The organism is Saccharothrix sabaoui (assembly GCF_051756985.1).
GTDB lineage: Bacteria > Actinomycetota > Actinomycetes > Mycobacteriales > Pseudonocardiaceae > Actinosynnema.
On sequence record NZ_JBPKJK010000074.1, the window covers coordinates 1 to 42358 of the forward strand.

General features: G+C 72.8%; 31 protein-coding genes. 7 read left to right on the forward strand and 24 right to left on the reverse strand.

The window, feature by feature from the left end; translation table 11 throughout:
* The 6 genes from ACR807_RS22730 to fabG all read right to left on the reverse strand — a co-directional run.
* A partial coding sequence (locus ACR807_RS22730; RefSeq protein WP_438923399.1) for a glycoside hydrolase family 6 protein occupies positions 1-1813 on the reverse strand: 1813 nt, incomplete at its 3' end.
* A gap of 428 nt (positions 1814-2241) precedes the next feature.
* Complete coding sequence (locus ACR807_RS22735; protein WP_438923400.1) at positions 2242-3039, reverse strand: Rv1486c family protein; 798 nt, start codon at positions 3037-3039, stop codon at positions 2242-2244.
* Positions 3040-3071: 32 nt separating this feature from the next.
* Positions 3072-3545 carry a YcxB family protein gene (locus ACR807_RS22740; protein WP_438923401.1) on the reverse strand — a complete coding sequence of 158 codons (474 nt, stop codon included), beginning with the start codon at positions 3543-3545 and terminating at the stop codon, positions 3072-3074.
* Positions 3542-4570 carry a ferrochelatase gene (locus tag ACR807_RS22745; protein ID WP_438923402.1) on the reverse strand — a complete coding sequence of 343 codons (1029 nt, stop codon included), beginning with the start codon at positions 4568-4570 and terminating at the stop codon, positions 3542-3544. The genes ACR807_RS22740 and ACR807_RS22745 overlap by 4 nt, the downstream gene beginning before the upstream one ends.
* A 76-nt stretch (positions 4571-4646) precedes the next feature.
* The gene (gene fabI, locus ACR807_RS22750) at positions 4647-5414 is read right to left on the reverse strand and encodes an enoyl-ACP reductase FabI (RefSeq protein WP_438923403.1); all 768 of its coding nucleotides are present in this window, start codon (positions 5412-5414) and stop codon (positions 4647-4649) included.
* 51 nt (positions 5415-5465) lie between these two features.
* Positions 5466-6170, reverse strand: coding sequence for a 3-oxoacyl-[acyl-carrier-protein] reductase (gene fabG, locus ACR807_RS22755; RefSeq protein ID WP_438923404.1), 705 nt, complete (start codon positions 6168-6170; stop codon positions 5466-5468).
* Positions 6171-6264: 94 nt separating this feature from the next.
* Between fabG and ACR807_RS22760 the strand changes: the two genes are divergently transcribed.
* Complete coding sequence (locus tag ACR807_RS22760) at positions 6265-8907, forward strand: FAD-binding and (Fe-S)-binding domain-containing protein (protein WP_438923405.1); 2643 nt, start codon at positions 6265-6267, stop codon at positions 8905-8907.
* Between the two features lie 33 nt (positions 8908-8940).
* Here ACR807_RS22760 and cutA read toward each other — a convergent pair whose 3' ends face one another.
* The 11 genes from cutA to ACR807_RS22815 form a co-directional block, all read right to left on the reverse strand.
* A complete protein-coding gene (cutA, locus tag ACR807_RS22765; protein ID WP_438923406.1) occupies positions 8941-9264 on the reverse strand; it encodes a divalent-cation tolerance protein CutA in 324 nt (107 codons plus the stop codon).
* Complete coding sequence (locus ACR807_RS22770; RefSeq protein WP_438923407.1) at positions 9261-11183, reverse strand: glycosyl hydrolase family 95 catalytic domain-containing protein; 1923 nt, start codon at positions 11181-11183, stop codon at positions 9261-9263. The genes cutA and ACR807_RS22770 overlap by 4 nt, the downstream gene beginning before the upstream one ends.
* Complete coding sequence (locus tag ACR807_RS22775; RefSeq protein ID WP_438923408.1) at positions 11152-13149, reverse strand: beta-galactosidase; 1998 nt, start codon at positions 13147-13149, stop codon at positions 11152-11154. Before ACR807_RS22775 ends, ACR807_RS22770 begins: the two co-directional genes overlap by 32 nt.
* Positions 13146-14054, reverse strand: coding sequence for a carbohydrate ABC transporter permease (locus tag ACR807_RS22780; protein ID WP_438923409.1), 909 nt, complete (start codon positions 14052-14054; stop codon positions 13146-13148). Before ACR807_RS22780 ends, ACR807_RS22775 begins: the two co-directional genes overlap by 4 nt.
* The gene (locus ACR807_RS22785; RefSeq protein ID WP_438923410.1) at positions 14051-15025 is read right to left on the reverse strand and encodes an ABC transporter permease; all 975 of its coding nucleotides are present in this window, start codon (positions 15023-15025) and stop codon (positions 14051-14053) included. The genes ACR807_RS22780 and ACR807_RS22785 overlap by 4 nt, the downstream gene beginning before the upstream one ends.
* A complete protein-coding gene (locus tag ACR807_RS22790; RefSeq protein ID WP_438923411.1) occupies positions 15012-16634 on the reverse strand; it encodes an extracellular solute-binding protein in 1623 nt (540 codons plus the stop codon). The genes ACR807_RS22785 and ACR807_RS22790 overlap by 14 nt, the downstream gene beginning before the upstream one ends.
* Positions 16635-16659: 25 nt before the next feature.
* The gene (locus ACR807_RS22795; protein WP_438923412.1) at positions 16660-18621 is read right to left on the reverse strand and encodes a glycoside hydrolase family 31 protein; all 1962 of its coding nucleotides are present in this window, start codon (positions 18619-18621) and stop codon (positions 16660-16662) included.
* A gap of 91 nt (positions 18622-18712) precedes the next feature.
* A complete protein-coding gene (locus tag ACR807_RS22800; protein ID WP_438923413.1) occupies positions 18713-19711 on the reverse strand; it encodes a LacI family DNA-binding transcriptional regulator in 999 nt (332 codons plus the stop codon).
* Position 19712: 1 nt separating this feature from the next.
* Entirely contained in the window at positions 19713-22274 is a 2562-nt protein-coding gene (locus tag ACR807_RS22805; protein ID WP_438923414.1) for a beta-glucosidase family protein, read from the reverse strand.
* Positions 22275-22551: 277 nt separating this feature from the next.
* A complete protein-coding gene (locus ACR807_RS22810; protein ID WP_438923415.1) occupies positions 22552-25482 on the reverse strand; it encodes a glycoside hydrolase family 48 protein in 2931 nt (976 codons plus the stop codon).
* 126 nt (positions 25483-25608) lie between these two features.
* A complete protein-coding gene (locus tag ACR807_RS22815; RefSeq protein ID WP_438923416.1) occupies positions 25609-28278 on the reverse strand; it encodes a glycoside hydrolase family 9 protein in 2670 nt (889 codons plus the stop codon).
* Positions 28279-28995: 717 nt separating this feature from the next.
* Here ACR807_RS22815 and ACR807_RS22820 point away from each other — a divergent pair.
* From ACR807_RS22820 to ACR807_RS22830, 3 genes are all read left to right on the forward strand, one after another.
* Complete coding sequence (locus ACR807_RS22820) at positions 28996-30414, forward strand: glycoside hydrolase family 6 protein (protein WP_438923417.1); 1419 nt, start codon at positions 28996-28998, stop codon at positions 30412-30414.
* Between the two features lie 88 nt (positions 30415-30502).
* Positions 30503-30730: a hypothetical protein gene (locus ACR807_RS22825; RefSeq protein ID WP_438923418.1), complete on the forward strand. Its 228-nt coding sequence runs from the start codon at positions 30503-30505 to the stop codon at positions 30728-30730.
* Positions 30727-31101 (forward strand): YchJ family protein, encoded by a 375-nt coding sequence (locus ACR807_RS22830; RefSeq protein WP_438923419.1) that lies wholly within the window; start codon positions 30727-30729, stop codon positions 31099-31101. The genes ACR807_RS22825 and ACR807_RS22830 overlap by 4 nt, the downstream gene beginning before the upstream one ends.
* 190 nt (positions 31102-31291) lie before the next feature.
* On the opposite strand, the gene ACR807_RS22835 is transcribed toward ACR807_RS22830, so the two are convergent.
* The 6 genes from ACR807_RS22835 to ACR807_RS22860 all read right to left on the reverse strand — a co-directional run bounded on the left by ACR807_RS22835 (position 31292) and on the right by ACR807_RS22860 (position 37493).
* Positions 31292-32386 carry an MCE family protein gene (locus ACR807_RS22835; RefSeq protein ID WP_438923420.1) on the reverse strand — a complete coding sequence of 365 codons (1095 nt, stop codon included), beginning with the start codon at positions 32384-32386 and terminating at the stop codon, positions 31292-31294.
* The gene (locus ACR807_RS22840; protein WP_438923421.1) at positions 32386-33351 is read right to left on the reverse strand and encodes an MCE family protein; all 966 of its coding nucleotides are present in this window, start codon (positions 33349-33351) and stop codon (positions 32386-32388) included. The genes ACR807_RS22835 and ACR807_RS22840 overlap by 1 nt, the downstream gene beginning before the upstream one ends.
* A gap of 68 nt (positions 33352-33419) precedes the next feature.
* On the reverse strand, positions 33420-34427 hold the full coding sequence (locus tag ACR807_RS22845; RefSeq protein ID WP_438923422.1) for an MCE family protein: 1008 nt from the start codon (positions 34425-34427) through the stop codon (positions 33420-33422).
* A complete protein-coding gene (locus tag ACR807_RS22850) occupies positions 34427-35392 on the reverse strand; it encodes an MCE family protein (RefSeq protein ID WP_438923423.1) in 966 nt (321 codons plus the stop codon). Before ACR807_RS22850 ends, ACR807_RS22845 begins: the two co-directional genes overlap by 1 nt.
* On the reverse strand, positions 35389-36405 hold the full coding sequence (locus ACR807_RS22855) for an MCE family protein (protein ID WP_438923424.1): 1017 nt from the start codon (positions 36403-36405) through the stop codon (positions 35389-35391). The genes ACR807_RS22850 and ACR807_RS22855 overlap by 4 nt, the downstream gene beginning before the upstream one ends.
* Positions 36402-37493 (reverse strand): MCE family protein, encoded by a 1092-nt coding sequence (locus tag ACR807_RS22860; RefSeq protein WP_438923425.1) that lies wholly within the window; start codon positions 37491-37493, stop codon positions 36402-36404. The genes ACR807_RS22855 and ACR807_RS22860 overlap by 4 nt, the downstream gene beginning before the upstream one ends.
* A 363-nt stretch (positions 37494-37856) precedes the next feature.
* Here ACR807_RS22860 and ACR807_RS22865 point away from each other — a divergent pair, with 363 nt between their 5' ends.
* Complete coding sequence (locus ACR807_RS22865; protein WP_438923426.1) at positions 37857-39089, forward strand: PucR family transcriptional regulator; 1233 nt, start codon at positions 37857-37859, stop codon at positions 39087-39089.
* Here the strand turns inward: ACR807_RS22865 and ACR807_RS22870 are convergent.
* A complete protein-coding gene (locus tag ACR807_RS22870; RefSeq protein WP_438923427.1) occupies positions 39067-39690 on the reverse strand; it encodes a hypothetical protein in 624 nt (207 codons plus the stop codon). The two genes, ACR807_RS22865 and ACR807_RS22870, sit on opposite strands and share 23 nt — an antisense overlap.
* Before the next feature lie 229 nt (positions 39691-39919).
* Between ACR807_RS22870 and ACR807_RS22875 the strand changes: the two genes are divergently transcribed.
* Together ACR807_RS22875 and ACR807_RS22880 are read left to right on the forward strand one after the other, a co-directional pair.
* Positions 39920-41116 carry a DUF6801 domain-containing protein gene (locus ACR807_RS22875; protein ID WP_438923428.1) on the forward strand — a complete coding sequence of 399 codons (1197 nt, stop codon included), beginning with the start codon at positions 39920-39922 and terminating at the stop codon, positions 41114-41116.
* 73 nt (positions 41117-41189) lie between these two features.
* Entirely contained in the window at positions 41190-42320 is a 1131-nt protein-coding gene (locus ACR807_RS22880; RefSeq protein ID WP_438923429.1) for a DUF6801 domain-containing protein, read from the forward strand.
* Positions 42321-42358 lie beyond the last annotated feature (38 nt).

Consider the following 42358-nt stretch of genomic DNA (forward strand, 5'->3'; position numbering starts at 1 on the left):
GCGCCGGGTAGGCGTTGCGCATGAGCTCCTGGAACTGGGCCGAGAACCAGTGGCCCGACACCGGGGCGTCCGCGAGGGCGCCCGAGAGGTTGTTGCCGTTGCGCACGTTGCCCTCGTAGGTCGGGTCGCACATGCGGTCGAAGCCCTTGCCCTCGTCGTTCGGGATCGCCTTGCTCGAACCGTCGGACTCACCCGGCGGCTTGATCCAGACGTAGGCGTCGATGTTCGGCTTCGGCGCGGCCTTCGGCCGCTCGCCCAGACCGGCACCGGCCTGGTTGCACCAGTTGCCCTTCTGGTGGCGGCGGTCGATGCGCGACTGGTTGACGTAGTCGTCCGCGTTGGTCGCGGTCGACTTGCCGGTCGGCCGGTTGGGGCCGCCCCAGCCGTTGCGCGAGGTGTCGATCAGCATGCCGATGCTGCTGTCGAAGCCCTGCTTGACCAGCTCGGCGCGCATCGCCGTGGCAAAGCCCAGCTCACCGTTGAAGTCGTTCCAGTCGACCCACTTGGCGTTCTCCTTCACCGGGCGACCGCCGACGAGGTCGTCGACCGTCCAGTACGGCTCCTCCAGCGCGGAGTAGTTCGCCGTGTTGGTGACGAAGCCGTGGATCTTGTCCTTGGTGACGCCGTTCTTGCCCAGGATGGCAGCGAACTGCTTCGCCGAGGCGTAGAAGTTGTCGTACTCGGGAACGGTGTCGCCCCACCCGATCCAGCCGTGGTGGCCGGAGTCGATGTAGTTGTAGACGTTCCCGATGGCGCCGAGCTTGCCGACGGCGTACGAGACGCCCTCGACGTAGTTGCCGTTCGCCTTCATGACGTCGCAGTTCGGCGTGGCCGTGGCCCGCGGCGAGACGTTGGTGACGAGGTTCGGCAGCGAGTCGATCTCGATGACCGGGACGATGCGCAGCTTCGAGTACTTCGCGTCGCTGACGATCGAGACGATCTTGTCGATGTAGTCGGTCTTGTACTTGCCGATCTCGTCGGCCTTCAGCTCACCGTTGGAGGCCAGCGCGGCGCAGTCGCGGCCGGGCAGGTTGTAGACGACGAACTGGAAGACGAGCTGACCGTCCGAGCGGGCGGCGCGCTGGCGCTCCGCCTCGTCGAGGTGGTCGGCCAGGCCCATCGAGCCGGTCGTCGGCGAGTCGTTGCCGTCGATCGCGCTGATCCGGTCCAGCCACACACCGGTCGGCTGGTTCGCGATCCGCGAGCCACCCGGCTCCGCGGCGGCCAGGCGCGACCACTGCGGGTTGACGTACACGCCGGCGCCCACGTACGGGTTGTCCACCCTGGTGCCGGGGTTGCCGCCACCCGTGGTCGTCGTGGTGGTCGTCGTGCTCGTCGTCGTCGTGGTGGTGGTCGTGGTCGTCGTGGTGGTGTCGACCGAACCCGTGCAGACCGTCCCGTTCAGGCGGAACGAGGTCGGCACCGGGTTCGAGCCGTTCCACGCGCCGTTGAAGCCGGGCGCCACCGACGCGCCGGTGCCCAGGTTCGGGCTCCACGACGGGTTCTTGACCGACACGCGGGCACCGGACTGCGAGAAGACGCCGCCCCAGCCCTGCTGGATGCTCTGGCCGGCGGCGAAGTCCCACTCCAGGGTCCAGCCACCGCTGATCGCGTCGCCCAGGTTGGTGACCTGGAGGTTGGCGCCGAATCCACCGGGCCACTGGTTGCTGATCGAATACGAGACCCGGCATCCGGGTGCCGCGTTGGCGGTGGCGGTGCTAGCCACCACCCCGGCTGCGGACAGGGCCGCCACCGAGGTCACCGCCAACGCGCCGGCCACCTTTCGGGACCGAACGAACGTGCGCAGACTCATGCATCGCCTCCTTGCGAGCAAATCGCCATCTGGGAGCGCTCCCAGGCCATGTCACCGCACCGGGATTCGACGCAGAACCGGAAGGGTGACTGGGAGCGCTCCCAGACGAACGGTAACGCATGACACGCGGTGTTGACGAGGGGTTGACCTGGAGATAATCCCAGCCTATACCCGCGTGCGAAGCGATTCAAAGCACGCTGACCTGCGGTTTCACTACTTCCGTCTCAAATGGATTCCACAGCCCGCGTCCGGTCCGGATCGATTCGGAAGGCAAACGGAAGCAACCGGTGTCACCTGTTCAGCGGAATGTCCTCGGCGTACGAGCACCCTCCCGGCGTCGAATATTCGATTCGACGCCGGGAAAGAAAGATTGCGCAATTTCGACGTTCACCGAAGCATTGTCGAAACCATTCGACAGCGCGTACGCCTCAATGGCGGCCGGCACCCTGATCCGAAAGCACGCGCACCGCTTCGTCCACCGCCGCCAGCCGCGCCCGCCGCACGGCCTCGGACAGCGGTCGCAACGCCTCGTCCCGGGCCCTCGTCGCGGTCGCCGAGACGGCCCCGCCGGGCGCGTCGGACGCGGCCACCTCCAGGATCGCGGCGACCTCGGCCGCCCGCTGGAGCACGCGCAGCGCGCGCGGCGGCATCCCGTCCGGCCACGACAGCTTCTGCTGCTCCGCCGACAGCGCGGCGATCTCGGCGCGCACGTTCGGCCGGTGCCGGGCCACGTCGAGCGTCACGAGCGCCGTGGCGGCCTCGCGCATCGCCGACGCCAGGCCGTGCTCGGCCTCCCCGATCGGCACGTGCTCGCCGGGCGACGACGACGGCAGGTCGAACACCGTCCACCGCAGCACGCCGTCGGCCACCAGCGCGGGCACCAGGCCGACGCCGACGTCCGGCAGCACCACCGCCTGCCCCGCCCGCAGCGCGCACTTGACCAGCGGCCCCTGGCCGCCCAGGCCGCGCACGTCGCCCGGCACGGGCAGCACGAGCCGGGCGGTGGTGGCCGAGGCGCGCCTCAGCGACGCCAGCAGCAGGGCGGGCCCCACCGGGACCTCGTCGGGCCCCGGCAGGTCGAGGGCCGTGGCGGTGCCGTCGTCGTCGGCGACCACCTCGTGCAGCCCGGCCCAGAACCCCAGGGCGTCCAGGACGTCGTCCGCCGGGGCCGCGCCGTGCAGCCAGGCAGAGGTCCAGACGACCAGCGTCGCACTCGCACTTGACACGCCTGCCGAGGGTACGCGCGCGGTTCGGGGGGTCAGGCGGCCGGTCCGACGTGCTCCGCCAGCAGCGACCGGAACCTCGCCACGTCGTCGTCCCCGGCGAACGCCCGGTGCGGCACGGCGTACATCGCGGTCGTCGCGGTCCGCAGCACGAACCCGCGCCCGGTCTCCGCCCAGCCCGGCAGCTCGTCCCAGTTCAGCTCGCTGCGGGCGGCCTCGCCGACCGACATGCGCAGCGAGTGGGCGTCCGCCGTGCCGGTGACGGTCTTGGCCGCGAGCGGGTGGTTGTGGAAGTTCACCGCCGTGCCCACGGGCACGAGCGCGGCGATGACCGCGGCCAGGGCGAGCGCGAACACGCCCGCCCACGTCATGCCCAGCACCAGGACGACGACGCCGAGCACGGCGAGCACGGCGGCGAACCACGGCGCCCACCGGTACAGCGGCACGGCGGTCCGCAGCGCGTCCCGCCAGTCCGCGGGCCTCGGTGACCAGCTGAAGTCGACGCTCACGTCGCGGGTCCCCGCGCCGGGCGCTTCGCGGGCTCGCAGCACAGCACCGCGCACGGCGCGCCGTTCACCGTGCAGCCGGCGAGCGGGAAGTCCGACAGCTTGCGGACCGGCGCGTCGGCCAGGTGCTCGGCGACCAGCTCGGCGACGAGCCGGGCGAACCGCGGGTCGTCGTTCGGCGTCGTGGCGCGGGCGAAGCCCATGCCCAGCTCGCGCGCCCGGTCGCGGGCCTCGGTGTCGAGGTCCCAGACCACCTCCAGGTGGTCGCTGACGAACCCGATCGGGCACACCACGACGTTGGCCACGCCCTTGGCGTGCAGGGTGTCGAGGTGGTCCACGACGTCCGGTTCGAGCCACGGCACCTGCGGCGGGCCGGACCGCGACTGCCACACCACGTCGTGCTCGGGCGCGCCCACGGCGGCGGCGACCAGCCGGGACGCCTCCTCGACCTGCCGCGAGTAGCGGTGGCCGCCCTCCTCGGGCGGTCCGGACGCCTTGTCGGCCGAGAGCGGCACCGAGTGCGCGGTGAACACCAGGCGGTAGTCGTCGAAGTCGGCGGCGGCGGCGCGCACGGCGTCCGCGAAGGACTCGACGAACAGCGGGTGGTCGAAGAACTGGCGGATCTTCACCAGTTCGGGGGCGTCCTCGACGGCGGCGCGGGCGCGCGTGATGTCCTCGTCGTACTGGCGGCACGCCGAGTAGCCGCCGTAGGCGCTGGTCGGGAACACCAGGGCGCGCTTCACCCCCGCGGCCCTCATCTCGGCCAGGGTGTCCTCGACCATCGGGTGCCAGTTGCGGTTGCCGAAGTAGACCGGCAGCTCCACCAGGTCGCGCACCGCCTCGATCGCGCGGCGGTTGAGCGCGTTGATCGGCGACACGCCGCCGAAGTGCTGGTAGTGCTGCTCCACCTCGTCCAACCGCTCGGGCGGGACACCGCGACCGCGGGTCACGTTCTCCAGGAAGGGGCGGACGTCCTCGGGTCCCTCCGGGCCGCCGAAGGACAGCCAGAGCAGCGCGTCGTAACTCACCCGGACATCCTCGCGCCGACGCGCCCGGGGCGCACAACCGGGTCGGCGTGACCAGCGGCACGCCGACCCGGACGGGTCAGATGCCCAGGAAGTGCATGCCGCCGTCGACGAACACCATCGAGCCGGTGGTGGCCGGGAACCAGTCGGACAGCAGCCCGCACACCGACCGGGCGACGGGGGTGGGGTCGGCCACGTCCCAGCCGAGCGGGGCGCGCTCGCCCCACACGGCCTCCAGGTCGGCGAAGCCGGGGATGGACTTGGCGGCCATCGTGCGCACCGGGCCGGCCGAGACCAGGTTGACCCGGACGCCCTGCGGGCCGAGGTCGCGGGCCATGTACCGGTTGATCGACTCGAACGCCGCCTTGGCCGCGCCCATCCAGTTGTAGGCGGGCCACACCTGGCGGGCGTCGAAGTCCAGGCCGACGATCGAGGAGCCGCGGCCCAGCAGCGGCAGGGTGGCCTGCGCGAGCGCCTTGTACGAGTACGCCGAGACGTGCATCGCGGTGGCCACGTCCTCCCACGGCGCGTCCATGAACGGCGCGCCCAGGCACGACGGCGGGGCGTAGCCGATGGCGTGCACGACGCCGTCGAGGCCGTCGACGTGCTCGCGGAGCCGGTCGGCCAGCGTGTCCAGGTGCTCCTGGTTCTGCACGTCCAGCTCGACCACGGGGGCGGCCTGCGGCAGGCGCTTGGCGATCCGCTCCACGAGGCTGAGCCGGCCGAAGCCGGTGAGCACGACCTGGGCGCCCTGCTCCTGGGCGACCCTGGCCACGTGGAAGGCGATCGACGCGTCGGTGATCACACCGGTGATCAGCAGTCGCTTGCCTTCGAGCAGTCCCGTCACGGGTTGTTCCTCCGAAAGTGTTGTGCCGAGGGGAAGGTCGGTGCCGGGTCCTCAGTGACCCATGCCGAGGCCGCCGTCGACCGGCAGCACCGCGCCGGTGATGTAGGCGGCGGCGTCGGAGGCCAGGAACGTGACGGCGGCGGCGACCTCGTCGGTCGTGCCGTACCGGCCGGACGGCACCTGGGCGAGGATCTGCTTCTTGCGCTCCTCGGGCAGGGCGTCGGTCATGTCGGTGGTGATGAAGCCGGGCGCGACGACGTTCGCGGTGATGTTGCGGGAGCCCAGCTCGCGGGCGATGGAGCGGGCCACGCCGACCAGGCCGGCCTTGCTCGCCGCGTAGTTGACCTGCCCCGCGCCGCCCATGAGGCCGACCACGGAGGAGATGAGCACGATCCGGCCGTAGCGCTTCTTCAGCATCCCGCGCGAGGCGCGCTGGGCGACCCGGAACGCGCCGGTCAGGTTGGCGTCGAGGACGCGGCCGAACTGCTCGTCGGTCATCCGCAGCAGCAGGGTGTCGTCGGTGATGCCGGCGTTGGCCACGACCACCTCGACGGGGCCGTGCGCGGCCTCGACCTCGGTGAACGCCGCGTCCACCTCGGCGGCGCTGGTCACGTCGCACTTGACGCCGAGCAGGCCCTCGGGCGCGCCGGACCCGCGGTGGGTCACCGCGACCTTGTCGCCCTGCGCGGCGAACGCCCGGGCGATCGCCAGGCCGATGCCCCGGTTGCCGCCGGTGACCAGTACGGACCTCGACACGCTAGCTCCCATCGCTGCTGGTTGATGCGGTGCGAGGCTATCGGCTACCCCTAAGTACCCCACCATCGGCCGGGCGTGGATCACAATTGCGCGGGTGACCGGTTTCGCAGGACTGCTCCGCGCCGCGGTGGACGGCGACGTGCTCACCGACCGCGCCACCCGGGCCGTGTACTCGGTCGACGCGTCGAACTACCGCCACGTGCCGCTGGTCGTGGTGCGGCCCCGGTCGGTGGACGCCGTGCTGGCGGCGGTCGCGCTGGCGGCCGAGCACGGCGTGCCGATCACGAGCCGGGGCGCGGGCACGTCGGTCGCGGGCAACTCGGCGGGCGACGGGGTGGTGCTGGACTTCTCCCGGTACCTCGACCGGGTGGTGTCGGTGGACCCGGACGAGAAGGTCGCGGTGGTGCAGCCGGGCGTGGTGCTGGACCGGCTCAACGACGCGGCCCGGCCGCACGGGCTGCTGTTCGGGCCGGACCCGTCGACGCGCTCGCGGTGCACGATCGGCGGGATGATCGGCAACGACGCGTGCGGCGCGCACTCGGTCGCGTGGGGGCGGACGGGCGACAACGTGCGGGCGCTCGACGTGCTGCTGCCCGACGGGCGGCGGTTCGACACGCGCACCCCGCCGCCGCTGGACCTGCCGGAGGTGGACCCGGCGTGGTTCCCGGCGCTCGACCGGCGGGTGTCCGGGTACCGGCTGGACGCGCTGCCGGACCTGACCCGGGCGCTGGTCGGGTCGGAGGGGACCTGCGCCGCGGTGCTGGGCGCGACCGTGCGGCTGGTGGAGGCGCCGCCGCGGCGGGTGCTGGCGGTGCTCGGCTTCGACGGGCCGTACGACGCCGCCGACCTGGCGCCGGAGCTGCGCGAGCTGGACGTGCTCACGGTGGAGGGCCTGAACGCCGAGCTGGCGCGGCACGCGGGCGACGCGCGGGCGCTGCTGCCGCGCGGGCGGAGCTGGCTGTTCGTGGAGGCGGTCGAGGAGTCGGTGGCGCACCGGGCGGCGGCGCTCGCGCCGCACTCGGCGGTGGTGACCGACCCGGCCCGGCAGCGCGCGCTGTGGCGGGTCCGGGAGGACGGCGCGGGCCTGGCGACGCGCATGTCGGACGGCGGCGAGGCGTGGCCGGGCTGGGAGGACGCGGCCGTGCCGCCCGAGCGGCTGGGCGCCTACCTGCGGGAGTTCGACGCGCTGCTGGCCGGGCACGGCAGGCGGGGCGTCACCTACGGGCACTACGGCGAGGGCTGCCTGCACGTGCGGGTCGACTTCGACCTCGCGCGCGGGTTCCGGTCGTTCCTCCAGGACGCGGCGGACCTGGTGGTGGCGCACGGCGGGTCGCTGTCCGGCGAGCACGGCGACGGGCAGGCGCGCTCGGAGCTGCTGCCGCGGATGTACCCGCCGGCGGCGATCACCGCGTTCGGCCGGTTCAAGGCGGCGTTCGACCCCCGCGACCTGATGAACCCGGGCCGCATCACGGCGCCGGTGAAGCTGGACGACGACCTGCGGGTGCTGGTCGCTCCCCCGGTGATCCCGACCCGGGCGAAGCTGGCCCTGCACGCCGACGGCGGCGACCTGGGCGCGGCGTCGCGGCGGTGCGTGGGCGTGGGCAAGTGCCTGAACACCCGGGGCGGCGTGATGTGCCCGAGCTACCGGGTGACGCGCGAGGAGAAGCACTCCACGCGCGGCCGGGCGCGGCTGCTGTTCGAGATGCTCGGCGGGCAGGTGGTGCGCGACGGGTGGCGCTCGGCGGAGGTGCGCGAGGCGCTCGACCTGTGCCTGGGCTGCAAGGGCTGCAAGCGGGACTGCCCGGTGGACGTCGACATGGCCACCTACAAGGCGGAGTTCCTGCACCACCACTACCGGGGGCGGCGGCGACCGGCCGCGCACTACTCGATGGGGTGGTTGCCGCTGTGGCTGCGGTTGCGCCTGGTGAACCGGGTGAGCGCCCGGTTCGCCCGGTTCGGCGGGGTGGACCCGGCGCGCCCGCTGCCGGTGCCGGTGCGGTCGTTCCAGTCGAGGTTCACCCCCTCGGGGGACGGCGGGGAGCGGGTGCTGCTGTTCCCGGACACGTTCACCAACCACTTCGAGCCGGGCATCGGCCTGGACGCGGCGGTGGTGCTCGACCACGCGGGGCAGGCGGTGGAGGTGCCGCGCCCGGCGGTCTGCTGCGGCCTGACCTGGTACTCGACCGGGCAGCTGGACGTGGCGCGGCGGGTGGTCCGGCGGACGGCGCGGGTGCTGCGGCGGTGGACGCGCGAGGGCGTGCCGGTGGTCGGGTTGGAGCCGAGCTGCACGGCGTTCCTGCGGGGCGACGCGCTGGAGGTCGCGGGCGACGACCCGGACGTGGCGCGGCTGGCGGCGTCGGTGCGCACGTTCGCCGAGCACGTCTCGCCGCTGCTGGGGCCGTGCGCGCCGGGCGGTGACGCGGTCGTGCAGCCGCACTGCCACCAGTACGCGGAGGGCGGCCTGGACGCCGACCGGGAGCTGCTGGCCAAGGCCGGGGTGACCGCGTCGCTGCTGGAGGGCTGCTGCGGGTTGGCGGGCAACTTCGGGTTCGAGCGGGGCCACCACGAGGTGTCGATGGCGGTGGGCGAGCTGGCGCTGTTCCCGGCCGTGCGGGCGGCGGCGGGCGGCACGGCGGTGGTGGCCGACGGCTTCAGCTGCCGCACGCAGGTCCGGCACGGCACGGACGCGGAGCCCGTGCACACCGCGACGCTGCTGAGGCGTCGGCTCGGCGTGTAGCCGTGGCCGGCCGCCGGTGTGTCGCGGACGCCGCTACGCGCGGGTCTCCTCGGTGACCCAGGCGAGGTAGTCCACGTTGCCGCCCAGCACCGGCAGGGCCAGCACCTCGGGCACGTCGTAGGGGTGGTGCGCCTTGACGAACTCGGTCAGCTCGTCCACCCGGTCGTAGGCGGTCTTGATCCAGAGCTGCCACTCCCGGTCGTCCCGGACCTCCCCGTCCCACCGGTAGACGCTCCGCACCGGGCCGCTGACCTGGACGCACGCCGCGAGGCGCGCCTCCACGACGGCCCGCGCCAGGCTGCCCGCCGCGTCCTCGCCGTCGGTGGTGGTGATGACCACAACGTGGTTGTCGCTCATCCGCCGGAGCGTAGCCACGGCACCGCCTGCCGCACCCCGGGGCGCACCCGCACCACCTCCGAGCGCTCCCCGTGCCGCAGCACGACGGACCGCGCCGTGCGCGAGGTGAGCGCGACCGACGTGGGTTCGCCGTCCCGCCAGCGCAGGTCGACGGTGAGGCCGCCGCGCGCCCGCAGGCCGGTGACGCTCCCCCGCCGCCACGGGGCGGGCAGCGCGGGCAGCAGCTCGACCTCGCCGGTGTGGCTCTGCACCAGCATCTCGGCCACGGCGGCGGGCAGGCCGAGGGAGCCGTCGACCTGGAACGGGTTCGCCGCGACCAGGTTCTCGCAGCGCGGCATGGCGGCGAGCAGGGACGCGGCGCGCGTGCCGTCGCCCAGGCGGGCCCACAGGGCGGCCTTCCAGGCGTGCGACCACCCCGGGCCGTCGTCGCCGCGGTCCTCCAGCACCAGGCGCGCGGCCTCGGCCTCCGGGGTGCCCCGCCGGATGCGGCGGCCCGGGTAGAGGCCGACCAGGTGGGAGACGTGCCGGTGGCGCGGCTCGGGTTCGGGCGCCTCGCGGGACCACTCCAGGAGCCGGCCGCGCGAGCCGACGGGCAGCGGCGGCAGGCGGTCCAGCAGGGTGGTGTCCACCGGCAGGCCCAGCACCTCGCCGGCCTCGCGCAGGCGGGTGAACAGCTCCCAGACCAGGGTGAGGTCCATCGTGGAGCCGACGCCGACGGCCACCGGGTTGCCGGACGGGCTCTCGTAGTGGTTCTCCGGCGAGGTGGACGGCGCGGTCGTCAGGACGCCCTCGTGCTCGAACACCCACGACCGGCAGAACTCGGCCGCGCCCAGCATCAGCGGCCAGGCGCGGGCGCGCAGCCACTCCACGTCGCCGCCGTGCTCGAAGTGCTCCCACAGGTGCAGGCACAGCCACACGCCGGCCATCGGCCAGTTCGCCCACGCCGGGTCGCCCTGCACGGGGGTCGCCAGGAACCACGGGTCGGTGTTGTGGTGCGCGCACCACCCGTCCGCGCCGTAGAGCGACCCGGCGACCTCCGCGCCGCTCCGGGCCAGGCCGTCGACGAGGTCGAACAGCGGCTCGTGGCACTCGGGCAGGCCGGTGGGCTCGGCGGCCCAGTAGTTCATCTGGGTGTTGATGTTGAGCGTGTAGTTCGACCGCCACGGCGGGTCGGTGCGCGGGTTCCAGACCCCCTGGAGGTTGGCGGGCAGCGTGCCGGGCCGGGACGACGAGATCAGCAGGTGGCGGCCGTACTGGAACAGCAGCGCGAGCAGCGCCGGGTCGTCGGCGGGCCACTCGTCGGTGGGCAGGTCCGGTTCGGGGCCGAGGTCGAGCGAGACGCGGTCGAACAGCGCCCGGTGGTCGGCGACGGCCCGGTCGCGGAAGACGTCCCACGGCGGCGGGTCGGTCAGGCCGACGCAGAACACGACCGCGCCCGGCTCCTCGACCCGGACGAGGGGCAGCGCCCGGTCCACCTCCGCCGTCACGTGCGGCGCGCCCTCGACGCGCACGGCCAGCGCGTGGTGCTCGGCGGAGCACACGGCGTACTGCCGCACCCCGGGCGAGTACCGCACGGCCGCCACGCCGGTGCGCAGGTCGAGCGACCGCTCGTAGCCCTCCCCCGGTTCGAGGCCGCGCAGCCGGAGCGTGCCCAGCGGCTGGTAGACGCCGGTGTCCGGCCCCTGGACCGACCGGAGCAGCTCCTCGGCACCCTCCGGGTCGCCCGCCAGCACGGCCCGGCGCGCGGCGAGCACCCGGTCCACGCCGTCGACCGGCCGGGCCGGGCCGCCGCGCCACACCCGGTCGTCGTTGAGGTCGAACCGGCCGGTGCCCCAGCACACCGCGCCGAACCGGCCGCCGCCCAGCGGCAGCGCGCCCTCCCAGCGCTCAGCCGGAGCGCGGAACCAGAGCCGAGGCACCGAACCTCCCCAGGGTCAGCGAACCGGTCACGGTCGCGCCGGACAGCAGGTCGTCGTGCGTCCCCGGCACGTCCACCCGCGCCTCGGCCGCACCGTGGTTGACCAGGAACAGCACCTCGCCGCGGCGCACCGCCTCGACGCCGCGCGGCACGGCGAGCACCGGGTCGACGCCCGCCTCCGCCAGCACCCGGTCCAGCAGCGCGCGGGTGCCGACCGGTGACGGCCGGGTGCCGACGTACCAGGCCGCGCCCGCGCCGAAGCGGTTGCGCAGCACGACCGGCGCACCGCCGTCCACCAGCGACGCGATCACCTCGGCCCCCTCGGCGCGCAGGTCGTCGTACCAGAAGTCGGCGGTGAACCCGCCCAGCGACGCCGAGGCGCACGCCACCTCCTCGTCCGGGCCCAGCGGCACCACCTCCTCGACGCGCAGGCCGAGCAGCTCGCGGAACGGGGCCGGGTAGCCGCCCAGGCCCACCCGGTCGTGCTCGTCGACCACGCCGGAGAAGAAGCCCATGACCAGCGTGCCGCCGCGTTCCACGTAGGACACCAGCGGCGCGGGGTCGCGCACCAGGTACAGGTTGGGCACGACCACCAGCCGGTAGCGGGTCAGGTCGGCGGCGGGGTGGGCGAAGTCGACCGCGACGCCCGCGTCGAACAGCGGCTCGTAGAAGTCGCGCACGCGCCGCAGCACGTCGAAGTCGGCCGACGGGTGCCCGTCCAGCCGGGCCGCCCACCAGCTCTCCCAGTCCAGCACCACGGCCACCGACGCGGCGACACCCGTCCCGGCGACCGGCGCGAGGGCCTTCAGGTCCGCGCCCAGCGCCACGACCTCGCGGAACACCCGGCTGTCCGGGCCCGCGTGCGGCACCATCCCGGAGTGGAACTTCTCCGCGCCCCCCGCGGAGGCGCGCCACTGGAAGAAGCACACCGCGTCCGCGCCGCGCGCCACCGCCTGCACCGACTGGGCGCGGAGCTGCCCGGCGGGCTTGGGCGGGTTGCGCCGCCGCCAGCTCACCGCGCCGGCCGCCTGCTCCATGAGCAGCCACGGCCCGCCCTTCAGCGACCGCATCAGGTCGAACCCGAGCGCGCTGACCACGTGTGAGGTCGGGTCGGCCGGGTCGGGGTACCAGTCGTGCGAGACGACGTCCTCCTCGCGCGCCAGCGCCCAGTAGTCCAGCGGGGCGTCCAGGCCCATGAAGTTCGTCGTCACCGGCACGTCCGGGGTCCGCCGGCGCAGCACGTCGCGCTCGGCGGTGAAGTGCGCCAGCAGCGCGTCGGAGCAGAACCGGGCGAAGTCGAGCCGCTGGCCCGGGTTGATCAGGTAGGGGGCCCGGCGCGGCGGCACGACCTCGTCCCACTCGCCGTAGCGCTGGCTCCAGGCCGCGGTGTGCCAGGCCGCGTTGAGCGCGTCCAGCGAGCCGTGCCGGTCGCGCAGCCACGTGCGGAAGTGCTCGGCGGTCACGTCGCAGTGGCATACCTGGCCCAGCTCGTTGCCGACGTGCCACAGCGCGAGCGCCGGGTGGTCGCCGTACCGCGCGGCCAGGTCGTCGACCAGCGCCAGCGCGTGCTCCCGGTACACGGGGGACGACGGGCAGAACTGGTTGCGCGAGCCGTAGGACAGCCGGTGGCCGTCGAAGTCCACCGGCAGCGTCTCCGGGTGCCGGTGCCCGAGCCACGGCGGCGGCGACGCGGTGGGCGTGGCCAGGAAGACCTCGATGCCGCCGCCGTGCAGCAGGTCGAGGACCCGGTCCAGCCAGCCGAAGTCCCGCTCCCCCGGCCGCGGCTCGATGCGCGACCAGGAGAACACGCCCACGGTCACCGTGGTCACGCCCGCCTCGCGCATCAGCTCGACGTCGCGCGGCCAGACGTCCTCCGGCCACTGCTCGGGGTTGTAGTCGCCGCCGTAGCGCAGGCCCGCCGAGCCCAGACCCGTCGAACGCAGACCCGTCGAACGCAGGCCGGTCATCCCTTGACCGCCCCCACGATCACGCCCTTGGTGAAGTGCTTCTGCACGAACGGGTACACGACCAGCACCGGCACGATCGCGATCACGACCACCGCCATCTTCACCGCGAGGGTGGCGACGAGCCCGCCCGTGCCGTCCAGCGTGGAGTCCGCGTGGCTGGTGCCGGGGATGGGCTGCCCCTGGAGCACGTAGGTGCGCAGCACCAGCTGCAACGGCCACTTGTCGGTGGAGTTGAGGTACAGGAAGGCGTTGAAGAACGCGTTCCAGTAGCCGACCGCGTAGAACAGCGCGATCACCGCGGTGACGCCCTTGGACAGCGGCAGCACGATCCGGGTCAGCACCCGGAAGTCGCCCGCGCCGTCGATGCGGGCGCTGTCCACCAGGTCCTGCGGGATGTTCATGAAGAACGACCGCAGCACCACCAGGTTGAACGCGGCCACCGCGCCGGGCAGCACGAGCGCCGCGTAGGTGTCGAGCAGGCCGAGGGACTGCACCAGCAGGTAGGTGGGGATGAGGCCCGGTCCGAACAGGAACGTCAGCAGCACCGTGAACAGCAGCGGCCGGTGCGCGAACGACCCGGGCCGCGACAGGCCGTAGGCGGCGAGCAGCGTCACGACCACGCTGAACAGCGTGCCGACCGCGGTGATGCCGGTGCTGACCAGGACCGACCGGGTGACGGTGCCGCCGGAGAGCAGCTCGGCGTAGGCGCCGAGGGTGAACCCGTCCGGCACCACCACGAGCCCGCCGGCCTCGGTGATCGCCGACGACGGCGACACGCTGGTCAGCACGACCACCCACAGCGGGAACAGCACGGCCAGCAGCACGAGCCCGACCAGCACGGCCTTGGCGGCCTGGCCGAGCCGCGTGGGCGCCTCGTCCCAGGCGGGGCGCACGGCGGTCGTCATCGCGAGTACACCCCCTGCTCGCCGGCCAGGTGCGCGACCTTGTTGGCCGCCAGCACCAGCGCCAGCCCGACGAGGCCCTTCGCCAGGCCCGCCGCGGCGGCGTAGGAGAAGTCGGAGTTCACCACGCCGGTGAAGTACACGTACGTGTCGAGGACCTCGGCGGTGGCCGCGCCCACGGCGTCGCGCTGCAGCAGGAACTGCTCGAAGCCGACGGTGAGCGCCTCGCCCAGGCGCAGGATGAGCAGCAGCACGATCACCGGGACCAGCGCGGGCAGCGTCACGTGCCACATGCGCCGCCACCGGTTCGCGCCGTCCACGGCCGCCGCCTCGTAGAGCGAGGTGTCCACGGTGGCCAGCGCGGCGAGGAACACGATCGCGCCCCACCCGGCGTCCTTCCACACCGACTGGGCGGTGACCAGCACCAGGAACAGGTCCGGGTCGGTCATCACGTCCACCGGGGAGGCCCCGCGCTCGCGCAGGAACTGGTTGAGCACGCCCGCGCCGCCCAGCACCTGCTGGAACAGGGTGACGACCAGCACCCAGGAGAAGAAGTGCGGCAGGTAGACGACGCTCTGCACGAACATCCGCAGCCGCGGCGACAGCAGGCTGTGCACGAGCAGGGCCAGGCCGATGGGGACCGGGAAGAAGAACACGAGCTGGAACGCGGTGATCGTGAGCGTGTTGGCGGTGGCGTCCCAGAACGCGGGGTCGCCGACGATCCGCGCGAAGTTCGAGAACCCGACCCACTGGCTGCCCGCGATGCCCACGTACGGCGAGTAGTCCTGGAACGCGACCGCGTTGCCCAGCAGCGGCACGTAGTGGAACACCACCAGCAGCAGCACGGCGGGCGCCACCATGACCAGCAGGGCCCAGTCGCGGCGCAGCCGGCGCACCCAGGACGCGCGGCGGGGTGGGGAGGCCGGGCGGCCCGCCGAGAGGGCGGGCCGCTCCAGCAGGTCAGCGCCCGGCATCGGAGAGCGCCTTGTCGTAGAAGGCCCGCAGGTCGTCGCCGCCGGCCTTGCGCCAGTCCTCGGCGAGCTTGCCGACCTCGGAGACCGGCGTGCGCCCGCGCAGGATGTCGTTGGTGCGGTCCTCGAACTGCTTGGGCAGCTTCGAGTGCTCGGCGGGCTCCTCGATGCGCAGCCCGAACGTCAGCGGCTTGACCTGGTGCTCGTGGGCGTCGGCCAGCCAGCCGTGCAGCGACGTGACGTAGTCGGGGTACTGGGCGTCCACGATGGCGTCCGGCGGCGAGGCGAGGAAGCCGTAGGTGAGCGTGATCTCCTTGCGGCCCAGCTCGTTGAGGTCGGGCGCGCCGCCGGCCCCGCGGGCGCTGTGCTCGCCCTCGGTGCCGTAGCGCAGCAGGAAGTGCTCCTCGGTGCCGATGGGCGCGGCGGCGAAGTTCGCCACGCGCAGCAGCTCGCGCACCCGGTCGTCGGGGACGTCCTTGCGGATCAGGGTGACCATCGCGGTGGGCGGGCTGACCGGGTAGCTCGGCTCGCCGCCGTCGTGCGCGAACAGCGGGAAGGCGTCCATGCGGAAGCCGGGGTTGGTGGGCCGCTGCTGGGCCAGCGCCTCGCGCCACGCGCCCAGGCCGTCCTGGTAGACGAGCATCTGCCCGCCGGCGAACAGCTCCTTGACGCGGGTGGTGCTGCCCGCGACGAGGTCGGGGTGCACGTACCCGGCGGCGTACAGCGACTGGGTGAACTTGACCGCCTCGGCGTACGCCTCGGTCTCGATCTTGTTGACGACCTTGCCGGAGGGGTCGCGGCTCCAGTCGCCCGGGTCGCCGAACATGCGGACCATCGAGCGGAACACGTCGCCGACGGCCCACCGGTTGGCGCCGGGGTCGTTGACCTGCTTGCACAGCGCCACGAACTCGTCGGCGTTCTTCGGCGGTTCCACGCCGAGCTGCTCGAACACGTCCGAGCGGTAGAACAGCGCTTCGGGGAACGGCTTGTCCGGGAACGGCACGCCGTAGAGCCGCCCGCCGTAGACGCACGCGTTCCAGGCGTCGGTGGGGATGTTGGCGAGCAGCGGGTAGTCCTCGACCTTGTCCCCGGCGAGGAAGTCGGTCAGGTCGCGGAACACCTCACCGACGCCCTCGCTGAAGCGCGGCGGGATGGTGAACGTCGGCATGACGGTCATCTCCGGCACGTTCTTGCCCGCCATCATCGCGGCCAGCTTCGCCGCGTAGTCGCTGCCCTGCACCAGGTCGAACTTGACCACGCCGCCCAGGCGCTCGTTGACCGCGTCGTAGTAGGAGTTCTCGCCCAGGCCCGGCGGCACGGGCCAGAAGGCGGGGGTCATGGCGGTGACCTCGCCGCCCTTGAGCGGCTTCTCCCCCACCGCCGCGACGAGCTTGTCGGGGAACGACAGGTAGCCGGGCGAGGAGCCGTTGACGCCGGGCAGGTCGGGCTTGGCGAACTCGACCGGGATGTGCGCGGGCAGCACCTTGGCCAGGGCGTCGGCGCCGAGCGCGCTGCCGGTGTGCTGGGCGGCGGTGCCGCCGCAGCCCACCAGGAACGCGCCGCCGACCGCGGCCGAGAAGCCGAAGAAGCCTCTGCGGGTGAGGTTGTCCATCGTGGGAACGCCCCTTTGCGTCGGGTCAGAAGGGTTGTGCGCCGTCGCGCACGAAGAGTGGGATGCGGTGCAGCGGCGCGTCGGCCAGGACGGTCCGCCCGCCCTCGTGGACCTCGCCGGTCGCGTGGTCGGTCCACCGCGCGCCCGCCGGCAGGCGCACCTCGCGGGACCGCTCGCCGTGCCGGCACACCGGGGCGACGAGCAGGTCGGGGCCGAACAGGAACTGGTCGTCCACCGCCCAGGCCGCCTCGTCGTGGGGGAAGTCGACGAACAGCGGCCGCATGGGCGGCAGGCCGGTCCCGGTGGCGACGCGCATCTGCTCCAGCACGTAGGGCCGCAAGCGCTCGCGCAGCCGCATCGCGGCGGTGATGTGCTCGTACGCCTCGTCGCCGTAGGACCACACCTCGTTGGGGCCGCCGGTCATGGTGGGGTGCAGCGGCACGTCGGGGTCGCGGAAGCCGTGCAGCCGGAACAGCGGGCACAGCGCCCCGTACTGGAACCAGCGGACGATCAGCTCGCGGTACTCGGGCGAGTCCTGGTCGCCGCCGTGGAAGCCGCCGATGTCGGTGGTCCACCACGGGATGCCGGACAGCGCCACGTTGAGACCCGCGCGGACCTGCGCGGCCAGCGACTCGAACGTGGCCGGGATGTCGCCGGACCACAGGGCGGCGCCCCAGCGCTGGCTGCCCGCCCAGGCCGAGCGGTTGAGCGTGATGATCTCGGTCTCGCCCTCGGCCCGCATGCCCTCGTAGAACGCGCGGGCGTTGTTCACCGGGTAGGCGTTGAGCACTTCGGGACCGGGGCCGTCGTGGGTGAGCAGGTTCTCCGGCGTGCCGGGCTTCAGCTCGGGCTCGCACGCGTCGAGCCACCACACGCGCGCGCCGAGGTCGTAGTAGTTGCGCTTGACCCGGTCCCAGACGAACGCGCGGGCCTCCGGGTTGGACGCGTCGTAGAACGACACGCCCACCTCGCCCACCACGCCCTTGTCGGGCCAGTCGGCGTGCACCGGCGGTCCCTGCTCGGTGGCGATGAACAGGCCCCGCTCCAGCATCACCGGGTAGTTCTCGGACAGCGGGCTGACCGAGGGCCACACGGAGACCATGAGCTTGACGCCCATCCCGTCCAGCTCGCGGATCGCGGCGGCCGGGTCGGGCCACTCGGCGGGGTCGAAGCGCCACTCGCCCAGGTGCGTCCAGTGGAAGAAGTCCACGACGATCACGGACAGCGGCAGGCCGCGGTCGCGGTACTCGCGGGCGACGGCCAGCAGCTCCTCCTGGGAGCGGTAGCGCAGCTTGCTCTGCCAGAACCCGGCCGCCCACTCCGGGAAGTCGGGTGCGTGGCCGGTGGCGTCGGCGTAGTTGCGCAGCACGTCGGCCGGGTCGCCCGCGGTGAGCCAGTAGTCGATCTGCCGCGCGCTGTCGGACACCCAGCGGGTGCCCGTGCGGCCCAGCTCGACCCGGCCCACGGCCGGCGTGTTCCACAGCAGCCCGTAGCCCTGGCTGGACACCAGGAACGGGATGGTCACCTCGGCGTTGCGCTGCACCAGCTCGACGACCGCGCCCTTCTGGTCGAGCAGGCCGTGCTGGTGCTGGCCGAGGCCGAAGAGGCGCTCGCCGTCGTAGGCGCGGAAGTTCTGCGAGATGCGGTGGTAGCCGTTGCCGGTCGAGGTGAACAGCCGCGAACCGGGCCACCAGAAGTGGATGCGCTCCTCGGCCAGCAGCTCGGTCTGGGTGTCCTCGCGGACGAACCGCAGCAACCCCTCGCCCAGCTCGACGCGCAGCCGGCCGTTGACCAGGACGGCGCTCTCCTCGCCCACCTTCACGTCGACCTCGGCGTCGGGCCGCTCGCCCAGCGCGCCGGGCACGTCGTCGCGCACGCCCGTCAGGCCCACCCGCACCCGGACGGCGTCGGGGCCCCACGCCTCGACCCGCACCACCTGGTGGCCGTCGCGCCAGTCGAACCCGCCGCTGATCTCGCGCAAGCCCATCCGGTGTTCCTCCTGTTGAGTTCGAAGCGCTTCGACGTGGTCGGGAGCGGACCCCGGGGACCGCGCGGTGGCGCGGCCCCCGGGACCGCGGTCAGCGCGTGGTGCTGGCCCGCTCGGTCAGCCGCGGCGGCAGCAGCGTGAGCGGTGGTGTCGGGGTGCGGTCGAGCTTGGCCATCAGCAGCGCCACCGCGTGGTGGCCCAGCTGCTCGGCGGGCACCGCCACCGAGGTCAGCGGCGGCATCAGCCGCTCGGCCTGGTCGTCGGGGCAGATCGCGATGACCGCGATGTCGTCGGGCACCTTGCGGCCCAGCGAGCGCAGCACCTCCACCACCGAGGGCAGCGCGGCCTCGTTGTGCACGACCAGGCCGGTGACGGCGGGGTGCCGGTCCAGCAGGCCGGTGATGGCCACCCGCACCGACTCGTGGTCGGTCTCGGTGGGCAGGGTGGTGGAGGCGACGCCGCGGCGCATGGCGGCGGCGCTGAACCCGGCCATGGTGCGGTGCGCGAACCCGGTGTCGCGCTGGTAGACCGCGCGGGGCGCGCCGACCAGCGCCACGTAGGTGTGCCCGAGGTCGGCCAGGTGGTCGACGCACCGCGCGCCCGCCTCGGCGAAGTCCAGGTCCACGCAGGTCAGGCCGGCCGCGTCGGCGGGGAAGCCGATGAGCACCGAGGGCCGGTCCAGTTCCCGCAGCACCGGTACGCGCTCGTCGTGCATCTCCACGTCCATCACGAGCAGGCCGTCGACCTGGGCGCTGCCCGCCACCCGGCGCAGCCCGGCCGCGCCCTGGTCGGCGGTCACCAGCAGCACGTCGTGGTCGTGCCGCCGGGCCGCGTTGGCGACCGCCACGACGAACTGCATCAGCACCGGCATGTGCATGCCCTCGCGCATCGGCAGCACCAGCGCGAGCACGTTCGCCCGGTTGCTGGCCAGCGACCGGGCCCCCGCGTGCGGGTGGTAGCCCAGTGCCCGCACGCTCGCCTCGACCCTGGCCTTCGTGGCCGAGGAGATCGAGCGGCGCCCCGTCAGCACGTACGACACGGTGCTGGGGGCGACCCCTGCGTGCCGCGCGACATCGGCGATGGTGACCACGTCAACGCACCTCCCTCACCCGCACGCCCGCCGCCGCGGCGGTGAGCACCAGCGACGCGCCGTCGCGCCGCGAGACCCGCGTACCCGGCGGCGCGGACCGCTCGCCGTCCACCACGTCGTGGAACGCGATCCAGCCGCCCTCGCGGGTGAACTCCACCTCGTCGTCCACCAGCCGCACGCCGTCGCAGTCGTCGAAGTCGACCGCGCGCAGCACACCGGTGCGCGGCGCGATCACCTCGCCCTCGACGTCGACGTCGAGGCGTGCCCTGATCTCCCGCGACGAGGAGCCGACCGCCAGCTCGTACCGCCCGGTCTCCACGACGCGGCGGCCGGTGGTGACGTCCCAGTGCCACAGGTGCTCCACGGGCAGCTCGACGGTTACGCCCTCCCCCGGTTCGAGGTGCACGCGCCGGAACGACTGGAGCCTGCGCACCGGCTGCCGCACCCGCGACCCGGGGGCCGACGAGTACAGCTGCACGACCTCCGCGCCGGGGACGAGACCGGTGTTGGTGACCGTCACCCGGGCCGTGCCGCCCTCGTGGGTCAGGTCCGAGTAGTCGAACGTGGTGTAGCCCAGGCCGTGCCCGAACGGGAACAGCGGCTCGCCGGTGAAGTACAGGTACGTGCTGCCCGCGCGGATGACGTCGTAGTCGAGGATGTCGGGCAGGTCGTCGTCGGAGCGGTACCAGGTCTGCGGCAGCCGGCCGGACGGCGAGAACGCGCCGAACAGCGCCTCGGCCACCGCGCGGCCCTGTTCCTGGCCGCCGTGGGCGGTCCACAGGATCGCCCGCAGCCGCTCCTCCTCGCCGTCCAGGGCGTACGGGTAGCTGCTGACCAGCACGAGCACGGTGTTCGGGTTGGCCTCGCGGACGGCCCTGACCAGGTCGAGGTTCGGCAGGCGCAGCGTGGTGCGGTCCTGGGTCTCGCGGCCGTTGACGTGCGGGTCGTTGCCGAGCACGAGGACGGCGACCTCCGCCCGTGCCGCGACCTCGGCCGCCGCGGCGGTGCCGTCCACGACCAGCTCGACGGTGAACGGGCCGGTGTCGGTGCCCTGGACCTTGTTGCGCAGCACGACCTCGTCGCCGGTGAACCGGGGCTCGAACAGCTCGCGCACGTCCCACCCGCCGGGCGTCTCGGCCTCCGCGACCACCGTCCCGCCCGCCGTCACCCCGAGGTAGCGGCGCGACGCCACGTCCCGCAGCGCCCACACCCCGTCGCCCCAGTCGAACCGGTCGAACAGCGCCCGGTCGCCGAGGCCCACGACGCCGCCGCGCACGCCGAGGTAGCGGCCGTCCGCCGCGCGCAGCGCGATCCGGTCGACCCCCTCGTGGTGCGCGACGGTCGCGAACTGCTCCAGTCCGCGGCGGACGGTCACCCGGTACGGCAGCGTGCCGCTGTACCAGTCCTCGAACACGGTGTCGGCGTGCGTGCCGATGACCGCGAGGTCCACCCCGGACCGCAGCGGCAGGAGGGAGTCGTTGCGCAGCAGCACGACCGCCCGCCGCGCCGCCTCCAGCGCCAGCTCCCCGTGCGTGCCGATGACGTCGGCGGTGATGGACGCGTAGGGGTTCCCGCGGGCGGGGTCGTCGGCGGTGTTCCCGTCGGCGGGCGGGTCGAACTCGCCCAGCCGGAAGCGCAGCGCCAGCACCCGGCCCACCGCGCGGTCGACGACCACCTGCTCCAGCAGGCCGTCCTTGAGCGCGGTGGTGACGCTCTCCACCGTCAGCGTCGGGTCGGCGTCCTGGTCGGTGAAGCTGTCCAGGCCCGCGTGCAGCATCGCGGCGTGCGCCTCGGGGTGGCCGGGCAGGTACGCCTGCACCCCGGCCACGTTGGACGGCGCGTAGGCGTCGCTGACCGCGACCAGCCCGTCCGGCGCGCACGGCCGCAGCTCGCGGTCCAGCAACGGGGTCAGGTGCGCGGGGCGGCCGTTGACCAGGTTGTAGGCCAGCATCACGGCCACCGCCGCGCCCGACCGGACCGGGCCGAGGAAGCACGGCAGCTCGTACTCGTGCAGCACGCGCGGCCGCAGGTCCGACGACGTCGTGCAGCGGTCGTCCTCGTTGTTGTAGCCCAGGAAGTGCTTGAGCGTGGGCGCGGTGCGCAGGTAGCGCGGGTGGTCGCCGCGCAGGCCCCACGCGTAGGCCGTGCCCATCTCGGCGGTGAGCACCGGGTCCTCGGAGTAGCCCTCCTCGTTGCGGCCCCAGCGCGGGTCGCGCAGCGGGTTGACCACCGGCGCCCACGCGTTGAGGCCGTGCGCGACGGGGTCACGGTGGTGGAACCCGCGCGCCTCGACGCCGGTCGCCTCGCCGACCCGGCGCACCAGGTCGGTGTCCCACGTCGCGCCCAGGCCGACCGCCTGCGGGAACACCGTGGCCCGGCCCAGCCAGGCGACGCCGTGCAGCGCCTCCAGGCCGGTGCGGAACTCGGCGAGGCCCAAACGGGGCACGGCGGGTTGGCGCTGGTGGAGCATCGCCACCTTCTCCTCGGCGGTCAGCCTGCCCAGGAGGTCGGCGACCCTGGCCTCCACCGGGAGCCCCGGGTCGCGGAACGGCAGCGGGTCCACGGCACACCTCTCGCGCTCGTCGAATTCGTCGAATGTCCAGGTATGTGAATCGAAACGATTCGATTCGCGATCGGAGATCACCCCGTTCGGCTCAGCGGCGGGGGTGCCAAAAATGTGGCACAGGTCTCCAAGCCGCGTCAACACCGAAGTTTCGCGAATGTTTCGATTCGCTGGATTCGAGTCGAATGCGTTCGACAAATGAGACGCGTTGTCGTGACCACGCCGAACACCCCCCTCACCACGTTGTGAGGGGGGCGACGACGACCTTCGGTTTGTCCTAGCCGAACAGCTCCACGTGCAGCTGGAACGCCGTGGCGATCTCAGCTTGCGCCCAGAACCGGTGGTAGGTGAAGGTCGGTGCGGGGCCGCCGTCCAGGTATGCCTGGACCTTCGGCCAGTCCGGGTCCTGCTTGAACATCGAGCGCATGTCGACGAACGAGACGCCCGGGCGGATCTGGTCACCGTTGGGCATGGTGCCCGACCAGCCCGTCGGGACGTACGGGCCTTCGCGCGTCGACGTGTTGTAGGTGTCGTCGAAGCGGTTGTAGTCCGCCCGCGTCTCCGGCACCGCGATGCCCTTGTCGTCCTCGTGCGCCAGCAGCGCCGTCAGGAGGCCCTCACCGACGGTCTTCGCCTGGGCGTTGCCCGACTCGGCCGCGTAGTTGAGGAGCGTCTTGGCGTAGGACGCGGCGATGCCGACGTCCTGGCTGTGGTTGAGCACGCGCACGCGCAGGTTCGCGTTGGCGCCCGGGTTGGTGGCGTTCCAGGTGTCCGGCGCGCCGGTCCACTCCATGTCGGAGGGGATCTGGAAGGCGCCGCCCGTGCCGACGGTGGTGTTCGCGATGGCCCAGGGGACCCACTTGTCGAGGATCTTCTTGGCCGCCGGGTTGCCCGTCTTCTCGTACAGGGCCGCGGTGCGCTCCATCTGCCACGCCTGGAAGCCGAACCAGCGGTTCGACGGCGGGTCGCGCCACACCGGGTGGGCGTCGTAGTACATGCCGTAGAACGTCGGCGTGCCCGCCGGCGGGGCGGCGTACTGGCCCTCCCAGCTGTTCGTGACACCACCGGCGATGGCGCCGTCGGCGGACTGGAGCCACTGGAGCAGCTCCAGCTGCCGGGTCATCGACGTGGCCCAGTCCTGCTGGCCGGTCGCCGACTTCGGCTTCAGGGCCGGCTCGTTCGCCAGCGCGTACGCGGCCAGCGGGTTCTGGTAGCCCTGGTGCGACGCGCCGTCACCGATGCGCCACGCCCAGCCCGCGGACGTGTCGGTCGCGCCGCCCCACGCGTAGTACCAGGACATCAGGTAGTGCGCGCTGTCCTTGCCGGTACCCGCCGGGCAGGAGGTGCTGGCGCAGTTGCCGATCTTCTTGAAGTACTTGTCGAACATGGCGTACCGCAGGTAGTCGCCCATCTTGGCGGCCTTGGCCACCTCGGGCGCGACCTCGCTGGCCTTGCCCTGCTCGGTCGCCCACTCCTGGGCCAGCAGCGCCACCTGCACCGCACGCGCGTCGGCGTCCGGGGCGTTGGTGTACTTCCACTGCTTGGCGTAGCTGGCGTCCTTGGTGAACAGGTCGAGGAAGCCGTTGGGGCCACCGTGCGCGAACGTGTCGCAGGACGGCTGCGGGATGGTCTCCCACACCGACTCCGAGGAACCGCGCTGGTAGGTGTTGATGTACGCGGGCAGGGCGTCGGACTCGTCGCCGCACCGGCCGAAGCCGTAGGTGTTGTCGACGTCGAGCAGCCAGTGCATGCCGTAGACGTCGTCGGTCCCGTAGGCCGACTTCAGCTCGGCCGCGATCGGGTCGCGACCGATCGGCACGTTGGAGTCCAGCACCGACGGGTACTGGTCCATCCGCGGGTGCTCGGGGGCGTACGTCGCCGGCTTCGACGGGTCGTACTTGTTGTTCGTCGGCTGGTCCGCCGTGGCCGGGATGATGTACTTCTCCATCGCGGCCCAGGACTTCTTGAACGAGCTCCAGTCACCGGTGATCTTGCCATAGCTCGCCTCCAGCCACAGGTAGTAGCTGAACGCCTCGGACGTGGTCTGGTGACCGTGGTCCGGGGCCTCGACCATCAGGGTCTCGATCGAGTGGTACGGGACCTTCAGGCCGTCGGAGAACGTCCGGAAGTAGCCGCTGGCCGGGTCGTGCAGCTTCGCGTACTGGTCGAGGAACGCCTGCTCGAAGTCCGACGCGGAACCGTCGATCTCCTTGACCTCGACCGTGGCCGGCGTGACGCCCGTGGAGCTGACCGTGAACGTGGCCGTGCCCAGGTCGCCGCCGTTGTTCGCCGAGGTGACCGTGACGTTCTGCTTGGTCGCCCAGTTCGACGGGGTGAAGGTCAGCGACGCGGGACCGGCCATGAGGTCGGTGCTGCCCGCCGAGCGGGAGACCGCGACGGTCACGTTCGCCGTCGGCGCGGTCGCCAGCGAGACGCCGAAGGTGCCGGTGGTGCCCTGCCGCACGCTCAGCGAGTTCGGGCTCACCTGGACGGCCTGGCCCGCGAGGACCCGGATGCCCACGGCGGTCGAGTTGCCGACGCCGCCCTTGTCGTCGGTGGCGCGCGCCGTGATGGCGTGCTCACCGGCGGTCGCGCCGGTCCACGAGCCGGTGAACGGCGCCGAGGTGTCGGTCGCGACGACCGCGCCGTCGGCGAGGAAGTCCACCTTGGCGACGGTGCCGTCGGTGTCGGCGGCGGTCGCGGCCAGCGGGATCGCCGCGCCGGTCTGGAACGCCTGACCCGCCGTCGGCGAGGTCAGCGAGACGCTCGGCGCGGTGTTGGGACCCGTGCAGGGCGTGCCGTTGAGCGCGAAGTCGGTCGGCGGGGTGTTGCTGCCGGTCCACGTGCCGTTGAAGCCGACCGTGGTCTGCGCGCCGGACGCGAGGTTGGGCGACCAGGTCGGGGCGGCCACGGTGACCACCGAACCGCTCTGGCTGAACGTGCCGCTCCAGCCCTGCTGGACGCGCTGCCCGTTCGGGAAGGTCCACGTGAGGCGCCAGTTGTTGACCGCGTCACCCTGGTTGCGGATGGCCACGCTGGCGCCGAAGCCGCCCTGCCACTGGTTCGTGACCTGGTAGTTGACCGTGCACGTCACGGCCGCGTTCGCCACGGGGGCGACGAACGGCATTACCCCCGCGGCGGTCGCTGCCGCGGCTATCAGCGCGAGCGGTCCGGTGCGCAACCGTCCCGCTCTGGTGCGGTACCTCATGCGTCCTCCTCCTGCACGGGTCAGCCATTGACCCGCGAGCTTCCAAAGGGCGGCGGTGTGGGGCGGGAGCTGGGTTCGGCACGGGACGCCTGGGCGCGCAGAACGCCCCGTGCCGGGTCTCGGGGCCTAGGGTTCGACGCCCCAGGCGAGGGTGGTGCCGGTGTAGGCGGTCACCCGGTCGAAGTCGGCCAGCGCGGTGGTGGCGCGGTAGCTGTGGTCGTTGGTCTGGTCGAACGCCGACCAGTCGGACTTGGCCACCCGCAGCTGGACGTCGCCGGTGCTCGCGCCCGGCGCGAGGGAACCCGCGGTGAAGGTGACCTGGAGGTAGGAGTCGGCGCCCGGCCGTGCGGTGGGCAGCTTCACGACGGTGGCGCGCACGTTCGCGCAGCCGACCACCGCCCAGTCGCAGAACACCTGGTGGCCGGCCGAGGCGCTGTCGCCGGTGAACCAGTACCGCAGGGACACCGTCGACCGGTCGACCGCGGCGGCACCCCGGTTGACCGCGGCCAGGGCGACGCCGATCTGGTTGACGCTCGCGCCACCGCCGCCGCGCTGCTGCGCGACCACCGGACCGGTCGGGCCGGTGCCGCCGGCCCGCGTCCGGAAGGTCACCGCGGTGCTCGCCGCCGAGGTGTTGCCCGCGCCGTCCCGGGCCCGGACGGTGAACGCGTGGGCGGTGTCCGGGCTGAGCCCGGTGAGCTGGAACGCCGGGGTGGCCGGGGCACCTGCGACCGTGCCGTCCGCCCGGAGCACGTCGTAGCCGACCACCCCGACGTTGTCCGTGGACGCCGACCAGCGCAGCGTCGCGCCGCTGCTGGTGACGTCGGAAACCGACAGTCCACCGGGGACCGAGGGCGTCTCGCGGTCCTCGACCGCCGGGCCGGGTTCCCGGCCCCACACGACCGCGCCGTCCTGCACCAGGGTGAGGCGCTCGGTGCGCGCGACGGTGTTGCCGGAGCCCAGGCCCTCGTAGGACCAGTCGTCGGTCGGGTCCCACGAGCCGGTGCTGGTGATGCGGAACTGCACCTCGTGCCGGTGCGCGGACTGCCCGCCCGGGTACACCCCGGGGCACGGCACGTCCACGTAGTACACCCGGCCGCTGTGCTGCCGGGGCGCGCCCGGCGTGCCGCACTGGTTGTAGTTCGTGGTGACGGTGACCTGGTCGGGCGTCGTCGTGCCGTCGAGGGTGAAGTAGTAGCGCAGCGAGCCGGTGAACGTCCGGGCGGGCCACGCCGACCTGTTCAGGACGAACGACTTGACCTCGGTGAAACCGGCCGCGCTCTGGTTGACCGACGCCTCCACCGTCAGCTCGGGGCCGTCCGGGGCCTCGGCGACGGGGAAGCCCGCGAGCGGCGTGCCGCCGTACTCGCCGTACAGCCGGGCGAGAGCGCCGGTGAAGCCCGCGTTGTAGTCGAGCGCGACCTCGTTGGCGATGAAGTCGGTGCGGTCGTCGGTGTAGGCGTCGTTGTTCGTGCTCGGGCCGCCGACCAGCGCGCCGTACAGGACGTGCCTGCTCGCGACCGGTTCCCGCATGGTGTCGGCCCACGCGCCGTGCGCGGTGCGGTGGTGCGGGTTGCGCGGCGGGTTCGCGCCGAAGCCGACGACGAAGCTGGAGTTGCGCGGGTTGTCGCCGAGCGCGTAGTTCACCTGCCGCACGCCGAAGTCGTGGTAGGTGGTGGCCCGGACCGGGTCGGTGGCGCGCAGCCAGTCGGCGTGCGTCAGCGCGACGAACGCGGTGTTGGCCGCGTAGCGCAGCGAGCCCCACGTGTCGAGCACGGCCTGCCCGCCGGGCGAGTAGCGGACCCGGTTGCCGTTGTACCCGGTGGTCCAGTAGTCCAGCCAGCGGTTCGTGTCGTCCACGTACTGCTGCTCGCCGGTCAGCTTCGCCATCAGCGCGTAGGCGCCGTAGGACTTGTCGTCCCAGGCGATCGTCCACCGGTAGGACCGGGTCGTGCTCTGCGGTTCGGTGGACAGCTTCGGGTACTCGGCCTTCGCCTTGGCGAGGTAGGCCGCGTCACCGGTGGCGCGGTGCAGCCAGACCGCGCCCCACACCAGCTCGTCCTGGTAGCCGCTGTGGGAGTTGTAGAACTTCGCCGCGTCCGTGATGCAGGAGCTGTACTTGCCCCGGTAGGTGTCGGCGAAGGAGTAGAGCTGCTTCGCGTGCGCCAGGAGGGTGTCGGCGTAGGTCGGGTCGGACTGCCGGAAGACCATGGACGACGCGGCCATCGCGGCGGCGTACTCGCCCGCGAGGTCCGAGCCGGGGCAGGACGCGTCGACCTTGTACGACGGGCGGGCCATCTGCATGACCTCGGCGGCGCCCCACCACTTGTGGTCGTCGTCGCCCGCGCCGACCTGCCCGTAGACCACGTTCGGGCTCGGGTGCGCCTTGATGATCCAGTCGGTGCCCCACTTGAGGTTCGACAGGAGGTGCCGCAGCTGACCGGAGTTCTCGTAGGCGGCGCGGTTCTCCACCGCACCCCACGCGAGCACGGTCATGCTCGCCGCGAACGGCAGGCCGAACTTGACGTGGTCGCCCGCGTCGTAGAAGCCGCCGGACAGGTCGAGGCCGACGTCGGAGCCGTCGCGCAGCGCCGAGTCGCCGCGCCAGTTCACCCGGTTGTCCGCCGGCAGGTCGCCGGACCGCTGGGCGTCGTAGAACCAGATCGACTTCTGGAGGGCTTCGCCGTAGTTGAACGCCGGGGCGGCCTCGGCGTTCGCGTGCGCCGGGACCTGGGCGGTTGTCAGCGTCGCGGCGCTGACCAGCACGGCGAGCGTGCTCGTCAGCACTCCGGACATGCGTCGTCGCATGCGTTTCCTCCGAGGGGCAGGGCGGTGGAGGTTTCTGGGAGCGCTCCCAGTGCGGGACTGTAACGGCATCGAAACACCGTGAAAAGAGGGGTCGGCCACAAACCCTTGACAAATTCGGCCGAGCCGGTCCCGATTGGTGGGCCGAACGTTCGCCGACGCTGGGCCGGATGCCGCAAGCGGGGGATCGCGCCGGAGAGTCACCTGGTCGTGCGAGCCGGTCGTCGCGCGGGTCCCGGACCACCGCCGATCTCCCGCACGGCGTCGCGTCCACGCGCACACGTGCCCGAGGTGCACCGATTCAGCCGTCCGGCAACGGCGCGAGGCCGAGAACGTCCCTTTTTACCGGTGTGGCCGGGCCGAACGGCCCTGCGCGCGATCGGCCCACCGGCGTAATTCGACGGGATTTCGACATCAACTTCACAGTCGGTCGAGAACGCGCACCGCTCACTCGATCAGACCAATAACCCGATAGATCGGACACCGAACGTGTTCGAGACCGCATTTTTGCGCCTAGCACACCGAACGAGACGAGCCCGAACAGCGGCTTCGAACACGCACAGTAACTGGGTTTTCGGGGACCTGCCGGTGACGCCCTCTTTTCCGCACGGTTTCCGAGTGGCTACAGTCCTGCCACCTGGGAGCGCTCCCAGGTCGTTCGGACTCCCGCTCAGACCCCCGTTGCACCGACGCTGCGAGGACCTGCTGATGCACTCACCACAAGCCCACACCACCGGCCGCCGGGCCCGCCCCAGGGGCAGGACGGCCGCCGCGGGCGCGTTGTCCGGCGCACTGGTCGCGAGCGCCGCGGCGCTCGCCCTCGGCGGCGGCGCGACCGTCGCCCGAGCCGCGGACTCCGCGTTCTACGTCGTGCCCGACACCTCCGCGGCGCGGTGGGTCGCGCAGAACCAGGGCGACTCGCGGGCCGCGGTGATCCGCGACCGGATCGCGAACGTGCCCCAGGCCCGGTGGTACACCACGACCAACACCTCGCAGGTCCGCGCGCAGGTCGACTCGTTCGTCGGCGCCGCCGCGGCGGCCGGGAAGATCCCGATCATGGTCGTCTACAACATCCCGAACCGCGACTGCGGCGGGGCCAGCGGCGGCGGCGCGCCGTCGCACTCGGCGTACCGGGCGTGGGTGGACGAGGTCGCGGCCGGTCTCGCGGGGCGCCCGGCGTCGATCATCCTGGAGCCGGACGTGCTCCCGATCATGACGAGCTGCCAGGACGCGGGCCAGCAGGCCGAGACGAAGGCGTCGATGGCCTACGCGGGCAAGAAGCTCAAGTCCGGCTCCTCGCGGGCGAAGGTGTACTTCGACATCGGCCACTCCGCGTGGCTCACGCCGGGCGAGGCCGCCAACCGGCTGCGCGGCGCGGAGATCTCCAGCAGCGCCGACGGGATCGCCACGAACGTGTCGAACTACCGGTACAGCCGGGACGAGATCGCGTTCGCCAAGGCGACCCTCAACGCGTTGGGCGACAGCAGGCTCAAGGCCGTCATCGACACCAGCCGCAACGGCAACGGCCCGCTGGGCAGCGAGTGGTGCGACCCGGCCGGGCGCGCGATCGGCACGCCCAGCACCACCGACACCGGCGACGCGCAGATCGACGCGTTCCTCTGGGTGAAGCTGCCCGGCGAGGCGGACGGCTGCATCGCGGGCGCGGGCCAGTTCGTGCCGCAGCGCGCGTACGACATGGCGGTGGCCGCGGGCCCGACCAGCACCACCACCTCCAGCACCACCAGCACGACCAGCACCACTTCGACCACTTCGACCACCACGTCGACCACGACGACGACCACCACGCCACCCGCGGGGACCGGGTGCCGGGTGAGCCATCGCGTGATCAGCCAGTGGTCCGGCGGTTACAGCGGCGAGATCGTCATCGAGAACAGGGGTCCCGCAGTGGAGTCCTGGACCCTGGCGTTCTCCGCACCCGGTGTGACCGTTTCCCAGGGCTGGAACGGGACGTGGACCGACACGGGCGACACCGTCCGCGTCGTCAACGCGTCCTGGAACGGCAGGCTCGCCACCGGCGGTACCGCGACCGTCGGGTACAACGCGAGCTTCAGCGGAAGCACCCCGCCGTTCGGTTCTCCCACCGTGAACGGTGCGGCGTGCACCTGATGCCGTGACCAGCCCGCACCGGAGCGACCCGCCTCCCCGACCCGGCAGTCGTCGGGAGGCGGGTCGCTCCTCCTTATACCCTGGGGGCGTGACCGAACCGATGTCCGCAGAAACCCTCGCCGCGCTGGCCGACGACCCGCGTCCGGACATCCGCGCGACCCTGCTCCTCGACCCCGACGTGCCCGCCGGGCTGCGCTACCAGGTGCACGCGGCGCTCTCCGCCGAGGCCGCCGCCGGCGACCGCGAGGCCGAGAGCGCCCTGGCGTGGGTCCGCTTCTCCCGGTCCGGTCGCACCGCCTGCGACCGTCCCGAATGACCACCGCCTGCCCGTGCGGGCTGGGTGACCCGTACGAGCACTGCTGCGGCCCGTACCACGAGGGGCGCAAGAAGCCGCCGACGGCGGAGACCCTCATGCGGTCGCGCTACAGCGCGTTCGCCGTGCGCGACGAGGACTACCTGCTCGCCACCTGGCACCCCACCACCCGTCCCGACTCCCTGGACCTGGACCCGGACCAGCGCTGGAGCCGCCTGGAGGTCCTGGCCCGCACCGGCGGCACCCTGTTCCAGACGACGGGCACCGTGGAGTTCCGCGCCCACTACCGCCTGCGCGGCACGCGGGACGTGCTGCACGAGAACAGCCGCTTCGTGCGCGAAGACGGCACCTGGCTCTACGTGAGCCCCCTCTAACCCCGAGAGTCCAACCCCCAGGTCCCGAGAGTCCAACCTCCAGGACCCCTGAGTTCTGCGTTCGGGCCCTCCGGCAGGCCGACCTGAACGGAGAACTCAGGGGTCCCGAGCGTTGGACTCTCGAGGTCTGAGCGTTGGACTCTCGAGGCCTCGGCGTTGGACTCTCGGGGTCTGAGCGTTGGACTCTCGGTCAGCGGGGGGCGTTCTGGGCTCCTCGGACGCCCGTGGCGGAGCCGCGGGGCAGGGTGCAGGCGGCGTCGGTGTTGAAGGTGCCCGGGGTGGTGTCCAGGCCCGGCTTCTTCCGCGTGCCCTCGTAGCCCGCGTGGCACGGCGGGGGGTCGAAGAACGTCAGCGCCAGGCCGAACGACGCCTGACCGCCGCGCACCGCCGACGCGCCCACCGACACCGCGTCGGGCACGGTCACCAGCACCTGCTCCAGCTGCCCCTGCCGGGTGACCAGGACGTCCGCCGTCGTCAGCAGGTTGGACAGCAGCACGCCCAGGTTCGGCCCCGAGTCGCGCAGCAGGGCGCTGACCTCGCCGGCGGCCCCCGGGGCGGCGGCGATCAGGCGCCTCAGGTCGCCGTCCGACGCGCGCAGCCGCTCGGCCACCAGCAGGGCGCTGTCGGCGAACGAGTCGATCGCCGCCGAGTGGTCCAGCTGGGTCTGGAGCACGGTCACCGAGTCGTCCAGCAGCTCCACGGTCTGCGGCAGGTGCTCCCCCGCCTCGGCGACGAACCGACCGGTGGCGTCGAGCAGCGCCTGCAGGTCGGGCCCGGTGCCGCGCAACGCCTGGTCCAGCTCGTCCACGACGGTGCGCAGCGAGTCGACCGGCACGGACCGCGCCAGCTCGTCGAGGTTGGTCAGCACCTGCTCCACGGGCAGCGGCAGCCTCGCCCGCGCCTCGGGGATGACGGAGCCGTCCACCAGGTACGGTCCGCCCGCGCCGCGCGGGCGCAGGTCGACGTACTGCTCGCCGACCGCCGACCGGTTGGCCACCACGGCCTCCAGGTCGGCCGGGATCGGCGGCGCGCCGGCCGCGATGCGCAGCCCGACCTCCACCCGGCGGTCCACCAGGCGGACCGGCCCCACCCGGCCGACGGGCACGCCCCGGTAGGTCACCTCGCCGCCGGTGAACAGGCCGCCGGTCCGGGGCAGTTCGAGCCGCACCTCGTACCCGTCGTCCACGACGGTCAGCCCGGCGTACTCCGCGCCGACGTAGCTGACGCCGAGCAGCGCGATGACGGTGAACAGCGCGACCTGCGCGCGCACCCGCCGGGTGATCATCAACGGCCTCCCGGCTTCAGGGTGAGGTAGGTGTTGAGGTAGTCGCCCTTGATGCCGTCGAGCACGGCGTCGGTGAACGGGAACGTGAGCAGGAGCTCCAGCGACTGCGGCAGGTCCTGACCGGACTCGGCCAGCTTCCGCAGCGTCGGCTCCAGCGCGCGGAGGTCGGCCACCAGGTCCTCGCGCCCGCGCTCGACCACGTCGGTGGCGACGGTGGACAGCTGCCCCAGCGAGTCCAGCAGGCCGACGAGCTGCCCGCGCTGCTCGTGCAGCACCTCCAGGCCGGGTTCCAGGTCGTCCAGGACCACGCCGATGTCGGCCTTGCGCGACTCCAGGGACGACGCGAGCCGGTCCATCCCCTCGAGGGCGCGGGTGATCTCGCCCTTGTGCTCGTCCAGCGACCCGACGAAGGTGTCCACAGTGGACAGCAACGACCTCACCGCGGCCTCGTTGCCGGACAGCGCCGCGCTCAGCTCCCGCGAGATGTCCTGCACCTGCGCGATGCCACCACCGTTGAGCAGCATGGACAACGCGCCGAACACCTCCTCCACCTCGGGGTTGCGGTCGGTCCGGGTGACCGGGACGACCGCGCCGTCCACGAGCGGCGTCGACGAGCGCTCGGACGGCGGCGCGAGTTCCACGTACTTCTCGCCCAGCAGGCTGGACTGGCGCAGCCGGGCCAGGACGTTGGACGGCAGCAGCACGTCGCCGCGCACGACCACCCGCACGAGGGCCGTGGAGCCGTCCTCGGACAGCCCGATGTCCTCGACCTCGCCGACCGCGACGTCGTCGACCTTCACGCCGGCGTGCGGCACGAGGTCCAGCACGTCGTCGAACTCGACCACCACCCGGTACGGCCGGTCGCCGAGGTCCGCGCCGCCGGGCAGCGGCAGGTCGTAGGCGCTCGGCAGGGTCGAGCAGCCGGTGAGCAGGACGACGGAGGCCACCGCGAGGACCCGCCGCACCGGACCCGCACCGGTGACCGGACCCGCCCCCGCCACCGGACCCGCACCGGCCGCCGGACCCGCCGCGGTCACCGGGGACCCCCGGGCACGCTGAGCAGGTCGGCGACGAACTCGTTGAGGTTGGCGCGGGCGTTCAGCGTGCCGGTCGCCGGGTCGTAGGCGGCGACCACGTTGTGCAGCGCGACGGGTGCCACGTCGAGCACCTCCGAGAGCGACTGCTGCTGCCGCACCAGGGAACCGGTGAGCACGGCCAGGTCCTCCACGGAGGTCTTCACCCGGTCGCGGTTGTCCCGCACGAACGCGCGCACCCGTTCCAGCGCGCCCGCCAGTTCGCCCAGCGCCGTGCCGAGGTCGTCGCGCTCGGCGGCGAAGAACCCGGTCACGTCGGCGAGCTGGTCGGCGAGCCTGCCCACCTGCTCGTCGTTCGCGGCGAGCACCCCGGTGAACGACTGGAGGTTGTCGACCGTGCCGAACAGGTCCTCGCGCGACCCGGCGAGCGTCGTGGCCGCGTCGGCGAGCTGCCGGATCGTCGCGCCGAGCGCGCCGCCGTTGCCGTCCAGCGCGTCGGCGCCGGTGCGCAGCAGGTCCGACAGCGCGCCCCCGCGGTTGGCCCCGTCCGGGCCGAGCGCGGTGAGCAGGCTGTCGAGGCTGCCGTACAGCTCGTCCAGCTCGACCGTGCCCGCGGTGCGCGCGCTGGTGATGACGGCGCCCGGCGCCATCCGGTCGCCCCCGGTGTAGGCGGGCGCGAGCTGCACGTACCGGTCGGCGACGACGCTGGGCGCGACGACGGCGGCGCGGGCGTCGGCCGGCACGTCGACGCCGTGGTCCAGCTCCAGCTCCACCCGGACGGAGCCGCCGTCGGGCAGCACGCCGACGACCCGGCCGACGGGCACGCCGAGCACCCGCACGTCGGAGCCCTCGTAGACGCCGACCGCGGCGGTGAAGTAGGCCGTCACGCGGGTGGGCGCGGGGCGGAGGAAGACCCACCACGCGGCGACCACCGCCACCAGCACCAGCACGAGTGCCTGGGCGAGCCCGATGACGAGCCGCCGGTGGTTCCTGGTCCGGACGAACATCAGCGGCCTCCCGGTGGGCAGTCGCGCCCGCCACCGGGCTGCGCGACCAGCCCGCACACGTAGGTGTCGACCCACTCGCCGTTGCCGAGCGCGTTGGTGAGCACGCGGTAGTAGGGCCCGGCCAGCGCGAGGCCCCGTTCGAGCGACTCCTGGTTGTCCCGCAGCACGTCGGTGACGCGTTCGAGCTGCTCCAGGGCGGGCCGCAGCTGCTCGGCGTTGTCCTCGACGAGGCCGGAGAGCTGCCGGGACATCTCGCGCGTGCCGTCGAGCAGCTCCGCGATGGCGTCGCGGCGGCGCCCGACCTCCTCCAGCAGCAGGTTGCCGTCGGTGATGAGCGCGGCGAAGTCGGTGTTGCGGTCGGCGAGCGCCCCGGTGACCTTGTTCGCGCCCGCGACCAGCGACGCGAGCTGCTCGTCGCGGCTGGAGACGGTCTTCGACAGCGCGGACAGGCCGTCGAGCGCCTGCCGCACGTGCTGCGGCGACTCGCGGAACGCGTCGCTGAGCGCCTGGAAGCTCCGCGCCAACTGGTCGGTGTCGATCGCGGTCAGCGTGGTCGACAGCCCGTTGAACGCCTCCACGACGTCGTAGGGCGAGGTGGTGCGCTCCAGCGGGATGGTGCCGGTGAGCGGGTCGCGGCCCTCGGGGTCGACCGCCAGGTACTTCTGCCCGAGCAGCGTCTTGATGCGGATCCCGGCGCGGCTGCGGTCACCCAGGTGGACGCCGGACACCCGGAACGCGACCCGCACCACCCCCTCGTGCAGCCCGACGTCGGTCACGGTGCCCACCTTGAGGCCCGCGACGCGGACCTCGTCGTCCACGCGCAGGCCGGCCGCCTCGGCGAAGTCGGCGGTGTGCCTCGTGCCGCCGCCGACGAACGGCAGGTCCTCCAGGAAGAAGGTGAGCGCGGCGGTGACGGCGAGGACCAGGAGCCCGACGGCCCCCAGCAGCACCGGTCTGCGCGTCATCGGCGGCACCTCGGTTCGGTGATGGGGAGTCCGACCGGTCCCCCGCCGGGCGCGGGCTCCGCCTCGGACGAGGCGTAGCAGAGGTAGAAGTTCAGCCACGAGCCGTAGGAGGCGGTGCGGCCGATCGCGTCGAACTTGACCGGCAGGTTGCGCACGAACGGTTCCAGCTCCGGCGCGGTGCCGAGGGTGCCGGCGAGCAGGCCGAGCGCGGCGATGTCGTCCTTGAGCGGTTGGCGGCCCTGCTCCAGCAGGGACGCGGTGCTGTCGCTCAGGGCGGCCAGGCCGGCGACGGCGTTGCCGATGGGCTCGCGGTCGGCGGCGAACCCGGACACGAGCTGCCGCAGCGACGTCAGCAGCGAGCCGAACCGGTCGTCGCGCGAGTTCACCGTCTCCAGCACCGCGTTGAGGTTGTCGACGACGCGCCCGATCACGTCGTCCTCGGCGGCGAGGGCGGTGGTGAGCGACGCGGTGTGCGCGAGGAGGCTCTCGACCGTGCCGCCCTCGCCCTGGAGGACCTGGACGATCTCGTGGGACAGCTTGTTGACGTCCTCCGGGTCGAGCGCCTGGAACAGCGGCTTGAAACCGTTGAACAGGGTGGTCAGGTCGAGGGCGGGCACGGTGCGCTCCACCGGGATGAGCCCGCCGCGGGGCAGCGCCTCCCCCACCCGACCGGCGGGTTGTTCGAGGGCGACGTACCGCTGGCCGACCAGGTTGCGGTACTTGATGGTGGCGGTGACGCCGGCGGACAGGCTGCGGCCCTCGACGACCGAGAAGCCGACGTCGACCAGTTCGTCGTCGACCAGGGTGAGGGACTCGACCTGGCCGACCTTCACCCCGGACATGCGCACGTCGTCGCCCTCGGCCAGGGCGGTGACGTCGGTGAAGCGGGCGGTGTAGTCGGTGGTGGAGCCGATCCGGCTGCCCGCGACGGTGGCCGCGAGGAACCCGGTGGCGGCGACCGTGACGACGACGAACACCAGGAACTTGGTCAGCGGCGCGGCGACGCCCCTCATCGGGCCCCCATGAGCAGGCCCGCCCAGTCGGGCACCCGGTCGGGCGCGACGGCCTCGACGGGCCCCGCCGGGCAGTGCGGCGCGCCGCCCCGGCGCTGGACGGGGTCGTCGCGGCCGGGCCGGTAGCCCTCGCCCGGCGGCACCACGGTGACCTCGGCGTGCATCCCGGGCTGGTCGGTGCCCTTGCCGAGCGCCTCGTCCACGCGGGGGCGCAGCGCGTTGACGGCGTCCAGCACGCACGGGAACTCGGGCGAGTAGCCGGCGAGCAGCTCCAGGGTGGGCCGGGACCGGTCGGCGAGCCCGACGACGACCTCGCCGTTGGCGCGCAGGAACCCGGTCAGGTCGGCCGACGCGGTGGTGAGGCTGGTGTAGACGGCGTCGAGGTCGGCGCGCTGCTCGGCGAGGGTGCGGCTGACCGCGGTGGCGTCCGCGAGCGCCCGCACGAGGTCGGGGCCGGCGTCGGCGTAGAGGTCGGCGACGTCGGCGAACTTCGTGATGCCCTCCTTGAGGGCGGGCAGCCGGGGGTTGAACTCGCGCAGGTACGCGTCGAGCTGGACGATCGTCCGGCCGAGGGTCTCGCCGCGCCCGTCCAGCGCCTGCGCCACCGAGGTGAGCGCGGAGGCCAGCTTGTCCGGCCGCACGGCCTGGAGCGTGGGCATCAGGTCGGCGAGCACCCGTTCCAGTTCGATCGCGCCGGACGTGCGGTCCTGCTCGATCACGTCGCCCTCGGCGAGCGAGCCGCGCGGGTCGTCGGGGGGCTCCAGGCTGACGAACCGCTCGCCGAACAGCGTCTTCGGCAGCAGCCGGGCCGACACGTTCGCCGGGATGAGGTCCACCTGGTCGGGGCGCAGGGCCAGTTCCAGCTCGGCGCCGTCGCCGCTCGACCGGATGGCGCGCACCTCGCCCACGAGCACGCCGAGCAGCTTCACGTCCGACTCGGCCTGGAGCTGGTTGCCCACGTGGTCGGTGCGCAGCAGGACGGTGACGCGGGGCGTGAAGACCTTCTGGTAGGCGGCGACCGACAACCCGCACAACGCGAGCAGGAGTACCGCGAAGAGCAGCCCCGACAAGCGCCGTCGCAATGTCACGAGTATTCTCCGGAAAAGGTTGTGAATGCTTCACAGTTACCTGTTACCGGCGAGTACGTTACTCATCGTCGCCGTGGTGCACAAGCAGTCTAAATGCTTGTCATTCGCATGACAAAAACACTTCCGGGAACACTCACCTGGATACAAAAAGATGACCGGGCCCTGGCGTCCCGGCCGGCGTTGCGGCTACCAATGTCCCCACCGCGGACGAATCGGGGGTGGTCACGTGGGCCGGTTGGAGCAGCGCCCCGGTGCCGCGTTGCGCCGCTCCGGTGCCCGGTCACCGCGCCGGTTGACAGGTTTTCATGATCAAAAATACAGTGTTCGGTATCACACCCGATCGTTTGGTGGTGGGCGAACAGCATGAACAGGACCGGTGAACTCACGGCCGCCGAATTACCCCTCATCGGCAATTCGGACCTCTGGGAGCAGTTGCCCGCCGAACTCGCGCCGAAGTTCCGCGCGCGGGCCGGCGACGTCGCCGTCGACATGGTCCGGGAGATCCAGCACCAGATCGCCGAGTACTCCCAGAAGCTGGAGGGCATGTTCGGCCAGGTGGTGGTGGAGGGGGTGGAGCAGGCGATCCACCAGTTCATCGACCGGATGGTCGACCCGACCGCGGAGCGGGAGGACCGCGCCAAGCTGTTCCGCCTCCTCGGCAAGCTGGAGGTGAGCGCGGGCCGCAGCCTCGACCTGCTCCAGACCGCCTACCGGATCGGCGCGCGGGTGGCGTGGCGGCGCATCTCGGAGTTCGGCCAGACCGAACGCGTGCCGCTGGCGACCATGTGCCTGATCGCCGAGGCGATCTTCGCCTACATCGACGAGCTGTCGCTGCGCTCGATGGAGGGCTACGCCGAGGCGCAGGCCCGGCACGCGGGCGCGGTGCAGCGGCGGCGCAAGCGGTTGCTGGAGCTGATCCTCGGCGAGCCCGGCTACCACCCGAACGCGCTGGCCGACCTCGCCGAGGCCGCGCACTGGCCGGTGCCGGACCGGGTGCTGGTGGTGGCGCTGGAACGGCGCACCGACCAGCACCAGCTGCCGATCCCGGTGCTGCACGAGGACATCCTGATGGACCTGGAGGGCGGCGAGCCGTGCCTGCTGCTCACCGACCCGGAGCGGCAGCTCGTCGCGCTGGAGCACAAGCTGGGCGGGTGGCGCGCGGCGGTGGGCCCGGTCGTGCCGCTGGCGTCGGCCCGGCAGTCGCTGCGCTGGGCCCGCCGCACGATCACGCTCATCCAGTCAGGTGTCATCCCGGACAGACCCATGGTGGACACCACCGAGCACCTGTCCACGCTGCTGCTGCTCGGCGACGAGGACCTGGTGCACGAGCTGGTGAAGCGGGCGCTGGCGCCGCTGGAGGGGCTGACGCCCAAGCAGCAGCAGCGGATGCGGGAGACGATGACCGCGTGGGTGGAGACCCGGGGCAGCGCGCCCGAGGTCGCGGCGGGCCTCGCCGTGCACCCGCAGACCGTGCGCTACCGGTTGCGGCAGCTGGAGGAGCTGTTCGGGGAGAAGCTGCACGACCCGGACGCGCTGTTCGACATGGGCATCGCGCTGCGGGCGTTGCGGCTGCTCACAGCTGCGCGGTCAGCGTGAGGTCGAGGAGGTTGTCCGGGCCCGAGACCAGGCCGGTCATCAGCGGGTCGAGGTCCTCCCCGCCCCGGCAGCCCCCGAAGGGCGGGATCGCGTAGGCGGCCTTCATCCTGATCACGGCGAGGTCGAACGGGCCGGTGAGGTCGACCGACGCGGGCGCGGTGGTCAGGCACGCCTGCCCGACGTCGAGCGGTTGCGAGTTCACCGCGACCTCGCCGAGCCCGATCGTCAGGTCGGCGTGCGCGGTGATCTCGCCCTCCCGGATGCGACCGGTGACCCGGCCGACCGGGACCAGGTCGGTGCGCGCGGTGGTCGGCACGAAGCCGAAGACGACGAAGTAGCCGTGCGCGGGCGGCAGCCGCAGGTCGCCGGTGATCGTGCCCTCGATCAGGTCGATCTCGGCGACCAGGGTGCCGGGGCCGATGGCGAGGTCCGACCCGAGCTTGGCGATCCGGCTCACCGCGTCCACGCGGTAGGTGATCGTGATGCCCGCCGCGCGCGCCGGGTCGGGCCGCTCGGCGGGGCGGCGCACCACCCAGCCGGGCGCCGGCAGCGCGCCCAGCAGGACCGCGACCGCCGCCAGGACCACCAGCGCGCTTCTCACCCACCACCTCCGGCCATTCCCCGAAAGTACTTTCACCCCTCTTCGGGCACAAGCCGTCGAGGATGATTTGTCATGCGCGTGATAAAGCTCGGAAGTGATTTTGTAGCCCTTCGACAGCGTGCCGGAAAAAATGCGAACAATGCTTGCAGCCACTGGTGGCCAAAGCTACTTTACTGACCAGTAGCCATGGCATTCGTGTTTTCGCACTGCTCTCGACGAGGAGACGCACATGCTGAAACGGACTGGTCGGACGGCGTTCGGCGGACTCGCGGTCGCGGCGGCGGTGGTCGGGTCGGTGGCGTTCGCGGGCGCCGGGGCCGGTCAGGCCGCCGAGGCGAGCCTGACCCTGGTGTACAGCTGCCCGTTCCCGCTGATCGGCACGCAGGACATGAGCGTGCGGATCGACGTGGCGGACCTGCCGGACTCGGCGGTGGTGGGCGTGGAGACGCCCGCGACGCGGGTGACCGCGACCGCCACCGTGCCGCCGACCGCGACGCAGGGCCTGGCCCTGGTCGGCGCGGCCACCGTGGAGGGCACCGCGCGGGCGCGGACCACGATCGACAACGCGGGCGCCGTGCTGGAGGTCGTGCCGGACCTGGTGGTGGCCAAGACGGCCGTGCCCGCCTCCGGGGCGTTCGACACCGTCGCGACCGGCGGCACCCCGCCGGTGACGTTCGCGAACGCGGGCGCCACCACCATCTCGGTCGGCGACTTCAGCACCACCCTGACCCCGCGCAAGGCCGACGGCACCGAGACCGGCCTGGGCACCTTCACCTCGGACTGCACGCTCAAGCCGGGCCAGGACACGCTGCTGCACGAGTTCACCGTCGCGCCCGCCACTGGCCCGACGACCACCACCACGACGACCACGACCACCGCGCCGACGACCACCACGACCACGTCCGCGCCGAACGAGCCGCTGGAGATCACCTACGACGTCAACGGCACGTCGACGATCAAGAAGCTCGGCTCGGACCTGCCGCTCGGACCGGGCACCCTGGCCACCGAGGTCGACCTGCTCGGCGGCACGTTCTCCGGTGACCTCGCGCTGCCGGACGCGCGGGGCGACTTCGCCCTGTTCGGCTTCGTGCCCACCACCGCGACCGTCCGGCTGGTGCCGCAGGGCAGGACCACCGGCACCATCACCGCCGGCGCGGTGACCGCGCGGACCACCGCCGGCATCAGGCTGACCGACGTCCGGGTGCTGGGCATCCAGGTCGTGAAGCCGACCGACCGGTGCGCCACGGTGACGCCGAGCACCATCGACCTCGTCTCGAAGCCCGGCTTCGACCCGCTCAACGGCGGCGGCCTCACCGGCGGCTACGCGATCGCGAGGTTCGAGGGCTGCGGCCTGGTGACGCCGGTCGTCAACCTCAGCATCCCCGGCCCCGGCAACACGCTCGACCTGGCCATCGCCAGGAAGTGACACCCACCCCCACCCAGGCGGGTCGGCGCGCGTGCGCCGGCCCGCCCGGGTCGTTCCCAGGAGAGAACCTGACATGAGAGTGCGACACCGGGTGGCCGCGGCGGGTCTCAGCGCGGTCGTGGTCGGCGGCTCGGCCCTGCTCGGCGCGGGCGTCGGCACCGCCGCCGCGGCGGAGCTGACGCTGGTCTACAACTGCCCGTTCCCGCTGATCGGCGCCCAGGACATGAGCGTCCGGATCGTGGTGGAGGACCTGCCCGACGACGCGGTGGTGGGCGAGGAGCAACCGGCGACGCGGGTCACCGCGACCGCCACCGTGCCGGACCTGGCCACGCAGGGCCTGGCGCTGGTGGGCGCGGCGACCGTGGAGGGCACGGCGAAGGCGCGGACGAGGATCGACAACGCGGGTTTCGTGCTGGACCTCGTGCCGGACCTGGCCGTGGCCAAGACCCCGGTGCCGCCGTCGGGCGCGTTCGACACCGTCGCGACCGGCGGCACCCCGCCGGTGAGCTTCCCCAACGCGGGCCGGACCACGATCACCATCGGCGACTTCGAGACGACCCTGACCCCGCGCCGGGCCGACGGCACCGAGACGGGCCTGGGCACATTCACCTCGCCGTGCACGCTCAACCCCGGCCAGGACACGCTGCTGCACGAGTTCACCGTCCGGCCGAACACGCCGACCAGCACCACCACGACCACCACGACGACGACCACGACCGATCCCACGACCACCACCACGGAACCGACCACCACGACCGAGCCGACGACGACCACCACCGACCCGACCACGACGACCACCGACCCGACGACGACCACCACCACGACGGACCCGACGTCGACCACGACGAGCACCACCACCACGTCGCCGACCACGACCACGACCACCACGACCAGGCCGACGACGACCACGACCACGTCGACCACGACGTCCGGCGGCACCACCACCACGACGACGCCGACGTCCACCACGACCACCACCGGCGGTGCGACGACCACGACCGCCCCGACGACCACGACCGCCCCGACGTCGAGCACCACCACGACCACGACCACGCCGGTCGTGGTGCCGCCCGCACCGGGCGGCGGCGGCCGGCTCGCCGACACCGGCGCGTCGGTCCGCGGTCCCCTGGTCCTCGGCGGCGCCCTGCTCGCCCTGGGCGCGGGCGCCCTGCTCCACCTGCGCCGCACGCGCCGGCGCGGCTGACCCGGACCCGGCCGACCCGGACTCAGCCGACCCGGACG

What these genes read in the sequence shown, in the direction of transcription:
- ACR807_RS22845 (WP_438923422.1), bottom strand. Translation starts at nt 34,427, where the DNA reads ATGTTCGTCCGGACCAGGAACCACCGGCGGCTCGTCATCGGGCTCGCC.
- ACR807_RS22830 (WP_438923419.1), top strand. Translation starts at nt 30,727, where the DNA reads ATGACCACCGCCTGCCCGTGCGGGCTGGGTGACCCGTACGAGCACTGC.
- ACR807_RS22775 (WP_438923408.1), bottom strand. Translation starts at nt 13,149, where the DNA reads ATGACCGGCCTGCGTTCGACGGGTCTGCGTTCGACGGGTCTGGGCTCG.
- ACR807_RS22795 (WP_438923412.1), bottom strand. Translation starts at nt 18,621, where the DNA reads ATGGGCTTGCGCGAGATCAGCGGCGGGTTCGACTGGCGCGACGGCCAC.
- ACR807_RS22785 (WP_438923410.1), bottom strand. Translation starts at nt 15,025, where the DNA reads ATGCCGGGCGCTGACCTGCTGGAGCGGCCCGCCCTCTCGGCGGGCCGC.
- cutA (WP_438923406.1), bottom strand. Translation starts at nt 9,264, where the DNA reads ATGAGCGACAACCACGTTGTGGTCATCACCACCACCGACGGCGAGGAC.
- ACR807_RS22835 (WP_438923420.1), bottom strand. Translation starts at nt 32,386, where the DNA reads ATGATCACCCGGCGGGTGCGCGCGCAGGTCGCGCTGTTCACCGTCATC.
- ACR807_RS22815 (WP_438923416.1), bottom strand. Translation starts at nt 28,278, where the DNA reads ATGTCCGGAGTGCTGACGAGCACGCTCGCCGTGCTGGTCAGCGCCGCG.
- ACR807_RS22865 (WP_438923426.1), top strand. Translation starts at nt 37,857, where the DNA reads ATGAACAGGACCGGTGAACTCACGGCCGCCGAATTACCCCTCATCGGC.
- ACR807_RS22810 (WP_438923415.1), bottom strand. Translation starts at nt 25,482, where the DNA reads ATGAGGTACCGCACCAGAGCGGGACGGTTGCGCACCGGACCGCTCGCG.
- ACR807_RS22850 (WP_438923423.1), bottom strand. Translation starts at nt 35,392, where the DNA reads ATGACGCGCAGACCGGTGCTGCTGGGGGCCGTCGGGCTCCTGGTCCTC.
- ACR807_RS22875 (WP_438923428.1), top strand. Translation starts at nt 39,920, where the DNA reads ATGCTGAAACGGACTGGTCGGACGGCGTTCGGCGGACTCGCGGTCGCG.
- ACR807_RS22855 (WP_438923424.1), bottom strand. Translation starts at nt 36,405, where the DNA reads ATGAGGGGCGTCGCCGCGCCGCTGACCAAGTTCCTGGTGTTCGTCGTC.
- ACR807_RS22790 (WP_438923411.1), bottom strand. Translation starts at nt 16,634, where the DNA reads ATGGACAACCTCACCCGCAGAGGCTTCTTCGGCTTCTCGGCCGCGGTC.
- ACR807_RS22780 (WP_438923409.1), bottom strand. Translation starts at nt 14,054, where the DNA reads ATGACGACCGCCGTGCGCCCCGCCTGGGACGAGGCGCCCACGCGGCTC.
- ACR807_RS22820 (WP_438923417.1), top strand. Translation starts at nt 28,996, where the DNA reads ATGCACTCACCACAAGCCCACACCACCGGCCGCCGGGCCCGCCCCAGG.
- ACR807_RS22880 (WP_438923429.1), top strand. Translation starts at nt 41,190, where the DNA reads ATGAGAGTGCGACACCGGGTGGCCGCGGCGGGTCTCAGCGCGGTCGTG.